This is a genomic window from Camelimonas abortus, assembly GCF_042432745.1.
Taxonomy (GTDB): domain Bacteria; phylum Pseudomonadota; class Alphaproteobacteria; order Rhizobiales; family Beijerinckiaceae; genus Camelimonas; species Camelimonas abortus.
In genome coordinates, this window is sequence record NZ_JBHLWR010000004.1 from 200,344 (window position 1) to 258,014 (window position 57,671).

The 57,671-nt window shown below is 66.4% G+C and carries 44 protein-coding genes and 4 pseudogenes (2 of these 48 only partly in view); 23 read left to right on the forward strand and 25 right to left on the reverse strand.

The features are described from left to right. Positions 1-63 carry the beginning of an SDR family NAD(P)-dependent oxidoreductase gene (locus ACFFJB_RS01115; protein WP_376828845.1) on the reverse strand. 723 nt of this gene lie to the left of the window's left edge, so only the first 63 of its 786 coding nucleotides appear in the window; the start codon lies at positions 61-63; the stop codon falls past the left edge of the window. A gap of 293 nt (positions 64-356) precedes the next feature. Between ACFFJB_RS01115 and ACFFJB_RS01120 the strand changes: the two genes are divergently transcribed. Continuing rightward, positions 357-1,964, forward strand: coding sequence for a long-chain fatty acid--CoA ligase (locus tag ACFFJB_RS01120; RefSeq protein WP_376828847.1), 1,608 nt, complete (start codon positions 357-359; stop codon positions 1,962-1,964). 84 nt (positions 1,965-2,048) lie between these two features. On the opposite strand, the gene ACFFJB_RS01125 is transcribed toward ACFFJB_RS01120, so the two are convergent. Beyond that, positions 2,049-3,266 (reverse strand): aminotransferase-like domain-containing protein, encoded by a 1,218-nt coding sequence (locus ACFFJB_RS01125; protein WP_376828849.1) that lies wholly within the window; start codon positions 3,264-3,266, stop codon positions 2,049-2,051. A 302-nt stretch (positions 3,267-3,568) separates the two neighbouring features. Here ACFFJB_RS01125 and ACFFJB_RS01130 point away from each other — a divergent pair, with 302 nt between their 5' ends. Together ACFFJB_RS01130 and ACFFJB_RS01135 are read left to right on the forward strand one after the other, a co-directional pair. Beyond that, entirely contained in the window at positions 3,569-5,875 is a 2,307-nt protein-coding gene (locus ACFFJB_RS01130) for a TonB-dependent receptor (protein WP_376828851.1), read from the forward strand. A 180-nt stretch (positions 5,876-6,055) separates the two neighbouring features. Then, positions 6,056-6,499, forward strand: coding sequence for an acyl-CoA thioesterase (locus ACFFJB_RS01135; RefSeq protein ID WP_376828853.1), 444 nt, complete (start codon positions 6,056-6,058; stop codon positions 6,497-6,499). A gap of 42 nt (positions 6,500-6,541) precedes the next feature. Here ACFFJB_RS01135 and galE read toward each other — a convergent pair whose 3' ends face one another. Both galE and ACFFJB_RS01145 read right to left on the reverse strand, forming a co-directional pair. Further along, complete coding sequence (gene galE, locus ACFFJB_RS01140; protein WP_376828855.1) at positions 6,542-7,567, reverse strand: UDP-glucose 4-epimerase GalE; 1,026 nt, start codon at positions 7,565-7,567, stop codon at positions 6,542-6,544. 182 nt (positions 7,568-7,749) lie between these two features. Beyond that, the gene (locus ACFFJB_RS01145; protein WP_376828857.1) at positions 7,750-8,850 is read right to left on the reverse strand and encodes an alkene reductase; all 1,101 of its coding nucleotides are present in this window, start codon (positions 8,848-8,850) and stop codon (positions 7,750-7,752) included. A gap of 222 nt (positions 8,851-9,072) precedes the next feature. Here ACFFJB_RS01145 and ACFFJB_RS01150 point away from each other — a divergent pair, with 222 nt between their 5' ends. Continuing rightward, positions 9,073-10,281 carry an ABC transporter substrate-binding protein gene (locus ACFFJB_RS01150; RefSeq protein WP_376828859.1) on the forward strand — a complete coding sequence of 403 codons (1,209 nt, stop codon included), beginning with the start codon at positions 9,073-9,075 and terminating at the stop codon, positions 10,279-10,281. Between the two features lie 351 nt (positions 10,282-10,632). After that, a complete protein-coding gene (locus ACFFJB_RS01155) occupies positions 10,633-11,865 on the forward strand; it encodes a multidrug effflux MFS transporter (RefSeq protein ID WP_376828861.1) in 1,233 nt (410 codons plus the stop codon). 107 nt (positions 11,866-11,972) lie between these two features. Here ACFFJB_RS01155 and ACFFJB_RS01160 read toward each other — a convergent pair whose 3' ends face one another. Both ACFFJB_RS01160 and ACFFJB_RS01165 read right to left on the reverse strand, forming a co-directional pair. Further along, positions 11,973-12,731 carry a hypothetical protein gene (locus ACFFJB_RS01160; RefSeq protein ID WP_376828863.1) on the reverse strand — a complete coding sequence of 253 codons (759 nt, stop codon included), beginning with the start codon at positions 12,729-12,731 and terminating at the stop codon, positions 11,973-11,975. Positions 12,732-12,855: 124 nt separating this feature from the next. Next, entirely contained in the window at positions 12,856-13,299 is a 444-nt protein-coding gene (locus ACFFJB_RS01165; protein WP_376828865.1) for a hypothetical protein, read from the reverse strand. A 111-nt stretch (positions 13,300-13,410) separates the two neighbouring features. Between ACFFJB_RS01165 and ACFFJB_RS01170 the strand changes: the two are divergent. The 6 genes and pseudogenes from ACFFJB_RS01170 to ACFFJB_RS01195 all read left to right on the forward strand — a co-directional run. Then, positions 13,411-13,841: pseudogene (locus tag ACFFJB_RS01170) on the forward strand (transposase); the annotation flags it as partial. 276 nt (positions 13,842-14,117) lie between these two features. Next, a pseudogene (locus ACFFJB_RS01175) lies at positions 14,118-15,109 on the forward strand (IS3 family transposase); the annotation flags it as partial. Positions 15,110-15,204: 95 nt separating this feature from the next. Next, positions 15,205-16,401 (forward strand): IS256 family transposase, encoded by a 1,197-nt coding sequence (locus tag ACFFJB_RS01180; RefSeq protein ID WP_376828581.1) that lies wholly within the window; start codon positions 15,205-15,207, stop codon positions 16,399-16,401. 67 nt (positions 16,402-16,468) lie between these two features. Beyond that, a pseudogene (locus tag ACFFJB_RS01185) lies at positions 16,469-17,217 on the forward strand (IS3 family transposase); the annotation flags it as partial. Positions 17,218-17,269: 52 nt separating this feature from the next. Continuing rightward, positions 17,270-18,646: an ATP-binding cassette domain-containing protein gene (locus ACFFJB_RS01190; RefSeq protein WP_376829108.1), complete on the forward strand. Its 1,377-nt coding sequence runs from the start codon at positions 17,270-17,272 to the stop codon at positions 18,644-18,646. Further along, a complete protein-coding gene (locus ACFFJB_RS01195; protein WP_376828866.1) occupies positions 18,643-19,854 on the forward strand; it encodes an HlyD family type I secretion periplasmic adaptor subunit in 1,212 nt (403 codons plus the stop codon). The genes ACFFJB_RS01190 and ACFFJB_RS01195 overlap by 4 nt, the downstream gene beginning before the upstream one ends. A gap of 62 nt (positions 19,855-19,916) precedes the next feature. Here ACFFJB_RS01195 and ACFFJB_RS01200 read toward each other — a convergent pair whose 3' ends face one another. From ACFFJB_RS01200 to ACFFJB_RS01230, 7 genes are all read right to left on the reverse strand, one after another. Continuing rightward, positions 19,917-20,399 carry a YbaK/EbsC family protein gene (locus ACFFJB_RS01200; protein WP_376828868.1) on the reverse strand — a complete coding sequence of 161 codons (483 nt, stop codon included), beginning with the start codon at positions 20,397-20,399 and terminating at the stop codon, positions 19,917-19,919. Positions 20,400-20,581: 182 nt separating this feature from the next. Further along, a complete protein-coding gene (locus tag ACFFJB_RS01205) occupies positions 20,582-21,133 on the reverse strand; it encodes a carboxymuconolactone decarboxylase family protein (RefSeq protein ID WP_376828870.1) in 552 nt (183 codons plus the stop codon). Positions 21,134-21,200: 67 nt separating this feature from the next. Further along, positions 21,201-22,106 carry a branched-chain amino acid ABC transporter permease gene (locus ACFFJB_RS01210; protein ID WP_376828872.1) on the reverse strand — a complete coding sequence of 302 codons (906 nt, stop codon included), beginning with the start codon at positions 22,104-22,106 and terminating at the stop codon, positions 21,201-21,203. Next, a complete protein-coding gene (locus tag ACFFJB_RS01215) occupies positions 22,103-22,963 on the reverse strand; it encodes a branched-chain amino acid ABC transporter permease (protein WP_376828874.1) in 861 nt (286 codons plus the stop codon). Before ACFFJB_RS01215 ends, ACFFJB_RS01210 begins: the two co-directional genes overlap by 4 nt. After that, positions 22,963-23,703, reverse strand: coding sequence for an ABC transporter ATP-binding protein (locus ACFFJB_RS01220; RefSeq protein ID WP_376828876.1), 741 nt, complete (start codon positions 23,701-23,703; stop codon positions 22,963-22,965). Before ACFFJB_RS01220 ends, ACFFJB_RS01215 begins: the two co-directional genes overlap by 1 nt. Continuing rightward, positions 23,700-24,455 carry an ABC transporter ATP-binding protein gene (locus ACFFJB_RS01225; protein WP_376828878.1) on the reverse strand — a complete coding sequence of 252 codons (756 nt, stop codon included), beginning with the start codon at positions 24,453-24,455 and terminating at the stop codon, positions 23,700-23,702. The genes ACFFJB_RS01220 and ACFFJB_RS01225 overlap by 4 nt, the downstream gene beginning before the upstream one ends. Before the next feature lies 1 nt (position 24,456). Beyond that, positions 24,457-25,683 carry an ABC transporter substrate-binding protein gene (locus ACFFJB_RS01230; protein ID WP_376828880.1) on the reverse strand — a complete coding sequence of 409 codons (1,227 nt, stop codon included), beginning with the start codon at positions 25,681-25,683 and terminating at the stop codon, positions 24,457-24,459. 221 nt (positions 25,684-25,904) lie between these two features. Here ACFFJB_RS01230 and ACFFJB_RS01235 point away from each other — a divergent pair, with 221 nt between their 5' ends. Then, a complete protein-coding gene (locus tag ACFFJB_RS01235; RefSeq protein ID WP_376828882.1) occupies positions 25,905-27,275 on the forward strand; it encodes an LLM class flavin-dependent oxidoreductase in 1,371 nt (456 codons plus the stop codon). Positions 27,276-27,553: 278 nt separating this feature from the next. Here ACFFJB_RS01235 and ACFFJB_RS01240 read toward each other — a convergent pair whose 3' ends face one another. Together ACFFJB_RS01240 and ACFFJB_RS01245 are read right to left on the reverse strand one after the other, a co-directional pair. Beyond that, a complete protein-coding gene (locus tag ACFFJB_RS01240) occupies positions 27,554-27,979 on the reverse strand; it encodes a MaoC/PaaZ C-terminal domain-containing protein (RefSeq protein ID WP_376828884.1) in 426 nt (141 codons plus the stop codon). Further along, entirely contained in the window at positions 27,979-28,461 is a 483-nt protein-coding gene (locus ACFFJB_RS01245) for a MaoC family dehydratase N-terminal domain-containing protein (protein ID WP_376828886.1), read from the reverse strand. The genes ACFFJB_RS01240 and ACFFJB_RS01245 overlap by 1 nt, the downstream gene beginning before the upstream one ends. A gap of 641 nt (positions 28,462-29,102) precedes the next feature. Between ACFFJB_RS01245 and ACFFJB_RS01250 the strand changes: the two genes are divergently transcribed. The 6 genes from ACFFJB_RS01250 (at position 29,103) to ACFFJB_RS01275 (ending at position 38,681) form a co-directional block, all read left to right on the forward strand. Then, the gene (locus ACFFJB_RS01250; RefSeq protein ID WP_376828888.1) at positions 29,103-29,948 is read left to right on the forward strand and encodes a fumarylacetoacetate hydrolase family protein; all 846 of its coding nucleotides are present in this window, start codon (positions 29,103-29,105) and stop codon (positions 29,946-29,948) included. A gap of 1,249 nt (positions 29,949-31,197) precedes the next feature. After that, on the forward strand, positions 31,198-31,389 hold the full coding sequence (locus ACFFJB_RS01255; protein ID WP_376828890.1) for a hypothetical protein: 192 nt from the start codon (positions 31,198-31,200) through the stop codon (positions 31,387-31,389). Between the two features lie 30 nt (positions 31,390-31,419). Next, positions 31,420-33,750 (forward strand): hypothetical protein, encoded by a 2,331-nt coding sequence (locus ACFFJB_RS01260; protein WP_376828892.1) that lies wholly within the window; start codon positions 31,420-31,422, stop codon positions 33,748-33,750. Between the two features lie 101 nt (positions 33,751-33,851). Beyond that, positions 33,852-35,678, forward strand: coding sequence for a type I secretion system permease/ATPase (locus ACFFJB_RS01265; protein ID WP_376828894.1), 1,827 nt, complete (start codon positions 33,852-33,854; stop codon positions 35,676-35,678). Then, positions 35,675-36,982, forward strand: a complete 1,308-nt coding sequence (locus ACFFJB_RS01270) for an HlyD family type I secretion periplasmic adaptor subunit (protein WP_376828895.1) — start codon at positions 35,675-35,677, stop codon at positions 36,980-36,982. The genes ACFFJB_RS01265 and ACFFJB_RS01270 overlap by 4 nt, the downstream gene beginning before the upstream one ends. Before the next feature lie 1,369 nt (positions 36,983-38,351). Then, on the forward strand, positions 38,352-38,681 hold the full coding sequence (locus ACFFJB_RS01275) for a hypothetical protein (RefSeq protein ID WP_376828897.1): 330 nt from the start codon (positions 38,352-38,354) through the stop codon (positions 38,679-38,681). Positions 38,682-38,721: 40 nt separating this feature from the next. Here the strand turns inward: ACFFJB_RS01275 and ACFFJB_RS01280 are convergent, their stop codons facing one another. Beyond that, positions 38,722-39,918, reverse strand: coding sequence for an IS256 family transposase (locus ACFFJB_RS01280; RefSeq protein WP_376828581.1), 1,197 nt, complete (start codon positions 39,916-39,918; stop codon positions 38,722-38,724). A gap of 54 nt (positions 39,919-39,972) precedes the next feature. Between ACFFJB_RS01280 and ACFFJB_RS01285 the strand changes: the two genes are divergently transcribed. Next, positions 39,973-42,216, forward strand: coding sequence for a glycosyltransferase (locus ACFFJB_RS01285; RefSeq protein WP_376828899.1), 2,244 nt, complete (start codon positions 39,973-39,975; stop codon positions 42,214-42,216). Positions 42,217-42,874: 658 nt separating this feature from the next. On the opposite strand, the gene ACFFJB_RS01290 is transcribed toward ACFFJB_RS01285, so the two are convergent. Together ACFFJB_RS01290 and ACFFJB_RS01295 are read right to left on the reverse strand one after the other, a co-directional pair. After that, a protein-coding gene (locus tag ACFFJB_RS01290) for an IS3 family transposase (RefSeq protein WP_376828900.1) occupies positions 42,875-44,064 on the reverse strand; the annotation gives its coding sequence in 2 pieces (ribosomal slippage) (positions 42,875-43,815 and positions 43,815-44,064; 1,191 coding nt in all). Between the two features lie 495 nt (positions 44,065-44,559). Continuing rightward, a pseudogene (locus tag ACFFJB_RS01295) lies at positions 44,560-45,733 on the reverse strand (IS3 family transposase). 214 nt (positions 45,734-45,947) lie between these two features. Between ACFFJB_RS01295 and mqo the strand changes: the two are divergent. Further along, positions 45,948-47,444, forward strand: coding sequence for a malate dehydrogenase (quinone) (mqo, locus tag ACFFJB_RS01300; protein WP_376828902.1), 1,497 nt, complete (start codon positions 45,948-45,950; stop codon positions 47,442-47,444). Positions 47,445-47,911: 467 nt separating this feature from the next. Here the strand turns inward: mqo and ACFFJB_RS01305 are convergent, their stop codons facing one another. Together ACFFJB_RS01305 and ACFFJB_RS01310 are read right to left on the reverse strand one after the other, a co-directional pair. Beyond that, on the reverse strand, positions 47,912-48,127 hold the full coding sequence (locus ACFFJB_RS01305; protein ID WP_376828904.1) for a phage tail protein: 216 nt from the start codon (positions 48,125-48,127) through the stop codon (positions 47,912-47,914). A 13-nt stretch (positions 48,128-48,140) separates the two neighbouring features. Continuing rightward, positions 48,141-48,551, reverse strand: coding sequence for a hypothetical protein (locus tag ACFFJB_RS01310; protein ID WP_376828906.1), 411 nt, complete (start codon positions 48,549-48,551; stop codon positions 48,141-48,143). Between the two features lie 273 nt (positions 48,552-48,824). Here ACFFJB_RS01310 and ACFFJB_RS01315 point away from each other — a divergent pair, with 273 nt between their 5' ends. From ACFFJB_RS01315 to ACFFJB_RS01325, 3 genes are all read left to right on the forward strand, one after another. Further along, a complete protein-coding gene (locus tag ACFFJB_RS01315; RefSeq protein WP_376828908.1) occupies positions 48,825-50,999 on the forward strand; it encodes a TonB-dependent receptor in 2,175 nt (724 codons plus the stop codon). Positions 51,000-51,305: 306 nt separating this feature from the next. Then, positions 51,306-51,617 (forward strand): urease subunit gamma, encoded by a 312-nt coding sequence (locus ACFFJB_RS01320; protein ID WP_376828910.1) that lies wholly within the window; start codon positions 51,306-51,308, stop codon positions 51,615-51,617. A 397-nt stretch (positions 51,618-52,014) separates the two neighbouring features. Beyond that, positions 52,015-52,770 carry a helix-turn-helix transcriptional regulator gene (locus ACFFJB_RS01325; RefSeq protein WP_376828912.1) on the forward strand — a complete coding sequence of 252 codons (756 nt, stop codon included), beginning with the start codon at positions 52,015-52,017 and terminating at the stop codon, positions 52,768-52,770. Positions 52,771-52,913: 143 nt separating this feature from the next. Here the strand turns inward: ACFFJB_RS01325 and ACFFJB_RS01330 are convergent, their stop codons facing one another. The 5 genes from ACFFJB_RS01330 to ACFFJB_RS01350 all read right to left on the reverse strand — a co-directional run. Then, positions 52,914-53,621 carry an ABC transporter ATP-binding protein gene (locus ACFFJB_RS01330; RefSeq protein WP_376829110.1) on the reverse strand — a complete coding sequence of 236 codons (708 nt, stop codon included), beginning with the start codon at positions 53,619-53,621 and terminating at the stop codon, positions 52,914-52,916. Further along, positions 53,621-54,337, reverse strand: coding sequence for an ABC transporter ATP-binding protein (locus ACFFJB_RS01335; protein ID WP_376828914.1), 717 nt, complete (start codon positions 54,335-54,337; stop codon positions 53,621-53,623). Before ACFFJB_RS01335 ends, ACFFJB_RS01330 begins: the two co-directional genes overlap by 1 nt. After that, on the reverse strand, positions 54,334-55,437 hold the full coding sequence (locus tag ACFFJB_RS01340; RefSeq protein ID WP_376828916.1) for a branched-chain amino acid ABC transporter permease: 1,104 nt from the start codon (positions 55,435-55,437) through the stop codon (positions 54,334-54,336). The genes ACFFJB_RS01335 and ACFFJB_RS01340 overlap by 4 nt, the downstream gene beginning before the upstream one ends. A 5-nt stretch (positions 55,438-55,442) precedes the next feature. Next, positions 55,443-56,333, reverse strand: coding sequence for an ABC transporter permease subunit (locus ACFFJB_RS01345; RefSeq protein WP_376828917.1), 891 nt, complete (start codon positions 56,331-56,333; stop codon positions 55,443-55,445). 220 nt (positions 56,334-56,553) lie between these two features. Next, positions 56,554-57,671: the 3' portion of an ABC transporter substrate-binding protein gene (locus ACFFJB_RS01350; protein ID WP_376828919.1), read on the reverse strand. The gene runs 169 nt beyond the window's last position; the window shows 1,118 of its 1,287 coding nt (coding positions 170-1,287); its start codon lies off the right edge, out of view; the stop codon is at positions 56,554-56,556.

A 57,671-nucleotide genomic window follows, 5' to 3' on the forward strand; every position in this document is an offset into this window, starting at 1 on the left:
CGCGACCTGGCCGGCAAGGTCGTGGGACACATAGGGGAGCGGAAAGGCGGCGGGTTCGGACATTGGCGTTTCCCTGATGCTTCGGGTCGGCGGAGCCGACGGTTACGGTTGCGCCTTGCTAGCAAAACTCCTGCTCCGGAACCAGCCGCATGCCGCATGTTTCACCTGCGTCCGCGAGGCGGGGCAGGGCGGGGCGGAGGGCGTCGCGCGGCATGGGCGCCGCCGGCGTCAATCCACGCGCCCACGGCGTCTTTTTTCCAATTGCGCGGGCGAGGCGCCTTCCGCTAATGCCTCGGACAGCGAAAAATCCGGTCGCCCTGTCGGGCGAGGACAATAATCTGGGGAGGCAACGGACGATGAAATCCACGATGATGTCGACGCAGCTGTCGCTCAACACCATCTTTGAGCGACTCGACCGGCTGTTCGGCAAGCAGACCATCACCTCGCGCCTGCCGGACAAGTCGCTTCGCGTCCAGACTTACGCTGAAATCGCCGATCGCACCCGCGCCCTCGCACACGCGCTGCAGGGCCTCGGCGTGAAGCCCGGCGACCGCGTCGCCACGCTGTGCTGGAACCACAACGCCCATCTGGAGGCCTATTTCGGCATTCCCCTGGTCGGGGCGGTGATGCACACCCTCAACCTGCGCCTGTCCGGCGAGGAGATCGGCTGGATCGCCGGCCACGCCGGCTCGCGGGTGCTGATCGTCGACGACGTGCTGCTGCCGCTGTACCAGCAGGTGGCGAAGCACCACGCCTTCGACCACGTCATCGTCTTCCCCTTCGGCGGCGGCGAGGTTCCGGAGGGGCTGCACGATTACGAGAAGCTGATCGCGCCGCACCGGGGCAAGTCCTTCACCCCGGCGCCCCATGACGAGAACGACGCCATCGGCCTGTGCTACACCTCCGGCACCACCGGCCGGCCCAAGGGCGTGGCCTATTCCCACCGCTCCACGGTGCTGCATTCGCTGTCCATGAGCCTGCCGGACCACTGCGCCCTGAGCAGCCGCGACCGCGTGCTGGCGGTGACGCCGATGTTCCACGCCAACTGCTGGGGCATGCCCTACGCCGCGGTGCTCACCGGCGCCAGCCTGATCATGCCCGGTCCGCACCTGCACGGCGACGACCTGCTCGACCTGATCGTCGCCACCCAGCCGACGCTGTCGCTGGGCGTGCCCACCATCTGGCTGTCGCTGATCCAGTTCATGGAGGCCAATCCGGGCCGCTGGGAGCTGCCCAGGGGCATGCGCAGCCTTGTCGGCGGCTCGGCCGCGCCGGAGAGCCTCATCCGCGCCTTCGCCGAGCGCGGCGTCACCCTGCTGCAGGGCTGGGGCATGACCGAGACCTCGCCGCTCGGCACCGTCAGCTTCATCAAGCCGGAGCTGGCCGACGCCAGCGATGACGAGAAGTTCCGCCGCGCCGCCTGCGCCGGCATTCCGGCGCCGCTGGTGGAGATCCGCATCGTCAACGAGGAGGGCGAGGAGTGCCCGTGGGACGGCAAGACCCCGGGCGAGCTGCAGATCCGCGGCCCCTACATCACCGGCTCCTACTTCCGTCTCGACCATGACCCGGACAAGCACACCGCGGACGGCTGGCTGCGCACCGGCGACGTCGCCGTGTTCGACGAGCTGGGCTACATGCGCATCACCGACCGCACCAAGGACCTGATCAAGAGCGGCGGCGAGTGGATCAGCTCGGTGGACATGGAGAACGCGCTGATGTCGCACCCGGCGGTGGCCGAGGCGGCGGTGATCGCCATTCCGCACGAGAAGTGGAACGAGCGCCCGCTGGCCTGCGTGGTGTTCAAGCCCGGCCAGTCGGCGACGCCGGAAGAACTCAACAAGGTGCTGGAGGGCCACTTCGCCAGGTGGCAGCTGCCGGACCGCTATGAGGTGCTGGACGCCATTCCGCGCACCTCCACCGGCAAGTTCTTCAAGCTCAGGCTGCGCGAGATGTTCCCGGCCTGAGCCGGCGGCCGGCGCGCTCCTCCAGACGCAAACGGCGGCCCCCCCGGGCCGCCGTTTTTCATCGCCTGGCCGGATCCGCCGGCGTCAGGCGCCGGCGGCCCGCAGCAGGCGGCCGAGGCGCAGCATGCCCTCGGCGATCGTCGCCGGATCGGCGCAGGAGAAGCTGAGCCGCAGCGTGTTGGCGCCGGTTCCGTCGGCGTGGAACGCCTGCCCCGGCACGAAGGCCACCTTCTCGGTCTCCACGGCCCGGGCCAGCAGCTGCGCCCCGTCCATGCCCTCCGGCAGGTTGAGCCAGATGAACATGCCGCCTTCCGGGCGGCTCCAGGTCACGCTGTCCGGCATGTGGCGGGCGAGCGCCTCCAGCATGGCGTCGCGCCGGCCGCGGTAGACGCCCCGGATCTTCTCCACCTGCGCGTCAAAGATGCGCGACGCCACATGGGCGATGGCCATCTGGTTGATGGTGGAGGAATGCAGGTCCGCCGCCTGCTTGGTCAGCACCAGCTTGCGGATCACCGGCTCGGCGGCGACGATGTAGCCGACGCGCAGGCCCGGCGCCAGGGTCTTGGAGAAGCTGCCGCAATAGAGGGTGCGCGTGGCGTTGACGCCGCCCGAGCGCGCCACGTCGAGGGCGAGGACCGGTGGAATCGCCTCGCCGTCATAGCGCAGCGACTGGTAGGCGGCGTCCTCGATGATGGCGATGTCCAGCGCCTCCGCCAGGTCAAGCAGCGCGTGGCGGCCGGCGAGGTCGAGCGTCTCGCCGGTGGGGTTGGCGAAATCCGCCGAGAGATAGGCGAACTTCACCGCGCCGCCGGCCGCCGCCGCCGCCGCGCGGTAGGATTCGGGCGTCCGGTTGCCGCTGACGGTCAGCTGGTCATAGTTCGGCTCATAGGCGTTGAACGCCTGCAGCGCGCCCAGATAGGTGGGCCAGCGCACCAGCGCCGTGTCGCCTGGCGAGAGGAACAGCTTGCCGAGATAGTCCAGCCCCTGCTGCGAGCCGGAGACGATGAGAATGTTGTCGACGCCGCAGGGAACGCCGAGCTTGCCCATCTCTCCGACAAGCCATTCGCGCAGCGGCGCGTAGCCTTCGCTGACCGAATACTGCAGCCCCGCCGCGCCGCTCTCGCCGGCGAGGATGGCGGCGTAGGCTCCGGCGAACGCCTCCTGCGGGAACAGCGCCGGATCCGGAATGCCGCCCGCAAACGAGATGATGTCCGGTCGCTCAAGCAGTTTGAGCAGTTCGCGAATTTCAGACGCCTTCATCCGCGCGGCGCGGGTGGCGAACGCCTGTTCCCAGCTGAACATGGGGGTGGACCTCGGCTTGTTGGCGCCCGTCACCAAACACAGCCCCGCAGATGTGTCAATGATGCTGACTTAATTTGCGCGCAGGCCTGCCCGGCGCTCACGGCAGGCCGGCGCCCGCCCCATCGCCGTCCCCCGGCGCCACGGGCGCCGGCGTCACCTTGCGCGGTCCCGGACCGGGGCCGCGGCGCAATCTTTTCCACAGCCCGCCGCGTGACGCGGCAGGAGAATGTAACAATATTGCATAAGCCGGTTGACCCTCCCGGATGCACGAGATGTAATAACATTGCATTTCAGGGGTCGTCATGGTCGCGTTACATCTCCGCCGTCCGGCGCCGGCCGGTTCCGCCGCCGCATCCGCAGTCCGTTTCCGTCGCAGCCTTTCTTTCGTCAGCATCGCCGCGCTCGCCGCCGCCCTGGGCGCGGGCGCCGCCGCCGCCCGGCCGGGGCAGACGCTGGAGCTTGACGCCATCGAGGTCACCGCCGACACGCCGGTCGCCGGCCATGGCAAAAGCGACGGCGCGGCCGCGCCGGGCATGATGGTCGTGCCCGCGCGCTCTTTCGCGCCCGTCTCGGTGGTGACGCGCGCCGATCTGGAGAACCGTCTGCCGCAGAGCGTCGGCGAGGCGGTGGCGGATCTGCCAGGCGTCGCCGCCACCGGTTTCGCGCCCGGCGCCAGCCGGCCGGTGATCCGGGGGCTGGACAGCCACCGGGTGAGCATCCAGCAGGGCGGCGTCGACGCTTCCGGCGTGTCCGCGGTCGGCGAGGACCATGGCGCGCCGGCCAGCCCGCTGGCGGCGGAGCGCATCGACGTGATCCGCGGTCCGGCGACGCTGCGTTACGGCGGCCACGCCATCGGCGGCGTGGTCAGCCTCAGCGACCGGCGCATTCCCGAGAAAATTCCGGAAAAGGGGCGCGAAGGCCGGCTGCTCACCGGCGTCACCAGCGGCAACCGCGGTTTTGTCGCCGCCGGCGAGGTCACCGCCGGGGCCAGGGGCGTGGCGGTGCACGCCGATTTCTTCCGCCAGCGCTCCGGCGACTACGACACGCCCGACGGGCCCATGGCCAATTCGGCGCTGGAGGCCTGGGGGGCGGCCATTGGCGGCTCCTTCATCACCGACAGCGGCTTCGCCGGCCTGTCCTGGTCGCGTCTGCGCAGCCGCTACGGCATCCCTGGCGGCGAGGAGGCGGCGCTGCGCAGCCGCATCGACATGCAGGAGGACCGGCTGACCCTGCGGGGCGAGCACCGCCCGGGCGCGTCCTGGCTGGAGGCGGTCCGCTTCTGGGCCGGCGCCGCCAGTTACCGTCACCGCGAGCTGGGCCTGCCCCACGATCACGCCGGCGGGCCTGACCACGACCACGATCATGATCACGCCGGCCATGACCATGATCACCACGACCGCCTGGGCGACCATGTTCACGGTCACCATGACCATGCCGTCGCGCCGGCCGGCGAGACGGTGCATTCGGTGTTCTACAACCGCCGGCAGGAGGCGCGGGTGGAGGCGCAGTTCGCGCCCTTCGCTTCCGCCGCCGGAACATGGAGCGGCGCGCTGGGCGTGCACGGCTTTCGCCAGAAGCTGGACGCCGCCGGCGAGGGCGGCGGCCTGATCGCCCCGGCGGAAACCCGCGCTGTCGCCGCCTATGTGTTCGGGGAGCTGCAGATCAGCGAGCGCTGGCGGGCGCAGCTGGCCGGACGCGCCGGCGCGGTGGAGGTGCAGGGCTCGGCGCCGCGCTTCCCTGCAGGCTACCTGCCGGTCCCCGGTTTCACCGAACCGGCGCTGACGCCGCGCACCCGCAATTTCGCGCCGAAGAGCGTCAGCGCCGGACTCCAGTACGCCCTGCCGTGGCATGGCGTGGTCGCCACGCTCAACGCCCAGTATGTGGAGCGCGCTCCCGCCGCGCCGGAGCTGTTCTCGAAGGGGCCCCACCACGCCTCGGGAACCTTCGAGATCGGCGATCCCGGCCTCAAGGTCGAGCGCGCCCGCACCATCGAGTTCAGCCTGAAGAAGGCGGACGGGCCGGCGCGCTTTGAGGGCAGCGTTTACCATACCCGCTACGCCGGCTTCATCTACCGGCGCGACACCGGCGCCGGCTGCGGCCACAGCTTCGCCACCTGCGGCGTCGACGACGAATTCCGCCAGGTGGTCTACGACCAGCGCGGCGCGCGCTTCACCGGCGCCGAGTTCATGGGGCAGTTCGACCTCGCCAGCCTCGGCGCCGGCAAGTTCGGCGTCGAGGCGCGCTATGACGTCGTCCACGCCCGCTTCGACGACGGCTCCCCCGTGCCGCGCATGCCGCCGCAGCGGGTGAGCGGCGGCGTCTACTGGCGCAGCGACGACGTTTTCGCCCGCGTGCTGCTCACCCACGCCTTCGCCCGCAACAGCACCGCCCCCCATGAAACCCGCACCCCCGGCTACAACAACCTGCGGGCCGAGCTGAACTGGCGCGTGAAGCTGCCGGCCAGCGGCGCCGGCGTTGAGGAAGTGACGCTGGGGGTATTGGGCGATAACCTGCTTGACGCGCGCATCCGCAACAGCGTCTCCTTCCGCAAGGATGAAGTGCTGATGCCCGGCCGCAACGTGCGCGCCCATCTGACGGTGACGTTCTGACAGCAGGTTTGACGGCGTCCGCGGCGGCGTTTTCCGGGGGGACAGCGTCGCCGCCGCCCGGCCCCCCGCCGCTCCGGCGGCGGGGGGAAGGGGCTTTCGCCGCGCGCATGTGACAAGCGGCGCGGAGGCCGCTAAGAGGACGCCTCAACCCGCATTGTCAGAGCTTTTCGTGGACCATAGATGAAGCCACCTGTCTGGCGCCTCGAGCGTTCCGTTTACCCGCATTTCGTCCGCATCCAGACCCGCTACCGGGATGAGGACCGGCTCCATCACATCAACAACATCGCCATCGCCGAATATTACGACGAGGCGCGGTCGGTCTTCACGCGCGAGATGTTCGCGCAGGCCGGCGTCAGCGAGCGCACCCGCATCGTCACCGCCGACAGCCGCGTGACCTATCTTGCGGAAGTCTTCCACATGCAGCCGGTGGAGATCGCCACCGGCATCCTGCGCATCGGCGGCTCGTCCTATGAGATCGGCCAGGCGCTGTTCGTCGGCGATTCGTGCAAGGGCGTGTGCGCCACGGTGTTCGTCCACGCCGAGAAGACCGGCGCCACGCCCATGCCGGCGCAGCTGCGCGCGGCGCTGGAGACCATGCGCATCCGCGTTCCGCAGCCCGCCTGAGGCGCAGGCCCCGGGGCGGGCGCGGCCCGCTCCGGCCCGGCGTCACGCGCCGTAGCCGTCCGGGTTCCGTGACTGCCAGTTCCAGGAGCTGCGGCACATGTCGTCCAGGCTGTGGCGGGCGCGCCAGCCGAGCGTCCGCTCCGCCTTGCCGGGGTTGGCGTAATAGGCGGCGATGTCGCCAGGGCGCCGGCCGGCCACCCGGCACGGCAGGCGCCGGCCGCAGGCCCGTTCATAGGCGGCCAGCACCTCGCGCACGGTGGCGCCGGCGCCGCTGCCGATGTTGAACGTCTCCGCGCCGCGCGGCGCCGCGAGGGCGAAATCCAGCGCCGCCACATGCGCCGCCGCCAGATCCACCACATGAATGTAGTCGCGCAGGCCGGTGCCGTCGCGGGTGTCCCAGTCGTCGCCGTAGATGCACAGCTCCGCCCGCCGTCCCACGGCCACCTCGGCGATGATCGGCATGAGATTGTTGGGCGCGTCGCGCGGCGCCTCGCCGATGCGGCCGCTGGCGTGGGCCCCCACCGGATTGAAATAGCGCAGGATGACGCAGCTGCACTCCGGCGTGACCCGCGCCCAGTCGCGGAGCACCGTTTCCGCCGCGAGCTTGGTGCGGCCGTAGACGCCGGCAGGCAGGCAGGGATGGGCCTCGTCCAGCGGCAGGTACCGGGGCTCGCCGTACACGGTGGCGGAGGAGGAGAAGATGATCCGCCGGCAGCCTGCCGCGGCCATCGCCTTCAGCACGTTGATGGTGCCGCTGACGTTGACGTCGTAATAGTCCAGCGGCGCCCGCTCGGCCTCGTCCACCGCCTTGAGGCCGGCGAAATGGATCACGACGTCGGGACGGTAGCGGGCGCACAGGCGCGTCACCGCCGCCAGGTCGCGCATGTCCGCCCGTTCGACGCGGACGGCGCGGCCGGCGAGCGCCGCCACCCGGCGCATGGCTTCCGGGGAGCTGTTGGCGAAGCTGTCGACGACGCACACGTCATGGCCGCGCGCGAGCAGCTCCAGCACCGTGTGGCTGCCGATATAACCTGCGCCGCCGGTCACCAGTACGCGTGCTGCGGTCATCGCTCCTGTCTCCCTGCGCCGGCCGCGGCGCACGCCTGTTTCTACAGCGCCCGGCGCGCCGCGCAACGCGCCCGTCCGGGAGCGGCGGGCGCGGCCGCGAAAGCGATGGCTGTGGCGCAACCGGCGGCGAATGTAAACGCGCCCCGGCGCCAGATTGCGGCGCGCCCGCCCGGAGCGCCGGCTCAGCCGGCGGCCGCCTGCTCCGCAAGCGTCGGGAAGTCGACGTATCCCTTCGCGCCGCCCTGGTAATACACCGCCGGCGGGGCCTCGTTGAGCGGCGCGCCGGCCTCAAGGCGCCGCACCAGGTCCGGGTTGCCGATGAAGGCGCGGCCAAACGCCACCATGTCGGCGCGGCCGCTCTCCACCGCGTCGATGGCCATCTGCCGGTCATAGAGATTGTTGACGATGGTGACGCCCCGGAACAGCCGGCGCAGCTTCTGCAGGTCGAACGACGGCTCGGCCTCGCGCGAGACGCCGGTGTCGCCCTCCACCAGGTCCAGCCAGCCGATGCGCAGTCCGTTCAGCCGCTCCACCAGATGGGTGAACAGCGGCTCGGGATCGCTGTCCCATGCGTTGTAGGCGTGACCGACCGGGGCGATGCGGATCGCCACCCGCTCCGGCTCCCACACCTCCAGCAGCGTCTCCAGCACCTCGATGACGAAGCGCACGCGGTTCTCCACCGGCCCGCCATAGATGTCGTCGCGCCTGTTGGTCATGTCGCGCAGGAAGCTGTCGATCAGGTAGCTGTGCGCGGCGTGCAGCTCCACGCCGTCGAAGCCGGCCTCCCTGGCGCGGCGGGCGGCGTCGCGGTACCAGCCCTTCACCACCGGCGCCTCCTCAAGGGTCATGGCGCGGGGCGTCTCGTAGGGAACCATGCCCTGCGGGGTGAAGATCCTGCCCTCGCCCGGCACGGGCGAGGCGGCCAGCGGCGGCTCCCCGTTCTGCGAAAACGACGAATGGCTGATGCGGCCGGCGTGCCAGAGCTGGCAGAAGATGCGGCCGCCGCGCGCGCGCACTGCTCCGGTCACCTGCCGCCAGCCGGCCACATGGCTGTCGGCCCACAGCCCCGGCAGGAAGGGGCCGCCGCGGCCGCCGGGCGTCACCGCCACCGCCTCGGTGAAGATCAGGCCGGCGTCGCCGCGCTGGCCGTAATAGATCTGCTGCAGCTCGCCGACATGGCCGTCTTCCGTGGCGCGCGCCCGGGTGACCGGCGACATGGCGATGCGGTTGTTGAGCGTCAGCCCGTTGAGCTCACAGGGCGCGAACAGCTTTGCGGTGGTCAAGGCGAATCCTTCCTGGGCGTCGTTGCGGCGCCGCGCGGGCGCCATGCCCGCTGGATTTCATACCGGCGGGCGCGAGGCAAGGCGGCAGACCCGCCGGCGCGGCGGCGAAACCGCTTGCCGGCGCGCCGCGCCGGCGCCACTCTCGGTGGAAAAAGAGGGGACCGACAATGATGAAAGAAACACATGCGCCGGCGCGCACGCCGGCGCCGGGAAGGAAACGCCATGAAAAAAGCGTATCTGACGCTTGTCGCCGCCGTAGCCATGCTTGGCGCGCACGGCTTCGCCGCCGCCGGTGAAAAGAAATACGGTCCAGGCGCCAGCGACACGATGATTAAACTGGGGCAGACCATGCCCTATAGCGGACCGGCCTCCGCCTACGGCGTCCAGGGCCGGGCCGAAGTGGCCTATTTCAACATGATCAACGCCCGCGGCGGCGTCAACGGCCGGAAGGTGCAGCTGATCTCCCTCGACGACGCCTACAGCCCGCCCAAGACCGTGGAGCAGACCCGCAAGCTGGTGGAGCAGGAGGAGGTGCTGGCGCTGGTCAACTCCATCGGCACCGCCACCCAGGCGGCCGTACAGAAATACCTGAACGGCAAGAAGGCACCCCAGCTGCTGGTCTCCTCCGGCGCGGACCGCTGGAACGACCCCAAAAACTATCCCTGGACCACGCCGGGCTTCGTCTCCTACACCTTTGAGGGCAAGGTCTACGGCCGCCACGTCAGCCGCACCGCGCCCGACGCCAAAATCGGCATTCTCTGGCAGAACGACGACGCGGGCCGCGATTACGTGCGCGGCTTCAGGGCCGGCCTCGGCGACAGCCTGAAGAACGTGGTTCGCGAGGCCACCTACGAGATCACCGACGCCACCGTCGACTCGCAGATCCTGCAGCTGCGCAACTCCGGGGCCGAGGTGCTGTTCATCATGGCCACGCCGAAGTTTGGCGCCCAGGCCATCCGCAAGATCGCCGAAATGGGCTGGAAGCCCACCATCTACCTGTCGTCGGTGGCCTCCTCCCGCACCCAGACGCTGGAGCCGGCCGGCCTGCAGAACGCCGTGGGCGTCATCACCGCCACCTCCCTCAAGGATCCGGACGATCCCGCCTGGGCCAGTGACGAAGGCGTGAAGGCCTACAAGGCGTTCATGGCCGAGTGGTATCCGGAGGGCGATCCGCGCAACAGCGGCAACGTGTTCGGCTATGTCGTCGCCCAGACGGTGGAGCACATCCTGCGCCAGGCCGGCGACAATCTCACGCGCGAGAACATCCTGCGCCAGGCGACGAACATCAGGGACCTGAAGCTGGACCTCTACCTGCCCGGCATCACCATGAACGTCAGCCCGGACAATTACACCACGGTTAACGCGCTCAACCTGCAGCGCTTCAACGGCGACCGCTGGGTGGTGTTCGGCGAGCCGATTCCGGCCGACTGAGCCGGGCGCGCGCCGGCTCCGGCTGGCGCTTCCCCCTCCCGGCGAAGCCGCGCCGGCGCGCGCCGCTGGCCCGCCGGCGCGAATGGCTGCGCATGCAACCAATGCATACCGAATATTTTCCTTGCTGACTGGCGGCCCCGTCGCGGGCGCGGCATAACCCGCCGCCACGCGGGCGCAAAGCCTGCGCGCGCGCGGACGGCCGCCGCGCCGGCCGCGCGCCGCAAGCCATGCATCTTGTGCATTGCTCGGGCTGGTTAGGGATGGCGGGACTTGCCCGGCGCAGGGGGAGGCGCCATGAGACCCCCCTTCACCGCGCGGGCGGGGGGCGCCGCCAGTCATTTCAGGCAGGACATGCAGAACGTCAGGCAAGACCATCATCCCGTTGGCCGGATGAGCTACCGGGAGTTCGTCGTTTTCATCGCCGCGCTGATGGCGACCAACGCCCTGGCGATCGACTCGATGTTGCCCGCGCTGGGCGAGATCAGCCGTGACCTCGGTCTGGCCACCGAGAACGAGCGGCAGTGGATCATCACCGCCTATCTGCTTGGTTTCGGCGCGTCGCAGCTGTTTTACGGCCCCATCGCCGACCGTTTCGGCCGCCGGCCGGTGCTGGCCTTCGGCCTCGTCGTGTATGTGGGGTGCAGCGTCATTTCGGGGCTGGCCAACACCTTCGAAACCATGCTGGTCGCCCGCGTGCTGCAGGGCGTCGGCGCGGCCGCCACGCGCGTGCTGGCCGTGTCGATCGTGCGCGACTGCTACGCCGGCCGCCAGATGGCGCGGGTGATGTCGATGGCGATGATCATTTTCATGCTCATCCCCATCCTCGCGCCCTCGTTCGGCCAGGCCATCATGCTGGTGGCCCCGTGGCACTGGGTGTTCGGCCTGCTCGGCGTGTTCGGCGCCGTGGTGCTGGCGTGGATGCTCGCCCGCCTGCCGGAGACGCTGCGTCCGGAAGACCGCCGGCCCATTGAGACCGGCGCCATCCTGGCGGCGGTGCGCGCGTGCCTGACCACGCGCGAGGCGCTGGGCTACATGCTGGCCAACACCCTCGCCCTCGGCGCGCTGTTCGGCTACATCAACTCGACGCAGCAGATTTTCAGCGACGTGTTCCACGCCGAACACCTGTTCACCACCATTTTCGCGCTGACGGCGGCGTTCATGGCGGCGGCCTCGCTGCTCAACGCGCGGCTGGTGGAGCGCCTTGGCATGCGCCTGCTCTCCCATTCGGCGCTGCTGGGCTACATCGCCTTCGCCGCGGTCCACTATCTGGTGGCGGCGGGCGGCGTGGAGACACTGCCCAGCTTCTTCCTGCTGCAGTCCGGCGTGATGTTCTGTTTCGGCGTGATGAGCGGCAACTTCGGCGCCATGTCCATGCAGCCGCTGGGCCACATCGCCGGCACGGCCTCGTCGGTGCAGGGCTTCTGCACCACGGTCGGCGGGGCGCTGATCGGCTTCGCCATCGGCCAGCATTTTGACGGCACCACCGTGCCGATGGCCGCCGGCTTCGTGCTGTGCGGCCTCGCCACCCTGGCCGTGGTGCTGACGGTGGAGCGCGGCCGCCTGTTCCGCGCCCGCAACGCCTGAGTCCGCGGGGAAGCCGGCGGGCGCACGGGGCGCCGCCCCACGCCACGCGGCGTGCGGGGCGGTCGCCTGCATGACGCGCCGGCGGCGCCGGCGCGGCAAGGACGCCTCTAGGGCACGTTCACCGGCACCTGCCTGGGGCCGATCAGGCAGTAAAGGTCCGGCCGGACGCCGCAGTCGCTCCTGAGGATGGAATCGTACATGTAAAATTCAATCCGTCCGTCCACATCCGTCGTTATTATGGTCGTCAGATTGTCCAGTCGCGTAAAAAGACGCGGCATGTCGATCAGTATGCGATATGGCGTGGTCGGGGTGCGTACGAATTTGAACCTGACCGGAATGTCTGGCTTGAACTGGTGATCTCCGACGTAAAACCGTCCCGAGAAGTGGCTGACCCAACGGCAGTTACATGCGTCCACATACCGGCAGGTAAACGCCGCCGAGAATATCTGCGGGTCGCCGTCGTCCGGCGGAGGAGGCGGCGGCGGAGGAGGCGGCGGAGGAGGCGGCGGCGGGGGAGGGGGTGGCGGCGATGGCTGCGCCTGCTGCACGACGGTCAGCGTCGCGATGTCGGACACGGACGTGTCGTCGCTGTTTCCGGTCGCGTCGATGATGCGGTAACGAACCTGATTGGCGCCGAGCCTGTACAGCGACGCGTCGGTGTCAAACCGGATGTCGCCGGACGCGTACCCCCGGACAACCGTGTAGGCCGGCGCCATCTGCATGTTGGGGTCATTGATATACAGCGCAATGCTGTCATCCGGCTCAGGGTCCTTGTTGGGAACGACTAGGACGGTTATGACGGACGCGGACCCTTGCGTGAATGTATTGTTTACAATTCCGGCGAATAAAGGCGCTGGCAGTCCCATTCAAGTATTCCCTGCGTTATGGTCGGCAGGGCTTAACATAACACGTCGTGATGTGAGGCGTTCTTTCTGCGTAATGCAGGCGCTTGTCCTGTCGGGATGCTGGCCGCCGCGTCATGGCGCGCGCTCACCGCGCGCCGGACGGACGGTTCTGCTCCAGCGCCGCGCACAGCTCACGGTCATGGCGGGACGCGCGCTGCAGCTGCTCGGGCCACGCGTCCGCAGGCAGGCCGAGGCGGCGGCTGACCTGGACTGACAGCCGCGCCAGCCGCTCCAGATCGGCGCGGACCTGCCCCCCGGCCACGCCCGCCAGCCGCGGGATCACCGGAGCGCCGCCGGCGTAGCGCGCCGCCGCGAGCGGGCGCACGGACGGCGCCGCCGCCGCCAGCGGCCAGCGCGCCGCCCACCATGACGCCGCCGCATAGGCGCGCCCGGTCACGTCCTCGCAGCGGCCCGGCGCCGGCGGCGGCGGCGTGCGGGAAGTGAAAAAACGCTCGCTCCAGCGCGCCATGCCTTCCAGCAGCCAGCCTGTCTTGAACATGCCGTAGCCGTACTGGAAAAGATGGAACATCTCGTGGGCGGCGGTGGGGTTGCGGCTGAAGTCGCGCGTCCGGTTGATGGTCTGCCCCCTGAAAAGTGGTCCTCCCTGAAGTAGGCTATTGAGCCGTAGGAGGACGTTTGAATGCCCCAGAAGAAGCATAGACCTGAAGAGATCGTGGCGAAGCTGCGCCAGGTTGATGTTCTGTTGTCACAAGGCCGGTCAGTTGGCGAAGCGGTTCGTTCGATCGGCGTGACACAGTTCACGTATTACCGATGGCGCAAGGAGTTCGGCGGCCTGAAGGGCGATCAGGTGAAGCGCCTGAAAGAGCTTGAGAAAGAGAACGACCGGTTGCGCAAGGCGGTGTCGGACCTGACGCTCGAGAAGCTGATCCTGAAGGAGGCTGCCTCGGGAAACTATTGAGCCCCGCGCGCCGCCGTCGCTGCGTCGATCATGTCATGGCGAAGTTCTCCGTCTCGGAGCGCTTTGCCTGCAAGGTTCTCGGCCAGCACCGTTCGACCCACCGCAAAAAGCCCAAAGGCCGGCCGGATGAAGAGGCATTGATCGCCGACATCGATCGTGTCCCGTGCCGTGGTGTAGTTGGATTTCATAGCCATCGGTGATTTCCGATAGGGTCGGGTTGCTTAGAACCAACCTGAAGGACACCACCGATGACCGACGATATGATGAACCTGCGCTCGCTCGTTGAGAAGAGTGCTGACGCCGATTTGCTGCGCGAGATGATCGGCTTTGCCGCCGAGAAGCTGATGGAATTGGAGGTCGGCGCTGACGTTGCCCCCTGCGCCTATTCCGGTTTGAAGTTTGATCTGGCCCCGCTGAGAGGACCAGACATGAAGCGCACGCGGTTTTCAGAAGAACAGATCATCGCCATCCTGAAGGAACACGAGGCGGGCATTCCGGTGGCGGAGCTCTGCCGGAAGCACGGCGTCAGTGACGCCAGCATCTACAAGTGGAAGGCGCGGTTTGGCGGCATGGAAGTGTCCGAGGCCAAACGGCTGCGGGCCCTTGAGGACGAGAACAGTCGCCTGAAGCGCATGCTGGCCGACGCAATGCTCGACAATGCGGCGCTGAAGGATCTTTTGGGAAAGAAGTGGTGACGCCCGCCACGAGGCGACAGGCCGTTCGCCATCTCATGCAGCAGCACGGGATGAGCGAACGTCGGGCGTGTAAAGCCACCGGCTTCAGCCGCATGAGCATGCGTTACCAGGCGCAGCGCCGGGACGATGGCGTCCTGCGCACACGGATGAAGGAACTGGCCCATGAACGCCGGCGCTTTGGCTACCGGCGTTTGCATGTGCTGCTGCGTCGTGAAGGCTTTGAGGTCAACCACAAGCGGCTCTTCCGGATATACAGGGAAGAGCGGCTCGGGGTGCGCCGTCGGGGCGGTCGCAAGCGGGCCATCGGAACACGGGCGCCAATTGAGCCGCCGCTGTCGCCAAACGAACGGTGGTCGCTGGACTTCGTGTCCGACCAACTGACGGATGGCAGGCGGTTCCGCGTGCTGACAGTCGTGGACGACTGTACCCGCGAGTGCCTCGCGCTTGTAGCGGATACGTCCCTCTCGGGGGCGAGGGTCGCGCGTGAACTGGATGCCCTGATTGTCGCCCGGGGCAAGCCAGCCATGATTGTCAGCGACAATGGCAGCGAATTCACGTCGAACGCCATTTTGACGTGGGCAGACAGGTCCAGGGTGCGCTGGCACTATATCGCGCCTGGCAAGCCCATGCAGAATGCGTTCATCGAGAGCTTCAATGGACGTCTGAGAGACGAGTTCCTGAATGAGACGCTCTTCTCCACGCTGACCCAGACGCGCTCCCAACTGATCGTGTCCCGTGCCGTGGTGTAGTTGGATTTCATAGCCATCGGTGATTTCCGATAGGGTCGGGTTGCTTAGAACCAACCTGAAGGACACCACCGATGACCGACGATATGATGAACCTGCGCTCGCTCGTTGAGAAGAGTGCTGACGCCGATTTGCTGCGCGAGATGATCGGCTTTGCCGCCGAGAAGCTGATGGAATTGGAGGTCGGCGCGAAAACAGGCGCGGCCTATGGCGAGAAGAATGCCTTTCGGCTGGCCCAGCGCAACGGCTACCGCGACAGAGACTGGGAGACGCGGGCCGGAACAGTAGAACTTCGCATTCCGAAACTCCGCACCGGCAGCTACTTTCCGAGCTTCCTGGAGCCGCGTCGCATGGCCGAGAAAGCCCTGACCGCGGTGATCCAGGAAGCCTACATCCAGGGCGTTTCGACCCGCTCGGTTGACGACCTCGTTAAGGCCATGGGCATGTCGGGCATTTCCAAGAGCCAGGTCTCCCGGCTGTGCGAGGAGATCGACGAGAAGGTGAAGGCTTTTCTCGACCGGCCCATCGAAGGCGAATGGCCCTACCTCTGGATTGACGCGACCTATTTGAAGGTCCGGCGTGGCGGGCGCATCGTCTCTGTTGCAGTCATCATTGCCGTCGGCGTCAACACCGACGGCCGACGCGAAGTGCTCGGCATGGAGATCGGCACGTCCGAGGCCGAGGCGATCTGGACCGAGTTTCTTCGAAAGCTGACCAGGCGGGGTCTGCGTGGCGTCAAGCTCGCCGTCTCAGATGCGCATGAGGGCATCAAAGCCGCAGTATCGAAGGTGCTCTGCGCTACCTGGCAGAGGTGCCGGGTGCACTTCATGCGCAATGCTTTGGCCCATGCTGGAAAGAGCGGACGGCGTGTCGTCTCCGCCTTCATTGCCACGGCCTTCGCTCAGGACACGTCGGAGGCGGCAAGCACCCAGTGGCGCAACGTCGCCGACCAGATCAGGCCAAAGGTGCCGAAGCTCGCCAGTCTCATGGACAGCGCCGAGCAAGACGTGCTCGCCTACATGACCTTTCCCAAGCAGCATTGGGCCAAACTTCACTCGACCAACCCGATTGAGCGATTGAACGGCGAGATCAAGCGGCGGACAGAGGTCGTCGGCATCTTCCCCAACGACGACGCTATCGTGCGCCTGGTCGGTGCACTGCTGCTCGAACAGAACGATGAATGGGCCGTCCAGCGATCCCGCTATATGACCCTTGAGACAATCGCTACGATGAGCGATGATCCACTCATCAGCCTGCCAGCAACAAGCTGACACTCATCCGACCCTCTGGGATGAGCCGTGGCCGTCTAAGCTACACCACGTCCTGGGACATCATCCCGACATCATCCGCCTGGCCTCACGCTACGGCCGCTATGGCTATCGCCGGATCACGGCAATGCTGCGATCCGAAGGCTGGACGGTGAATGCCAAGCGTGTCGAGCGCATCTGGCGGCGGGAGGGGCTGAAGGTTCCCCAGAAGCAACCGAAGAGAGGACGTCTCTGGCTGAATGACGGATCATGCGTTCGGCTTCGGCCGGAGCACCCCAATCATGTCTGGTCCTATGACTTCGTCGAGGGCCGGACCCACGATGGCAGGAAGTTCCGCATGCTCAACATCATCGACGAGTTCACCCGGGAGTGCCTGGCGATCCGCATTGATCGCAAGCTCAACTCGACCGACGTCATCGACACCCTGTCGGACCTGTTCATCCTGCGCGGCGTGCCGGGCCATGTCCGTTCCGACAACGGCCCGGAGTTCATCGCCAAGGCTGTACGGGAGTGGATCGTAGCCGTCGGCGCAAAGACAGCGCAGCGTTCATCGAACCAGGAAGCCCTTGGGAGAACGGCTACTGCGAGAGCTTCAACTCGAAGCTCCGCGACGAACTGCTCGACGGTGAGATCTTCTACAGCCTCGCCGAGGCCAAGATCATCATCGAAGCCTGGCGGCGATACTACAACACCAAGAGGCCACACTCGTCGCTTGGATACAAGCCACCGGCACCCGAGGCCATCATCTGGCCTGCGCCAGCAAGCGGAGCAGCACCGTCATCTGCCCAGGCAATAGCCCCAAGGCCGATCATGAACTAAGATTGAAACCGGACCACCCTATGGGGTCAGGCCAATCGCCCAGCTGCGCGATCTGGAGCACGTGCGCGAGGCGCTTACCTCGACCACGGTGGCGACCCTCGCCGACCTGCCGTTCTTTTTCGTGTTTCTGGGGGTGATGTGGATCCTGGCCGGGCCGCTGGCGCTGGTTCCGCTGGGCGGGCTCGTGCTGATGGCGCTGCCGGGCGTGCTCGTGCAGCCGCGGCTGCGCGAATACGCCAACGCCTCCATGCGCGAGGCGTCGCTGCGCAACGCCATGCTGGTCGAGGCGGTGCAGGGCATGGACGACATCAAGAGCCTGCAGGCGGAGCAGCGCTTCCTGCGCCTGTGGAACCACTACAACGCCGTCACCGCCATGGCGCAGCTGAAGCTGCGCCGCATCACCAACGGTCTCACCACCTGGGGCGGCGTGGTGCAGATGCTGGTGTTCGCCGCCGTGGTGACGATGGGCGCGCCCATGGTCATCGCCGGCGAGATCACCACCGGCGGCCTGGTGGCGGCGTCCATGCTGGGCTCGCGTATGATCGCGCCCATGGCCCAGCTCACCCAGGTGCTCGGCCGCCTGCAGCAGGCGCGGGTGGCGGCGCGCAGCGTCGACGCCGTCATGGCGCTGCCCGTGGACGACGCGCCTGACGAGAGCCGGGTGCACTTGCCGGTGATTTCCGGCCACTACCAGCTGCGCGACGTGACGCTGCGCCATGGCGACGAGAACTCGCCGGTGGCGCTGTCGGTGAAGGCGCTCGACATCCGGGCCGGCGAGCGCATCGCCGTGCTTGGCCGCAACGGCGCCGGCAAGAGCACGCTGCTGCGCGCCCTCGCCGGGCTGCTGCAGCCCTCGGCGGGCGAAATCACCCTGGACAATGTGGCGCTCGCCCATATTGATCCGGCTGACCTGCGGCGCGACATCGGCTTCGTCGGCCAGGACGCGCGGCTGTTCCACGGGTCGCTGCGCGACAACCTGCTGATGGGCGCCCCCGACGCCTCTCACCAGGAGCTGACGGAGGCGCTGGCGCTCACCGGCGCGCTCGGCTTCGTGCGCCGCCTGCCGGCCGGGCTTGACCATGTGGTGGGCGAGGGCGGCGCCGGTTTCTCCCAGGGCCAGCGCCAGCTGCTGCTGCTCACCCGCCAGCTGCTGCGCAATCCGCAGGTGGCGCTGCTGGACGAGCCGACCGCCAGCCTGGACGAGGCCGCCGAGCGCGAGCTGGCGGCGCGCCTCGGCGAATGGGCGCGCGGGCGCACGCTGGTGATGACCACGCACCGGCTGCGGCTGCTGGAAATCGCCGACCGCGTCATCGTGCTGGACGAGGGCCGCGTCGTGCTCGACGCGCCGCGCGCGGAGGCCCTGCAGAAACTTGGCCGGGGGCCGCGCGCCGCGGCGCCGGCGCGCCAGACGAAGGGAGCGCCGGCATGAGGTCCGTCTTTTTCTGGCGGAAGCCTGCCCCGGCGCCGGCCGCCGTCGATCTGGACGCCGAGGGGGGCGACGTGCGCCTTTCCGGCGCCACGCGCATCATCGTGCTGCTGGCGGCGCTTCTGGTCGTGTTTCTCGTCTGGGCCAGCTTCGCCACCCTGGACGAGGTGGCCAGCGGCCAGGGCAAGGTGGCGCCGTCATCGCGCGAGCAGGTGATCCAGTCGCTGGAAGGCGGCATTCTCGCCTCGCTCAACGTGCGCCAGGACGACGTGGTGCAACCCGGCCAGATCCTGGCGCAGCTTGACCCCACGCGTTCCGAATCCAGCGCCGGCGAGATCGAGGTGCGGCTGCACGCCGCCCAGGCAAGCGCCGCCCGCCTCACCGCCGAGGTCAACATGACCGCGCTGAAATTCCCGCCGGAGCTGGACGGCGCGAAGGAGCTGGTGGAGGCCGAGACGCGGCTCTACAATGCCCGCCGCAAGGCACTGGACGAATCCACCGCCTGGCTGCGCCGGTCGCTCGAGCTGGCGAAGAGCGAGCTCGCCATCAGCGAGCGGCTGCAGAAAGCCGGCGCCGCCAGCCAGATCGAGGTGATCCGCCTCAACCGCCAGATCGCCGACCTGGAGCTGAAGCTGGCGGAGGTGCAGTCGCAATATGTGGTGCGCGCCCGGGAGGAGCTGGCGAAGGCCGAGGCGGACGTCAAGGCGCTGCAGCAGCAGCTGCGCGCCCGCAGGGACACGCTGTCGCGCGTGGTGTTCCGCTCGCCGGTGCGCGGCGTGGTCAAGAACATCGAGGTGACCACGGTGGGCGGCGTCATTCCGCCCAACGGCAAGCTGATGGACATCGTGCCGCTGGACGACACGCTGCTGATCGAGGCGCGGATCTCGCCCCGCGACATCGCCTTCATTCACCAGGGGCAGCGGGCGACGGTGAAGATCTCCGCCTACGACTACTCCATCTACGGCGGCCTGGAGGGCAAGGTGGCGAGCATCTCGCCCGACACCATCCGCGACGAGGCCAAGCCGGACGTCTATTACTACCGCGTGTACATCAAGACCAGCAGCGACCGGCTGGTGAACCGGGCGGGCAAGGAGTTCCCGATCTTCCCCGGCATGATCGCCACGGCCGACATTCACACCGGAGAAAAGACCGTGCTGCAGTACCTGCTGCGGCCGCTGAACCGCGCCCGCGAGGCGCTGCGCGAACGCTGAGGCGCGCCGGCCGCCCGGCCTTGCGGCCCTGGCGGCGTGACCGGGACCCGCCGGCCCGTCCGTCAGGCCGGCTGCGGCTCCGGCGCCTGCTGGCACACGTCCACCCAACGGGCGCCGGTGAGTTCGGCGAGGCGCGCCGGGCTGATGCGCACGGCGCTGTCGATGGAGCCGGCCGCCGGCGCGACGTCGTCAAAAGCCTGCAGCGACACGTCGCAGTACACCTGCAGCGGCCGGGCGAGGCCAAACGGGCACACGCCGCCCACGGGATGGCCGGTCAGCGCCTCCACCTCGTCCGCGGCCAGCATGCGCACCTTGCCGCCGAACGCCTCCCGCGCCTTGCGGTTGTCCAGCCGGGCGTCGCCGCGCGTCACCACCAGAAACACCTCGTCGCCGCGGCGCAGCGACAGCGTCTTGGCGATGCGCGCCGGCGGCAGGCCCAGCGCCGCGGCCGCCTCCGCCACAGTCGCGGTGCGCTGTCCGGTTTCAATCACCGTGATATCGGGGGCCTTTTCGGCGAAAAACGCCTTTACGCTCGCCAGACTCATCCTCTGCTCCTGCGTGAGTGCAGGGCTGCATCGCCGCTCGCGGCGCGCGGGTCAATATGACGGAGGGCCGCTCCGGCGGTCGTGCGCCTGGCCGGCCAGGCAGGCGCCTGCCTGACGCTCCGCGGCGCCCGTTCAGGCCGGCCGGTCGCGCCGGCTGTGACCGGCCGGCTGGCGCAGGCGCCTCAGCTGGCGGCCTGCGCCTGGTCGTGCTCCAGCCCTTCCTCCACCCGCAGCACGTCGTTGAAGCGGTTGAAGGCGCCGCACAGGGCGATGCGCCAGGTCAGCTCCACCAGCTGCGCGTCGGAGAAATGCTGTTTCAGCTCCACGAACATCTGGTCGCGGATGCGGTGCCAGTCCGTTGTCACGGCGACGGCATAGTCCACCACCAGGCGGTCGCGGGCGGTGAGGGCGGGATGGGCGCGCAGGTCGTCCAGCGTCTCCACCCCGTCGAGCGCGAGGCCCGCCACCGCCAGCTTCGGCGCGTGCTGGCCGACGCAGTAGGGGCAGCTGTTGACCAGCGACACGGCGATGATCGCCAGCTCCAGCGACCGCCTGTCCAGCACCGCCTCGTCGGCCAGCTGGGTCAGCAGGCCCCAGATGTGGGCGAATACGGGAAGGCGGTTGGCCATCACCCCGGCCTGGGACTCGAACGGGCCGTAGGCGCGCATCCTGTCCCACAGCGGACGCAGGTTTTCGGGAAGGGCGTCGCGGCCAAGAACCGGAACGCGCGGCATGGTCGGTCTCCTGCAGTTAACGGGCCGCGGGGCGGCGACCGGCCCCGCGGCGCACGGGCGCGAAAGGTCAGGGCGCGCCGGCGGCGCGCACGGTGGGCTGCTCGCGGCCGAAGCCGGCCGGGCGGATGATCAGCAGCGCGGTCAGCGCCACGCCCATGCCGATGAGCCGCAGCGCCGCGAGGGTGGCGCTGTCCAGCCCCGGGAAGAGATCAACCGCAAAGCGGCTGCCCTCCAGCAGGAACACCAGCACGACGGCGGCGGCGACCACCCCCCGGTTGCTGCCGCGCCCGCCAATCACCACGGCCATGAAGGCGCAGGCGGTGATGATGGTGGTGAACTGGGTGGGGTCGATATAGGTGTAATAAAAGGCGTGCAGCGCGCCGGCCAGCCCGGTGATGGCCCCGCCCAGGGCGAAGCCGCGCAGGCGGATGCTGGTGACCGAGCGGCCGAGCGAGGCCACCACCTCCGGATCGTCCCGCACCGCGCGCATCAGCCGGCCGAAGGGCGAGGCGCTGACCAGCGCCACGACGCCACAGACCAGAACCAGCAGCGCCACGGCGAAGGCCAGGAAAAGCGCGTCGGACCACTGCGCCGGAACCATGCCGGCGAAGGGGCGGGCGATGCCGGCCACGCCCAGCGTGCCGCGCGTCAGCCAGTCCTCATAGATCACGGCGAGCCGCAGGCATTCGGCGAAGCCGAGGGTGACGATGGCGAGATAGTCTTCGCTCAGCCGCACCGAAATCAGGCTGACCAGCGCCGACAGCGCCGCCGTGGCCGCCACGGCGGCCGCCATGGCCGCCAGCGGCGCGACGCCGTTCACCGTGAGCAGCGCGCACACATAGGCGCCCAGCATGTAAAAGCCGAACAGGCCGAAGTTCACCAGCCCGCCCATGCCCCACTGCACGTTCAGCGCAAGGCCGGCGAGGGTGAGAATGACGACGACGCTGAGCGTGGCGACGAGATAGGCGGTCATCGCTGCATCCATTTTGCGCCGAACAGCCCCCATGGCCGCAGCATCAGCAGCAGCGCCATGACGGCGAAGGCCACGATCATCCGGTAATGCGGCGCGAGGAACAGCGTGGCCGCTTCCTCCGCCATGCCCAGCGCCAGCGCCCCGGCCACCGCCGCCATGGGACTGGCGATGCCGCCGAGAATGGCGGCGGTGAAGACAGGCAGCAGGTAGTTCCAGCCCATCTGCGGCTCGATGCTGGAGTCAAGGCCGACCAGCACGCCGGCCAGCGCCGCCAGCGCGCCCGACAGCGCCCACACCGCCAGAATCACCCGCTCCGTCTCCACGCCGCGCGCCGCCGCCAGCGAGGGGTTGTCGGCGATGGCCCGCATCGCCCGGCCCAGCCGCGTGAAGCGGAAGGTGAGCCACACCAGCGCCAGCGCCCCCAGCGCGACGCCGGCGATGACGAGCTGCTCGTGATTGACGCGCACGCCCCAGAAACGGTGCGGCCGCGCCACCGCCACGTCGAAACTGCGCGGCGAGTTGCCGGCCAGCAGGCGGATGACGTTCTCCAGGGCGATGGCCACGCCCATGGAGGCCACCAGCAGCGTCAGGCCGGAGCGGCCGCGCAGGCGCCGGTAGGCCAGCCAGTCCACCGCCATGGCGATGAGCGCCCCGCCCGCCGCGCCGGCGCCCGCCGCGGCCCACAGCGGCGCTCCCAGCCGCACGTTGACCCACCATGTGATGAAGGCGCCGGCGGTGACATAGGCGCCGATGGCGTAATTGGCGAAGCGCAGCACGCTGAACGACAGCGCCAGCGCCAGCGCCGGCAACGCCAGGACAAGCCCCGTGGTGAGGCCGTTGACGATGAGCTGGCCCATCACGCGCCTCCCAGATACAGCCGCCGGATGTCGGGATTGTCGAGAATGGCGCGGGCCGGGCCGGAGAGGCGGACTTCGCCGTTCACCAGCACCAGGCCGTGATCGGAGGCGCCGAGGCCAAGGCGGGTGTTCTGCTCGATCAGAAACAGCGTCACCCCGGAGCGGGCGATGCGGCCGATGATCTCAAACAGCAGCGCGGCGTTGCGCGGCGAGAGGCCGGCGGAGGGCTCGTCCAGCGCCAGCACGTCCGGCTCCGGCATCAGCGCCGCCGCCATCGCCACCATCTGGCGCTGGCCGCCGCTGAGCACGCCGGCGCGGTCGCCCAGCCGCGGCGCGATCTCCGGAAACAGCTCGAGGATCTCCTCCAGCCGGCGGGCGAACGGCCGGGGCCGGCGCGCCGGAATGAAGTCATGGCCGAGCTGCAGGTTTTCCCGCACGCTCATGTTGGGAAAGACATTCGCCTCCTGCGGCACGTAGCCGAGGCCGGCGCGGCCGCGCTCCGCGGCCGAGCGTCTGGTGATGTCCTCGCCGCCAAGCAGGATGCGCCCGGCGGAGGGCTTCACCAGGCCGCACACCGTCTTCATCAGCGTGGACTTGCCCGAGCCGTTGGGGCCGACCACGGTGAGCACCCGGCCGGCTTCGGCGGTGAAGCTGACGTCGCGCAGCACCGGCTGGCCGCCATAGCCGGCGGTGAGGTTCTCCACCGCCAGGGCGCGGGCCGTCGTCGGAGCGCCGGTCATGGCTGCGCTCCCAGATAGGCGCGGGCCACCTCGTCACTGGCCGCCACCGTCTCGAAATCGCCCTCGGCCACCACCCTGCCCTCGGCGAGGGCGTACACATGGTCGCAGAGCGCGCGGATCATGCCCATGTTGTGCTCCACCATGCCGAACGACACGCCCTCGTCGCGCAGGGCGCGGATGAACCCGGTGATCTCGCCGATGCGGGTTGGATTGACGCCGGCGCTGGGCTCGTCGAGCAGGATGAAGTCCGGCTCCAGCATCAGCGCCCGGCACAGGTCGAGCAGTTTCTTCTGGCCGCCGGAGAGCGCCGCCGCCGGCGCGTCGGCCAGCCGCCACAGGTCCACGCGCTGCAGCAGGGCGCGGGCGCGGGCGACGTTCTCCTCCTGCTCCCGGCGCAGGGCGCGCCGGGCGAACAGCGCCGCCCACACGCTCTCGTGACGCCGGACGGGCGCGGCCACCAGCATGCTCTCCAGCACGGTGAGCCCGGCGAAGGCCCGCGCCAGCTGGAACGAACGCCCCAGCCCCAGCCGCGCCCGCGCCGCCGGGGGGAGGGCGGTGATGTCCTCGCCGCGGAACAGCACCGCGCCGCCCGCCGGACGCACCGCGCCGGCGAGCACCGAGAACAGCGTGGACTTGCCCGCGCCATTGGGGCCGATCAGCCCCGTGACGCGGCCCTGCTCCAGGCGGACGGACACGCCGTCCAGCGCCACGAAGCCGCCATAGGAAACCCGCAGGTTGCGCCCTTCCAGCATGTCAGCGGATCACGTCCACAAGCACGCTTTCGCCATTGCGGATGACGAAGTGGCCGTAGGCCAGGTTGGTCTGGTCGCCGTTGGGGGCGAAACGGAAGTCAGAGGCCGCGCCGGCGTAGCGGAACGGCTGCTTCGCCCGCGCCGCCGCCAGCGCCTTCGCCGGATCGCCGATGGACGGGGCGTCGGCGTTGACCACCCGCGGCATGGCCGCGCCGACGGCCGCGCCGTCCGTGGAGCCGGCCAGCTCCATCGCCAGGGCGAGGGTGACGATCTGGTCAAACACCTGGGCGCCGAAGCTCATCACCGTGCCGGCCGGCCTGCCGATCCGGGCGAGATAGATGTCGTACGCCTCCGAGCGGTCGACAGGCACGTGCTGGGTGTGATGCACGCCCTCGGCCACCTCCCTGCCGACATTGGCCACGAACTGGCCGTTGGAGCCGGCGGCGTTGCCATAGGCGTAAATCACGCCCTCATAGCCGTTGCGATAGGCTTCCTTCGCCACCGCGGACAGCTCGTTGACATAGGCGGCGACGAAAATCGCGTCCGGCTCGCCCCTGATCGCCCGGTCCACCTCGACCCGGCAGGACGGCTGGCCCGGATTGAACGGAATCTCGGCCAGCACCTTGCCGCCGCCGGCTGTGAAGGCGTCGACGAACGGCCTGATGGTGGACAGGGTGAACGGGGTCTGCAGCACCAGCACGGAGGCGGTCTTCCTGCCGTCCTTCAGCATGGCCCTGGCGAAGGCCTCGCCCCAGTCCCGGCCATTGGTCTGGAAGCGCCACACCAGGTTCCGGTTGTCGCCCTGGGTGATCTCGTCGGCGGAGCCGTTGGTGGTGAGCACCACGCCCTTCTCGATGGCGATGGGCTTCACCGCCAGGGCCACGGCGCTGGACCACACGCCGGTGATGGCGGCCACATGGTCCACGTCGATGAGCTTGCGCGCGGCGGCGACGCCGGCGGTGGGCTGGGTTTCGTCGTCGGCCACCACCAGCTCCAGCCTGCGGCCAAGCACGCCGCCGGCCTCATTGACCAGGGCGACGGCCGCGCGGGCGGCCTCCTCCTCCTCCTTGCCGTAGGGACCGCCGGAGCCGCTGAACGGCGCCAGCAGGCCGATCCTGATGGGCGCCGGCGCGGCGCCCGTAGCGTAGGCGGCGGGCGCGACGCCCGCGGCGACAGCAGCGATGGCCGCGCCGACGATGGCGCGACGGGTGAACATTGCGCGAAGCATCAGAATTCTCCGGTGGCGCCGTAGCGGCATTGGCGTTCTTGCACGCGGCGCCGGCGGCCGATAGATGTCCGGAAGGCGTTACGGGGCGCGGAATGTAGTGTCAACACGCCCGTAAACGCCGGCGTGATGAAAACAAAATCACGGGCGTCGCGTCGGGAAATGGAGATAAATTTTCTCCTTCCTGCGCATCTTTTGGAATATTTTACCCGCGCTGTGACTCCATGACCCAGAAACAGATCCGACTGAACAGCTTCCAGATGTGCGCGCCCGTGCACAACTGGGCTGGCCTGTGGCGACTGCCCGGCGACGAGGCGGTGAACTACAACCAGCTCTCCTACTGGACGCGGATGGCCGAAACGGCCGAGCGCGGGCTGCTCGACGCCATTTTCATCGCCGACGTGTTCGGCGTGTACGACGTTTACGGCGGCTCGCCGGAGGCGGCGCTGCGCGCCGGCGCCCAGACGCCGGACCTGGATCCGGTGATTCCCGTTTCCGCCATGGCGCAGGTGACGAAGCACCTCGGCTTCGGAATCACGGCCAATCTCAGCTACGAGCATCCCTACCAGTTCGCCCGCCGCTTCTCGACGCTGGACCATCTCACCGGCGGGCGCATCGGCTGGAACATCGTCACCGGCTACCTGCAGAGCGGCGCCCGCGGCATGGGGCGCGAGGCGCAGACCGAGCACGACGCCCGCTATGACGTCGCCGAGGACTTCATGGCCGCCTGCTACAAGCTGTGGGAGCATTCCTGGGAGGACGGCGCGGCGGTGCGCGACCGCGCGCGCGGCGTGTTCACCGATCTGGCGCGGGTGCGCCGGGTGACGCATGAGGGGCCCCACTTCCGCGTCGACGGCGTCCACCTGTGCGAGCCCTCGCCGCAGCGCACGCCGGTGCTGTTCCAGGCGGGCTCGTCAGAGCGCGGCCTCGCCTTCGCCGCGCGCCACGCCGAATGCGTGTTCATTAACGGCCCGACCATGGAGGCGGCGGCGCGGACGGTGAAGAAGCTGCGCGCGCTGGCGGTCGGGGCGGGACGCGCGCCGGAGGATCTCGTCATCTTCCTCGCCGCCAACCTGATCATCGCCCCGACCCGGGCCGAGGCGGACGAGCTGCACGCCGAATACGCCCGCCACCTCGACGCCGCCGGCCAGCTGGCGCTGGTCTCCGGCTGGACCGGCATCGACCTGTCGCAGCTCTCGCCGGACGACGTGGTGCCCTTCGCCCGCTCCAACGCCATCCGCTCGACGCTGGAGAACATGACGGTGAAGGCGCCGAAGCCGGCCCGGGTGCGGGATCTGGTGGCGCTGACCGCCGTCGGGGCCCGCGCGCCCTTCATCACCGGCACGCCCGCGGAGGCGGCCGACGCCCTGCTGGAGTGGGCGGACGTCACCGGCGTGGACGGCTTCAACTGCGCCCGCCTCTCCGTGCCGGCGACGCTCAACAGCATCGTCGACCTGCTGGTGCCCGAGCTGCAGTCGCGCGGCCGTTACAAGATCGCCTATGCGGAGGGCACCCTGCGCGAGAAGCTCAACGGCGGCGCCGGCCCGCGTCTTGCCCCGACCCATCCGGGCCGCCGCGCCAGCTTCGACGGCTGAGGCGGCGGGAAGGGCGCCGGACGGTCGTCGTCGTCGCCGCCCGTCGCAGGACCGGACCCGTCGTTCCGGCGCCTTTTCCGGCCCGAACCGGCCCTGCCGGCGCGCGAGGCGGGGCGGCCGCGGCCGTCCCGACGCCGGCCGCGCGCCTTTCGTGTCCGGACGGGGCGTCCGCCCGCCCGGCACGGACGCCCGGCTCAGGCCCGGGCTGGGGCGGCTCGGGCGAAAACGCCGGCGGCCGAAAGCCCGCGAAGCGGACAGGCGGCGCGCGCCGGGGCGGCTCAGCCTGCTGGCGCCGGATCCAGCGCCACCACCGCCTCGCCGCGCAGCTTGACGTCGCCGTGCTGGTCCTTCGCCGTCAGCTCAAGACGGGCGCGGCGCTCGCCGTCCGTCTCGTCAACCGCGGTCACCACGCCCTCGCAGGTGATCTCGGCCCCCACCTGGGTGATGGAGACGAAACGCACCCCGAACGCGCGGATGCGGTCGGCCGGAAAGGCGTCGTTCAGCGCCATGCCAAGACGCGCCATGATGAACATGCCGTGCGCGAACACGTCGTCAAAGCCGGAGCGCCGCGCGAAATCGATGTCCACGTGAATGGGGTTGTGATCGCCGGAGGCGCCGCAATACAGCGCCAGCTCGTGACGCGTCACCGGACCGAACGCCCGCCGCACCGGCGCGTCGCCTGGTTTCAGCTGCTGCGCGCCCATCACCCGTTCCCCCCGTGCTGCGGATTGCGAATGACAATGGTGGAGGTGAGGTCCGCCACATGCGCGCCCTCGCCGTTCTCCACCCTCGTTTCCTGCGTCACCATGGTGAGCGCGCCGCCCTTCTTGTCGGTGATGGCGGCGATGCGCGTCACATAGGTCAGCCAGTCGCCGACGCAGGCCGGCCGGTGATAGACGAATTTCTGCTCGCCATGGAGGATGCGGCCGATATCCACCCCCAGCATGTCCAGCACCTTGATGGATCCGGGATTGTCAAGGCCCTGCAGGCAGAACAGATAGGTGGGCGGAACCGGAATGTCGCGATAGCCGGCGGCGCGCGCCGCCTCGGCGCTGTGATAGACCGGACTGGTCTCGCCGATGGTCTCAATGAAGAAACGCAGCCGCCGCGGCTCGACGAAAGCGTGCTGCGGCGGGAAGACGTGACCGGTGAGGGTCTGCGGATCAACCGCGAATGTCGCCGCCATGATCAGCGCCCCCCGGCTCCGGTCGCGCCCCGTGCGGCGGGCGCCGCGGCGCGAGGCCTTGTATTCAGGAACGCGCCTTCGCTGGCGCGGCGGACCTCCCCGGTCATCGTTGTCCTCCGTGTCTGTCATTGTTCCCGGGACGCGGCGGCGGGCCGCCGGCCGCGCCCTGCGCGAACCTGCGGCCCGCGCCGGCGCCGCGTCAAGGGCGCGCCCCGGGGGCGCCCGGTCTGGAACGCGCGGGGGGGGGGGGGGGGGGGACGCGCGGCGCCGTCCGCGTGACGCAGCGCCAGGCGGCGCCGTTGCGGATGCAGCTGCGCCGGCCTTGTCCGGCGTCGCTGGCCCCGGGGTTGGGGCCGTGATGACGGCGCCGGTCCCGTCGCGCCTTCCGGCGCGCCCCCCGGAAACACTGCGGGAAAGACGCGTTTCGTGCTGGACGACATGGCGCGGCGCATGGCCTTCTCTGGCGGAAAGCGGGACGACGTGACGGTGACGCCAGGGAGCTCCAGCAATGCGCGGCGGTCACCCTTTTCGCGGCCGGAGGGCTGGCGCTCCGGCGGGCCGCCGGCTGTCGGGCCTGATCGGGACATTGACCGCCGCAGCGCGTTCCGCGAACGCTGGCGCAAGATCTGGGGGAGATGCACATGAAGCTGCTGCGATATGGTCCGCCTTGCGCGGAGAAGCCCGGCCTGCTCGACGCCGGCGGCGTGATCCGCGACCTTTCCGGCGTCGTGCCCGACATCAGCGGCGCGACCCTGGGGGCGGAAAGCCTGGCGCGCCTGCGCGCCATTGATCCGGCGACCCTGCCGGAGGTTCCGGCCGGCGTGCGTCTGGGTCCCTGCGTGGCCGGCACGCGCAATTTCGTCGCCGTCGGCCTCAACTACACGGATCACGCCGCCGAAACCGGCATGGCGCCGCCGGCGGAGCCGATCCTGTTCAGCAAGGCGCCCTCCTGCATCGTCGGTCCCGATGACGACGTGCTCATCCCGCCCGGCTCGCAGAAAACCGACTGGGAGGTGGAGCTGGCCATCGTCATCGGCGAGCGCTGCTCCTATGTCAGCGAGGCGGACGCGCTGGACCATGTGGCCGGTTACTGCCTGTGCAACGACCTCTCCGAGCGCGCATACCAGATGGAGCGCGGCGGCACCTGGATGAAGGGCAAGGGCTCGCCCACCTTCGGCCCCATTGGCCCCTGGCTGGTGACGGTGGACGAGCTGGGCGACGCCAGCGACCTGCGCCTGTGGCTCTCGGTGAACGGCCAGCGCGTCCAGGACGGCACGACCGCCAACATGATCTTCAAGGTTCCGGCCATTGTCTCCTACGTGTCGCAGTTCATGGCGCTTGAGCCGGGCGACCTGATCACCACGGGCACGCCGGCGGGCGTCGGCATGGGCATGAAGCCGCCGCGCTACCTGAAGCCCGGCGACGTGATCGAACTGGGCGCCGATGGCCTCGGCCAGCAGCGCCAGCAGGTGCGGGCGACGGCGTGAGACGGCCTCCGCCGGAACCTCTCCGGCTGAACCGGGCGCGCCGCGCGCAACTCCGGCGTGCGGCGCGGGATTAAATACGAACGTATTTGTTAGGCGCCTGAAACGGTTGCGGCATGGCCGCGCCGGCGTGGCCGCTCCGCGCTCGGACGGCGCCCGCCGCCCGTGTTCCCGGCGGCGTGTTCAAAAGCAGTCACGCCCGGCGCATCTCCGTGATGACGGGCTCCCCCGGATAGCGGCCCGGCCGGCGCCGGTTTGATCGTGGACGGGCAACGACGCGCCGCCTCGCTGCAGGCGCGGTCTCCCTAGCCGTACGGGCGGCATTATCGTTCATGAAATTGTAGCCCGTATTGAATATGAAAATATCTTATTTCGTCAAGTATTTATATCTCGATATGCCGGGCTAATGTCAACATATATGGCCATGCATCATGACAATTGCCGCGCGCTGCCGCTGTCGCCGGTTATTGCCAAGGTAAATGCAGAAATCGCGCGCAGCCGTAACAGTAATGCAGGCGCAACGGCTGCGGCGGCGTCTTTCTGGCCGATGCAGCGGCCCGTATTTCTCAGGCATGCAGGAGCGTCCCGCCTGCGTGTCCTGGCGCCTGCCAGGCTCATGGCGTCCGCGCGGCGCGCACATGATTCCGAGTCAGGCGGCCTGGAGGCGGATTCGTGCGCGGCGGCGGGGAATTTTCCTGCCCCGGGGCCCTCGACATTCAGGACGGGCGGGGCTGCCCCCGTCCCAGGGCGTCATCCGGCGGAATGTCCACATGGCGCCGCCCTGATTGCAGCCGTCGGGCTATCGCGCCGCCTCGTTCATTGGAGCCGTCACTGTCGCAAATATACAACCCCGCGCATTGGGACGGACTGCAGCGGTATCTGGCGTCAAAACAAACGTTCCGCCGCGATGACGTTGATGAATTTCGCGCAAATGAGGCGTATCCTTGTGAAATTTATCACATCTCCGTGATATTCCTTTAGAAAATAAATATATTTTTGAACATAGTGTCTGTCTGTTGTACGCGCCTTCCCATACGGCATATTCGCAAATATTGTTGGCTGGAAATGCGACGGCAATTTTCGGATTATACCAATTGATCATACGAAGGGGTCGCGTGTGGCTGGGCGCGATCCAGACTGCTCTTGCATGACGTCTCTCGTGCGCATAAGTTGCTTTCCGGCCCTACGTTTGGAGGCGTATGCCGCCTTCTGATGCATCACGTGGCGGATCGTAGTCATTTGGGAGGGGGAAATGAGCTATTTTGACCCAGAATGGTATTTGAAAAAGAATCCCGACGTTCTGGCGGCGATTCAGGCTGGCCTCATTTCGTCTGCCGAGGAGCATTTCCAGCTCTACGGCAAATACGAGGGACGCAATCCGTCGCCGTTTATCGATCTTGATTTCTATCTGGCTGCAAATCCGGATGTGCGCGAGGCGGTCTAGGCCGGGCTTATTACCGCTTACGACCATTTCGTGAACTACGGAGCCGCCGAAGGGCGCGTTCCGAACGTGCTGTTTGACGTTGGCTACTATCTCCGCTCAAATCCTGACGTTGCGGAGGCCGTAGCCCGTGGCGAGCTGAACGCCATCGATCACTATCTTCTTTATGGCGTCGCCGAGCAGCGCGCGGTGACATATCTGTTTAACGAGCAGGACTATCTCGCCCAGAACCCGGACGTCGCTGCGGCGGTTGAGGCTGGCCTCATCTCCAGCGGTCTGGAGCATTTCCTGCTGTATGGCGCTGACGAGAACCGCGCTCCGAGCAGCCTGTTTGACTCGGCCGCGTATCTGCGCCTGAATCCGGACGTCGCCGCCGCGGGCATGAGCGCGCTTGAGCACTTTATGCGGTATGGCGCCGCCGAGCAGCGCGTCGTTTCCGCCGTCTTTGACGCCGCGGCCTATCTGGAAGCCAATCCGGACGTCAAGGCGGCCGTGGAGGCGGGCGAGATCAGCGCCTATGAACACTTCATCAGGTACGGCGTTGCTGAACAGCGCAATCTGGGCAACGGCATTGATCTGACGTTCTTCTCCTACGACGAGACCTTCAAGGCTGCGCTTGAGCGCGGCGACATCGGCGCTGTGCTGGAGCGGGTCGAGGAGGTCGCTCCCTTCATTCCGGGCTACGAGCCGCCGCCATATTTCGAGATTCCGGAGGATCTTGCGCCGCCGGCCGACTTCACGCCGCCGCCTGGCCAGAGCCTCGTCGTTCCGGAGGAGCCGGTGACTCCCGAGGTTCCCGAGCAGCCGGGTGACGGCGAGCAGCCGGGCGACGGCGAGCAGCCGGGTGAGGGCGACGACCAGCCGGGCGGTGGCGACCCGCAGCCTGAGGACCCGCAGCCTGAGGACCCGCAGCCTGAGGACCCGCAGCCTGAGGACCCGCAGCCTGAGGACCCGCAGCCTGTTGAGATTACAACTGACAAGATCACCGTCGTGGCCGGGCTGGCTGTGCTTGCCGCCGGCGAGGGCGACTCACTGCTTGTTCTTGTCGGGGATGAGGAAAAGGGTACGATCAGCCGCGAGGCTCTCAGGTTCATCGAACTTGGCGAGGGCGCTCGCCTGGAAATCGACGGCAGCGTGGCCAACGGTCTCGAGGTCGAGGTGAGTGGCGACGGCGTCATTGATGTCACCAATGTTGATTTCGGCGACATCGCGGAAGGGCCGCTTGCCGGTCCTGACCTGTCCGGCCTCGTCTTTGAGGAGCTGGAAGGTTCGCCGTACCTGCTGTCGAGCCGCCTGCTGGTTAACGGTTCCGTCGCCGACGCCTTCAAGGCGCTGTGGGTCGGGCTGGACAACGAGTATTACGACGGCCACAATCACTACGCCGACATTAACCTGAACACGCTCAAGGTGATGCTCGCCAACGCATACGTGGGCTACCTTGCGAATGGCGGCGAGGCGGTGCTGGATATCGTTCAGACTAGGGTTGGCGGGACGGCGGATTACGACAAGCGTCAGCAGAGCCTGCACGACAATATCCTTGGCGAGATCACGGACATCGCGATCAATGACCGGTTCCGTGAAGAAGATGATGATCCGCGGACCGACGCTGCGAAGGAGTTCGGCGACCGTCCGTACATTGGTGGTTACCTTGACCGCAACGAGCAGACCGCTGAGGCGCGTTCCTGGGACTTCGCCCACAATATCGAGCGTGACGATTACATCCAGCGCATTGAAGAGGGCTGGGTCGCTAACGATGGCGGTAATATGTACACGGGCGCTGGCATCCCCGCCTCGGACTTCTACACCGTCGAGCATGAAGGCTACGGCCTTATGCTGGCGCTGAAGGGGGTTGAGCGTGGCACCGCCGACAATCACTTCGCTGGGGTTGATCCTGACTCCGGATTCGCCGTCTACAATGTCCCGGGCGGCTCCCAGACGGCGGGCTGGGGCGTGCCGAGCAACTGGTCGTTCAACATGTCAATCGAGACGCACGACCACTACGCTCTGCCGTATGAGCTCGTCGAGTACCGCTACGTCCTTAAGATCGACATTGATCCGTCGGAGGTGATCCATTACATCGACCTGGTGATGGAAGTTGGCGAGAACGGCCGGGTGTTCAAGTACGAAGACACGGTGGTTCTTAGTGACGACATGACGGGTAATCCCGCCGTTCAGTCGAACGTCTATCAGCAGTCGGTCAACTGGGGCTTTACGGGGATCGAGTCGTTCCTGCCTGAAGATTACGACTTCAATGACGGAGGAACGTTCCACGTTCTCCTCGAGGCCTATCTCCCGGGCGACAATGGAGCGCTGTTCCTGTCCAATGGCATTATTATCAACGCCGAGCCAGTTCCTTCCCTCTAAGGCGGCTATTCATTCAGCCTCCGCATGAAGGAGGAACGGGTCTGGCGGGGTTGTCGCCCCGCCAGGCCCTGTTTTGACGGCACGTCGCTCCGGAGGGGTAGATGCAGACACCGCGGAAAACCGCATCTACGGACATGGTCAAGCGTGCGCTCCGGAAATTGCGGGCGCCGTTTGCAGCGGTCCTTGTGCTGTCGCTGTTTATCAACCTGCTCCTGTTCGTAAGTCCGCTTTACATGCTGCAGATTTACGACCGGGTGATCGCCAGCCGGAGCGAGGCGACGCTGTGGGCGATCAGCCTGATCGCCGTGTTTCTCCTGCTGGTTTACGGAGCCCTTGAAGCCATTCGCGCCCGGGTGCTGCTGTCGGCCGGCGCCATCTTCGCAGGTCTCGTCGGTCCGGAGGTGTTCAAGGCGGTGCAGCGCGCCAATGTGCAGCGCCCCAACTCCGCCAGCGCCGCGCTTTTGCGTGACGTTGAAGTGGTTCGTGATTTCATTGGCGGCGCCGGATTTGTCACCCTCGCGGATCTGCCCTGGTACCCGGTGTTCGTTTTCGCCGCGTTCATCCTCCACCCGTGGTTTGGGTTCACCGCCATTTTCGGGGGCGCCGCCATTCTCGGGCTTAGCCTCGCGAACGCGCGTTTTACGGGCAAGCTAAACGAGGAGGCGAATGAGAGGGGGCGCGCGGCCATGACCTCCGCCCACGCCGCCCTGGAAAACACCTCCGCCCTGCAGGCGATGGGCATGACGTTGCCGTTGTTGTCCCGCTGGGGCAGGGAGCAGCGGCAGGCGATCGGCGCCTTTGTCACGTCGGCGGCGAGGGGCAATTTCTTTCACGCCGCGACCAAGGCGTTTCGCCTGATCCTGCAGGCGTTCATTCTGGGGGAGGGCGCCTATCTCGTCATCCATCAGCAGCTGTCTGGCGGCGCCATCATCGCCGCTTCGGTGCTGATTGGCCGGGCCCTGCAACCTGTCGAGCAGGCGGTGGGCCAGTGGAAGGCGCTGGTTAACGCACGTATGGCGTGGCGGCGAATTGCATTCCTGCTTGACGCGACGCACGTCGCGCCGGTCACGCTGAATCTGCCGCGCCCCACGGGCGCGCTCGATGTCGAAGGCGTCGCCGTCGGAGACCCGGCGACGCGCCGGCTTGTTGTCCGCAACGCCACCTTCCGCGTTGCGCCCGGGAAGGTGGCGGCGATCGTCGGCCCGAGCGGCAGCGGAAAGTCGACGCTGCTGCGGGCGATTGTCGGGGCCGCGCCGCTGGCAGGCGGCGCCATCCGGCTCGGCGGGCATGACATCCGCCACTGGCAGGAGCATGCGCTCGGCCAGCACCTTGGCTATTTGCCGCAGGAAGTCGAGCTGCTGCGCGGTACGATCGCGGAGAATATTTCGCGTTTCGCTGATGGCGATCACAGCGCTGAAGTGCTCGAGGCGGCGGGCCTTGCCGCCTGTGAACAGATGATCCAGTCGCTCCCCGATGGCTATGACACGCAGGTTGGCCCGGGAGGACATGCGCTTTCCGGTGGGCAGCGCCAGCGTGTCGGGCTCGCCCGCGCCCTGTTTGGTTCGCCCGTTCTTGTCGCGCTGGACGAGCCGGACGCCAGCCTGGACGCCGACGGCTGCGAGGCGTTGCGGCGGGCGCTTGTCGCCCTGAAGGAGCGCGGCGTAACGGTGATAATGGTCACCCACCGGAGCGCGCTGCTTGACCTGGCCGATTGCGTCATCGCGATGGAGGCGGGCGTCGCCGCCCTGCGGCCCGCGAGCGCTCCGCCGAAGCGTCCCGCGGGTCTGCGCCCTGCGTTCGCGCAGCCTCCTGTCAGCAGGCCGTTCGGCGGCGTCGCGCTGGCGTCACGACTGGAACAGGGCGGCGACAGGTCCCAGCGTATTTCGCGGACTCTGGAGCAGCCAGCCGCTTCTCAAGGCGTAAAATGAACGAAGATCACACCGCAACCGGCGGAAACTGGCGGACTTACGCATATATCGGGTATGCTGTCATTTTCCTGACCTTTGGCGTGCTCGGCGGCTGGGCGTTTATGGTGAAAGTAGACCAGGCTGCGGCTGGTCAGGGCGTCGTCATTGTCGAAAGCAAGCGCAAGGCGGTGCAGCACCTCGAAGGCGGCATCGTCAAGGACGTGCTTGTCAAGGAAGGACAGATCGTCCGCGCCGGCGACACGCTGGTTCGTCTTGATCCCACCCAGCCGATGGCGAATCTGGAGATGCTGCGCAACCAGCATGCGGCCCTGCTGGCGCTGGACGCCCGGCTACGGTCGGAGCAGGGCGATCTCGACCATATCGCATGGCCGAAAACGCTGCTGGACGAAAAGAACAACAGCCAGGTTGCGCGCATAATGGCCGACCAGCAGGCGCAGTTTGAGGAAAGACGGGCCTCGCTGACCGGCCAGCTCAACATTCTGGAAGCGCGCGTCGAACAGTTGCGCTCCCAGATTGACGGCCTGCGGACTGAAAAGGCCTCGTCCGAGGAGCAGATCCGGTTTATCAACCAGGAGCTGGCGGGGCTGCGCTATCTTCGCGAGCGCGAGCTCATTCCCGTGACGCGTGTCCTTGCGATGGAGCGGGAGCGTACGCGGCTGGAGGGGCAGATTGGGCGCCTCGCCGCGGACATCGCCCGCACCGAGGCCTCCATTGGCGAAACGCAGCTGCAGATCTCCCAGATAAGGCAGAAATTTCGGGAGGACGTCGCCTCCCAGCTGATGGAAAACGGCCAGCGCCTCGCAGAAGTCGCCGAGAAAATAACGGTCGCACGGGACGTGCTCTCCCGTCTGAATGTCATCGCGCCGGAAAGCGGCATGGTTCAGGGGGTCAAGGTGTATGGCAGCGGGCAGGTCGTCCGGCCTGGCGAACAGCTGATGGAGCTTGTGCCCGCCGAGGACCGTCTGCTGGTGGAAGCGCGGTTCGCGCCCCAGGACATTGACGGCATTCATGAAGGTCAGAAAGCGGAGCTGCGCTTTGAGGCGCTGCAGGCGCTGAAGCCGCCGATCATTACGGGACAGCTGGAAAGCGTTTCGCGCGACCGCCTTGTGGACGCCAGCACCGGGCAGCCCTATTACCTGGCGGTGATCAGGCTCGACGCCAACGACATTCCGCCCGAACTGCGGGATAAAATTCGGGCGGGCATGGGCGTTGAAGTCCTCGCGCTGAGGGGAGCAAGGACGTTTGCAGATTATCTGCTGTCGCCGCTGGCCAATGCGTTGCGCAAGTCGTTTATTCACCATTGAGATTCATGTAGCTATCGGCCGTATGTTCGGTGGTTGCTTGTGTCCGCATGTCTGATGCTGGGAAGCGACCACTCTATTGGGGTGGTCATAGGCGCCGCGGCGTGAACAGGAGGCGCAGGCGCCGCGAGGCGGCCAGTACGGCCGTTCCGAGGTGCGGCCCAGTCGGCGGGCTAAAGCCGGTCGCCACACGCCCGGCGGAAATGCGCGTTTTCAGCGCCCGGGCCGGATCATTGCGGGCGCGCCGGGCTGGGGGGGGGCTGAAAAGCCGCGAAACCGCGCGTCGTCCATGCCCGGGTGTTACCGGATGCGAATTTTAATTCCATAATGTTTCTTCTGCGAAAATGCATGCGTACCCCATTGGCGCTTGAGGCGCGGCATCTGGCGAGGCGCCACGCCCTGCCCGGGGCGCGCGCGCCGCCCGCGCGACCATGCCTGTCGCCGCGCTCCGAGACAGAGCGCCGCTCCTCCAGCCTTCCCTGACCATCGGCCGCGCGAACAGTGTCGGTCGAAGCCCTGCGCGCCCGCGCCTGTTGCGGCGCCGATCGGCAGGAGAAGCCGGGCGTGGACACCGCCGGTGAGCGCAATCGGTTATCTAACCCGGCGCTGGCCATCGTTCTCTGTTGGTTGGATCAGGAGCCCGCCGTACTCTGGCTATTGCAAGAGCGTGTGATATTCGTTCACATGCGCTGTAAGGGCCAGTTGGCTATCTGAGGTCCCGGGAGCAAGGCCGGTATCAGAAAGCGCCCCCATAAATTTGGATTGATGAAGGCGGCGTGACTCAATCCCTTCAGATACGGAGGGGTGTCATGCGTCTACACGAACTGCCGAACGACAAATGGGCGGTTATCGCGCCGCCATCGCCGAGCAAGCAGCGCGGCGTCGCATGGGGATGACCGGCGAGTGATCAACGGCATGCAGTGGCGTTTGGGGACGTACGATCTCGCAATCCGGCGGCTGTACGAGCTACGCTTATGGCCTTTAAGGAGGCTGCCATGGAACAGACGGAGGCTGTGATCGCCACCTGACAAAAACCTGCTCCGGCGCACCCCCGGACGACCCTTGACATTCTCGCGGTGGCGCTGAAGCGTCGGAGGCGCCCCTCTTCGGCATGGACTGCTACGCGCTGCCCATCGTCAACACCCAGACGCACCCGTCGGTTGTAGAGCCAAATAGCGGAACATCGTTTGCATGCAATCACTCGACGACGACATTGACCCGCCATCTGGCCTCCGGGCCCGACTCCATATGCGCCGCCAAATGTCGAAACAACTGTCGTTCAGGAAGACATGATGGAGATAATGCGCCAGCCGTATCTTGCTGGCAAGTTGTGATGTGCTTATGTAGCACAGGCTGTGCGCTTGGGAACTGGGTGGCGCTCAGGTATCAAGTATATGCTCCCGGAAATGGGGACATCGCCCGCCTTGCCGTCAAGGATTGCGTAATGAGACTTAAATTTCCAGCTGGCAACGCATGGTCATATTCGGCTGCAGTTTTCTGGCGCCTTATTGGGCATCGTTATAATGAATTCTCATTTAATAAGGCGCTTGCTGAAACCTATAAATCAGCTTATGCGCTTAATCGCTTAAAGAAACTGATCGGATCTGAAAGCGATCTCGCCGATATTTTTGAGGCGCTGACGGTGCATTTTGACAGGAAATATTATATATTAAATAAGATGATGTCCCAGGACGTGGTGTAGCTTAGACGGCCACGGCTCATCCCAGAGGGTCGGATGAGTGTCAGCTTGTTGCTGGCAGGCTGATGAGTGGATCATCGCTCATCGTAGCGATTGTCTCAAGGGTCATATAGCGGGATCGCTGGACGGCCCATTCATCGTTCTGTTCGAGCAGCAGTGCACCGACCAGGCGCACGATAGCGTCGTCGTTGGGGAAGATGCCGACGACCTCTGTCCGCCGCTTGATCTCGCCGTTCAATCGCTCAATCGGGTTGGTCGAGTGAAGTTTGGCCCAATGCTGCTTGGGAAAGGTCATGTAGGCGAGCACGTCTTGCTCGGCGCTGTCCATGAGACTGGCGAGCTTCGGCACCTTTGGCCTGATCTGGTCGGCGACGTTGCGCCACTGGGTGCTTGCCGCCTCCGACGTGTCCTGAGCGAAGGCCGTGGCAATGAAGGCGGAGACGACACGCCGTCCGCTCTTTCCAGCATGGGCCAAAGCATTGCGCATGAAGTGCACCCGGCACCTCTGCCAGGTAGCGCAGAGCACCTTCGATACTGCGGCTTTGATGCCCTCATGCGCATCTGAGACGGCGAGCTTGACGCCACGCAGACCCCGCCTGGTCAGCTTTCGAAGAAACTCGGTCCAGATCGCCTCGGCCTCGGACGTGCCGATCTCCATGCCGAGCACTTCGCGTCGGCCGTCGGTGTTGACGCCGACGGCAATGATGACTGCAACAGAGACGATGCGCCCGCCACGCCGGACCTTCAAATAGGTCGCGTCAATCCAGAGGTAGGGCCATTCGCCTTCGATGGGCCGGTCGAGAAAAGCCTTCACCTTCTCGTCGATCTCCTCGCACAGCCGGGAGACCTGGCTCTTGGAAATGCCCGACATGCCCATGGCCTTAACGAGGTCGTCAACCGAGCGGGTCGAAACGCCCTGGATGTAGGCTTCCTGGATCACCGCGGTCAGGGCTTTCTCGGCCATGCGACGCGGCTCCAGGAAGCTCGGAAAGTAGCTGCCGGTGCGGAGTTTCGGAATGCGAAGTTCTACTGTTCCGGCCCGCGTCTCCCAGTCTCTGTCGCGGTAGCCGTTGCGCTGGGCCAGCCGAAAGGCATTCTTCTCGCCATAGGCCGCGCCTGTTTTCGCGCCGACCTCCAATTCCATCAGCTTCTCGGCGGCAAAGCCGATCATCTCGCGCAGCAAATCGGCGTCAGCACTCTTCTCAACGAGCGAGCGCAGGTTCATCATATCGTCGGTCATCGGTGGTGTCCTTCAGGTTGGTTCTAAGCAACCCGACCCTATCGGAAATCACCGATGGCTATGAAATCCAACTACACCACGGCACGGGACACGATCTTAAATAATCCAGACATAAGAAATATTAATGTTGATCCTGCGCTGCATTACCTGTTGTATGGATGGAAGGAGGGGCGACGTCCGTCGCCCGTTTTTGACCCTGTTTATTTTCAGAAAAGGCATATGCGAGGGACGGGACGCGAATTTCCTTTGGCGGTTTATCATAAAAAGCGGAAAGCGGCGGGTCTCGCGCAAGCCGACAGGACGTGGTATGTTCCTGATCTCCCCTCAGACGCCGCCTGGCAGGCCGCGCCCCCGGCCCGGTCCGTTGACAGCTCACGGTGCATGGTCGTGATTCCCGTGTATAAGGGGATGGAAGAGACCCTGTGCTCGATTTACCACGCCCTGCAAGGGCGCGATGGGGATCCTTACAGTCTTCTGGTCATTAACGACGGAAGCCCCGACCCCGAGTTGACCGCGCGGTTGCGTGATCTCGCGGCCAAGGACAAATATATATATATTGAAAATGACAAAAACATTGGATTTGTCGCGACGGTAAATAAAGCGATCAAATTTGTTCCTGATCATATGGACATTATTTTGCTGAACTCAGACGCTTATGTATTTTCTGGCTGGTTCAGAAGAATGATCGCCCATGCGGATCGGGACCCTTCTGTCGCGACCATTACGCCGTTTTCCAATAACGCGACCATCTGCAGCTATCCGGCCGTGGACCGGGAAAATTTAACATATTTTGGCGTCGCCCCTTGGGAAATCGATCAGCTTGCAGGCACGCTTAATCGCGGCAGATCATGCGAGTTACCGACAGGCGTCGGCTTCTGTTTTTATATGCGCCGCTCTGTCATCGACGCGCTTGGCGCATTTGATCACGACGCATTCCCCATAGGCTATGGGGAGGAGAACGACTTCTGCATGCGCGCCCTGGCCGCTGGCTACAAAAATATCCTCGCCGCGGACGTATTCGTATATCACGTCGGCTCCATTTCATTTTCTGCAATAAAAGAAAAAAATATGAAGCGCGGTGAACGAACGCTTCTGGAACGCCACCCAATGTACCAGGACCTTGTACGACTGCACATCAAGGCCGATCCGGCCCGTCATTATCGCGCATCAATTGATATTGCGCTGCTGACAAAATTCATTGAGGACGGCTTTATCCTGGTAACGCATGATCTCGGCGGAGGGACGGAAACCTACGTGCAGAATCTATGCAACGAATATAGGAAAAATAAACAGAAATATTGCGTTATTCGCGTCCATGATGAGCGCTTCCTGTCCATAGATGCGCCGCTTGAAATGCTCTTTGATTTCCCAAATCTCCAGAAGCTGGATATTACTACCGATATCGAGCTCGTCCGCACAATTTTTGCGAAGGCTGGCGCACGCGAGATAATTGTAAACAGCTTCGCTGGATCAAGCTGGCAAGCGCACCAAAAAATGCTCGATATTATTTCGGCTTCCGGAAAGCCGTTCACATACGTTTGCCATGATTATTCCTGCATTTCACCGATTTATGACCTTCGCAGACCGGATGGTCTTTACTGTGGTTTGCCGACAATCGCAGACCGGAATGCCTGGACCGCCATGAGAACCGGCGTTGCGGACATCTGTCCCGTCGAGGATCGCCTGGAAGCTTATCGCTTGTTCCTGAAAAAAGCGCGTCGTGTAATCGCGCCGTCACATGCTGCGGCGAACATTATCAAACGCGATTTGACCGATATTACGATTGAGGTCACGCCACATCGGGCAAGCCTTCCGCCAGCGCCGCTTAAGCCAATAAGCAGCGCCGACAAACGGCTGCGGCTTGCGTTTGTTGGCGCCATAGGCGTCGTCAAGGGGTCGCTGGTCCTCAAGAGCATTGCTGACATTGTGGCGCGGCGGAAGCTGCCGGTCGACATTTTCGTTGTCGGATATACCGATATTGATGATGATCTGAGAAAATACAATATATATGTCTCAGGCCGTTATGCTAACGAGCACGACGCTGTTGTGTTATTGAAGCAGCTAGATCCACATTATGTCTTTATTTCTAGCGTTTTCCCGGAGACGTACTGTTATGTAATCGATCTTGCGCGCGCGGCCGGCGTCCGTCTTGCATCTTTTGATATTGGCGCGCAGGCTGAACGCATTTCCCAGACACAGGATGGTATAATTATCCCGGAAACGTATATCAATGCCCCGGAGAGCGCGTTGCATTTTCTTCTTGAGAAATTCAATCAGATTCAGGGCCGGGCATCGTAACCCACCGCCCGATCTGAGCTAACGCCCATGAGATAATATTGCGCCTGTAACATGCCCTGACAGCCGTACCAGCTGAATGAAAGTGAGGTCCGTCAACCTGGAGAATGACAGACACGGGAAGAGTCGATTCACGGCGTGGCGCATCAACGGGTTCTTGAAGCAGGGCCGGCCACGCTTGCCGATCAAGGATGCCGTCCGACAAGGCGGATTCAGCGAGCCCACGTTCCAAATTTGGTCGCTTCAAAAATGCGAGCTTCTGCTAGGGCTAAGGCGGTGGATGTCGCCAGTACGCTGCAACTGGCGCCGGCCCAGGTATTATCATCACTTGGGCCGTCAGTGCCGGCCTGCAGGCATCATACGGTCGCACTTCTCCCCTTCGAGCCAGGCCAGCCGGGTGAAGCTGCAGGCCCGACCGGCCATGCCGGTCGCCAGCCGGCCTGCCATGCCAGTGGTCCGGGTCACCAGCCCCATACGGCGCCTCGGGGCGGCAGCGACATGTTCCACCGGAGCGCCTGTCACCGGGACGTCGCGCATTCGCCCGTGCGACGTGGGCGGGCATCGGATGACCCTTCAGCTTCTTGCGGCGGATCTGGCTGCGGAACATGCCTTCCGCCAGAGGCACTTCATTCCTCGTCAAGCCTGACGTTGCCCCCAAGTTCTATCCAGCCCTGAGTTCGACCTGACGGTTTTGGGTTGCCTTGGAACGGGTGGTTGAAGCGGGATCTGTCGTGGAGCCCGCGACCTGGCGCAACGGCAGATCCCGCCGCTGCGCAAACGTTGCCGAAAAGGCGGCTGGCGTCTGCCACGCCAGTGCAGAATGTGGGCGAGAGCCGTTATAATCGGCTCGCCATCTGGCCAGTTGGGAGCGCGTCTGGGTCAGCGTGGAGAAGAGCGTCTCATTCAGGAACTCGTCTCTCAGACGTCCATTGAAGCTCTCGATGAACGCATTCTGCATGGGCTTGCCAGGCGCGATATAGTGCCAGCGCACCCTGGACCTGTCTGCCCACGTCAAAATGGCGTTCGACGTGAATTCGCTGCCATTGTCGCTGACAATCATGGCTGGCTTGCCCCGGGCGACAATCAGGGCATCCAGTTCACGCGCGACCCTCGCCCCCGAGAGGGACGTATCCGCTACAAGCGCGAGGCACTCGCGGGTACAGTCGTCCACGACTGTCAGCACGCGGAACCGCCTGCCATCCGTCAGTTGGTCGGACACGAAGTCCAGCGACCACCGTTCGTTTGGCGACAGCGGCGGCTCAATTGGCGCCCGTGTTCCGATGGCCCGCTTGCGACCGCCCCGACGGCGCACCCCGAGCCGCTCTTCCCTGTATATCCGGAAGAGCCGCTTGTGGTTGACCTCAAAGCCTTCACGACGCAGCAGCACATGCAAACGCCGGTAGCCAAAGCGCCGGCGTTCATGGGCCAGTTCCTTCATCCGTGTGCGCAGGACGCCATCGTCCCGGCGCTGCGCCTGGTAACGCATGCTCATGCGGCTGAAGCCGGTGGCTTTACACGCCCGACGTTCGCTCATCCCGTGCTGCTGCATGAGATGGCGAACGGCCTGTCGCCTCGTGGCGGGCGTCACCACTTCTTTCCCAAAAGATCCTTCAGCGCCGCATTGTCGAGCATTGCGTCGGCCAGCATGCGCTTCAGGCGACTGTTCTCGTCCTCAAGGGCCCGCAGCCGTTTGGCCTCGGACACTTCCATGCCGCCAAACCGCGCCTTCCACTTGTAGATGCTGGCGTCACTGACGCCGTGCTTCCGGCAGAGCTCCGCCACCGGAATGCCCGCCTCGTGTTCCTTCAGGATGGCGATGATCTGTTCTTCTGAAAACCGCGTGCGCTTCATGTCTGGTCCTCTCAGCGGGGCCAGATCAAACTTCAAACCGGAATAGGCGCAGGGGGCAACGTCAAGCCCATACCCCGTATCTGCCCTGACGCCTGACCCCGTATTGGCCTTTGCGACGAGGGCTGAAGGACGCGCGCCACCATACGCGTTGGCCGCGCTGGCGTCCCGGGTCCGGATAAACTGGGGGCCGGTCAACGCCGGCGCGGTTCCTGTGACCGGACATGGGAACGGCCGATCGAATGGCCTGACGTCCGCCGGACCGGCGCCATCCTTCGCCCTGCCGTATCTGAGGCTCCAGCGCGCATTGCGGTCCTTCTGGCGACGCTTTGCAGGCCGGTCGTTCCAGCTCTCGGGTAATGCCCCTCCCGGATGTCGTTCATTTCACCGTCACCGTTGCGCTCACGCGGAGCCGGAACAGCCGTCGCTTTAGTGATCTGGCCGCTGTGGCGGCAAAGTCCCGCTGGCCTGACCCCATAGGGTGGTCCGGTTTCAATCTTAGTTCATGATCGGCCTTGGGGCTATTGCCTGGGCAGATGACGGTGCTGCTCCGCTTGCTGGCGCAGGCCAGATGATGGCCTCGGGTGCCGGTGGCTTGTATCCAAGCGACGAGTGTGGCCTCTTGGTGTTGTAGTATCGCCGCCAGGCTTCGATGATGATCTTGGCCTCGGCGAGGCTGTAGAAGATCTCACCGTCAAGCAGTTCGTCGCGGAGCTTCGAGTTGAAGCTCTCGCAGTAGCCGTTCTCCCAAGGGCTTCCTGGTTCGATGAACGCTGCGCTGTCTTTGCGCCGACGGCTACGATCCACTCCCGTACAGCCTTGGCGATGAACTCCGGGCCGTTGTCGGAACGGACATGGCCCGGCACGCCGCGCAGGATGAACAGGTCCGACAGGGTGTCGATGACGTCGGTCGAGTTGAGCTTGCGATCAATGCGGATCGCCAGGCACTCCCGGGTGAACTCGTCGATGATGTTGAGCATGCGGAACTTCCTGCCATCGTGGGTCCGGCCCTCGACGAAGTCATAGGACCAGACATGATTGGGGTGCTCCGGCCGAAGCCGAACGCATGATCCGTCATTCAGCCAGAGACGTCCTCTCTTCGGTTGCTTCTGGGGAACCTTCAGCCCCTCCCGCCGCCAGATGCGCTCGACACGCTTGGCATTCACCGTCCAGCCTTCGGATCGCAGCATTGCCGTGATCCGGCGATAGCCATAGCGGCCGTAGCGTGAGGCCAGGCGGATGATGTCGGCGGTCAATGCCTCTTCATCCGGCCGGCCTTTGGGCTTTTTGCGGTGGGTCGAACGGTGCTGGCCGAGAACCTTGCAGGCAAAGCGCTCCGAGACGGAGAACTTCGCCATGACATGATCGACGCAGCGACGGCGGCGAGCGGGGCTCAATAGTTTCCCGAGGCAGCCTCCTTCAGGATCAGCTTCTCGAGCGTCAGGTCCGACACCGCCTTGCGCAACCGGTCGTTCTCTTTCTCAAGCTCTTTCAGGCGCTTCACCTGATCGCCCTTCAGGCCGCCGAACTCCTTGCGCCATCGGTAATACGTGAACTGTGTCACGCCGATCGAACGAACCGCTTCGCCAACTGACCGGCCTTGTGACAACAGAACATCAACCTGGCGCAGCTTCGCCACGATCTCTTCAGGTCTATGCTTCTTCTGGGGCATTCAAACGTCCTCCTACGGCTCAATAGCCTACTTCAGGGAGGACCACTTTTCAGGGGGCAGACCACCTCATCGCCCAGGACAGCGCCGGATCCGGACACCGCTGGCGCCTGCTCGATGACGCGCCATGGCGGCGCGTCTATGTGGCCTACGACCCCGCGACCGCTCCCGCCTTCGTCCCCACGCCCGCCCGCAGCTGAATGTCGGAGGTCCGGCCATGACCCAGTCCCCGCCAGAAACCCTGGACGTCGCGCTCATCGGCGCCGGCGTCATGAGCGCCACGCTCGGAACGCTGCTGAAAGAACTGGAGCCCTCGCTTTCCGTCGCGATGTTCGAGCGGCTGGATGACTGCGGCCTGGAAAGCTCCAACTCCTGGAACAACGCAGGCACCGGCCACGCCGCCAACTGCGAGATGAATTACACCCCGCAGCGGCCGGACGGCTCCATCGACATTTCAGAGGCGCTGAAGGTCAACGCCGAGTTCGACATTTCCCGCCAGCTGTGGGCGCATCTTGTGCGCAAGGGCGCCATTGCGGACCCGCGCGCCTTCATTCACCCCTGCCCGCACATGAGCCTTGTCTGGGGCGACGAAAACGTCGCCTTTCTCCGGGCGCGGCACGCGGAAATGTCGGCGCATCACTGCTACCGGGGCATGGCGTACGGCGAGGACCCGAAACAGATCGCCGAATGGGCGCCGCTGGTCATGGAAGGGCGCGCGCCAGGCGAAAAAATCGCCGCCACGCGCATGATCACCGGAACCGACGTGGACTATGGCGCGCTCACCCGCCTGCTGGTGGGCCAGCTGACGGCGCAGTCCGGTTTTTCCGTGCATTACCGGCGCCAGGTGGCCGGTCTTGAGCGCGAGACGGACGGGCGCTGGCGGGTGACGGTGGAGAACCTTGCCGACCGCAGCCGCGAGAACGTGCTGGCCCGGTTCGTGTTCATCGGCGCCGGGGGCGACTCGCTCAACCTGCTGCAGATGTCGAAAATCCCGGAAGGACGCGGTTACGGCGGCTTTCCGGTGAGCGGCGTCTGGCTGCGCTGCGACGTGGACGCGGTGAGCGCCCGCCATCACGCCAAGGTTTACGGCAAGGCCGCCACCGGTTCGCCGCCCATGTCGGTGCCGCATCTCGACACGCGCATTATCGGCGGCCGGCGTTCGCTGCTGTTCGGGCCCTACGCCGGCTTCTCCACGCGTTTCCTCAGGCACGGCTCGCTGCTCGACCTGTTTGAGTCCATCACGCCGTGGAACATTCTGCCGCTGCTGGACGTGGCGAAGGACAATGCGGCGCTGACCGAATATCTCATCGGCCAGGTGCTGCAGAGCGCCAGCCACCAGTTCCGCATGCTGCAGCAGTTTTATCCTGAGGCCGTCCGCGGCGACTGGAAGGAAGCCGTGGCGGGCCAGCGCGTGCAGATCATCAAGCCCAATCACCACGGCGGCGGCTTCCTGGAGTTCGGCACCGAGCTTGTTCCGGCGGCGGACGGCTCGCTGGCGGCGCTGCTGGGCGCTTCGCCCGGCGCCTCGACGGCGGCGGCCATCGCCCTGGAGGTGCTGCAGACATGTTTCGCCTCCCGGATGACGCCAGACGGCTGGCTGCCGGCGCTGAAGCGCGTCATCCCCACCTGGGGCGTGGACCTGACGACCGACGCCGCCGCCTGCGCCAGCATCCGCGCCGAAACGGCGGCCGTGCTGAAGATCGACAACGTCTGACCGGCGATGGCCGGCGCGGCTGGCCCGGCCCCGGCTCAGCCGGCGGGCTCCGGGGCGCGGGCGCGCATGCGCGCCATCCAGGGCGGCAGGACGAACCGCCTGCCATTGCGGAAATCAGCAAACCCAGCATCAACGGGCATATACCGAAGCTGACGCCGGTCGGGGCCGTATCGGCGTTGTGTGCTGCTTCGCAGAGGAACAGCACCAGCCCTCCAACCGACGTCAGGTCGGCCTGTAAAGGGAGACGCCGTCGCCGGGATTGGGCGTCTGAACAACACTTTCAATCGTAGCCATCAGACCATCATACCGATGGCTATATCATAAGTCGGTGGCGATTTATTTCATGAGGTTAAACGACTGCCTGAAGATCGCCTCGAAGGTGTTCGGCGTACCTTTTCGCGCGACCATTCGGCGCAGATCCAGCGCAGCGACACGGACCCGTCCGACGGAGTCTAGACGAACGGAATCTACCCGTTGTGATTGCGCAGGAAGGTTTCAATTGCGCCCGCCTGCGCCGGGGTCAGGTTGTCCCAGGTCAGCGTCAGCACGCGGCGGATGTTGTTCATCCCGTCGCCCGCGCTCTGCGTGTAGCCGTCGCCAAACTCGGCCGTCAGCACCTTCACCTCGGGCCGGTCAACGGACTTGCTGGGCGGATACGGTGACGTGAACGCCTGCAGCGCCATTGGCTACCCTGTCTCAGTCCTCTCTTGGACCAACGTGCTTTTTTAACAGCTCGCATTCCTCAATAATGCGACGGGTGTCTGAACCTATCTCCCGTACGTTCAGGTCTGCGATTTTTACAACATGCCGCATAAAGACGTTTTCGGGAATGCCATTTGTCTTTGCGATACTGGCAACGATTCTGAAAGCGCGCTCCGGGTCTACATGCGTTTCGCCGCACAACCTGTCAGCTGTCACCAGGAGCGAAGCTGTTTCCAGCCGCTTCAGCTGTTCGTCGTTATACACCCCCTTCAGCGAAGCAAGCTCCGCCTTGCCTGCGGCCCCAAACATGATGTCGGCGTGCGCAGACGCCACAACCAGCAGGCCGGCGATGGCGCCGGCGACAGTCCTGCCAATCCGTATGACGGCTCCCTCCTCATTGCGCAAATGCGATTACACTTGCGCAACGTAGTCGCGCAAGCCGGCGTCGCAACCGGCGCAGCGGTTGCCTGCTCAGCATTCCGCTGGGTTTGAGCTGCTGGCGCAGCTCCTCGGTGACGAGCGTGCATGACGGTGAGAAGCCGCCGGATGACCGCCGGGCGGTCCGCCACGCCCGTGCGGCGCGCCGCCACTACCCGACCGGGGAGGATGTCCGGCCGCGGCCGCCCCGTAAGATCGGTATGACGTTTTGAACAGGAAGTCATACCAGACGAGGCCCGCATGCGTCCGCACGCGCTTACCGTCTCCAGTCTGCTTGTCGCCGGCGTCATCGCCGCCGCTCCGGCTCCGGCGCGCGAGGCAGGCGGCCGGGACACGCCCGCCCCTGACGCCGCCACTCCGGCGGCGGCCGGCGGCGCGGTGACGCTCGACGAGATTTCCGTGCAGGGCGCGCCGGAGTCCCCCCCGGGCCTGCAGACCGTGACGCGCGCGGGTTCGCGCCTGCCCATGACCGTGATGGAAACGCCCGCCAGCGTCGACGTCATCTCCGGCGAGACCATGCGCGACCGCGGACAGGCCAGCCTGCAGCAGGCCATCGCCCGCGACGCCACGGGCGTCACCTTCATCGGCGAGCCGGGCGACGGCGCGTCCGCCATGTCCATGCGCGGCTTCACCGGGGCCCAGGCCATCACCCGCCTCTACGACGGCGTGCGTCTTTACGCCGGCGGCGGCGCCATCACCTTCCCCTTCGACACATGGACCGTGGAGCGGGTAGAGGTTCTGCACGGCCCGGCGTCCGCGCTGCATGGCGAGGGCGCCATCGGCGGCGCCATCAACGTCATCCCCCGCAAGCCGATGTTCGACGGGCGCCGCAACGAAGTCATGGCGACGACCGGCTCGTTCGGCATGTTCGGCCTCGCCGGCGGCAGCGCCGGCCCCGTCGGCGCCAGCGCCGCCTATACGGTCGATGTGGCCGGACGCGGTTCGCGCGGCTGGATGGAGCGCGGCGACGCCCGCTCCCTCGCCCTCTCCGGCGCCCTGGCCTGGAAGCCCGCTGACGACCTGCAGCTCACCCTGTCGCAGGATTACGGTCACGACGAGCCGTCCGGCTATTTCGCCACGCCGCTGGTCAACGGGGCGCTGTTGTCCAGCCTGCGCAAGCGCAATTTCAACATCGCCGACAACATCCTGCGGTTTCAGGACAGCATCACCCAGCTTCACGCCCGCTGGACGCCGTCAGACACGGTGGAGATCAACGCCCGCGCCTGGCATGTGACCGGCGAACGCAACTGGCGCAACGCCGAAAACTACACGTGGCTGCCGGGCTCCGCGAACGTGCTGCGCAATGACTACATCGCCATCCGCCACAGCGTGGCGCAGACCGGGACGCGGCTCGACGGCGCCCTCCGCGCCACGCTGGCCGGCATGCAAAACACCACGTCCGTGGGACTCGAGCTGGAGCACGTCCGTTTCCGCAAGCGCGACAACTCCCCTTACCCGGGCGAGTCGGTGACGCCGCTGTTCGGCGGCGCGCCCGGTTTCTTCGGCGCCTACGCCATGCAGACCACCGTGGACGCAAGGACATGGCGTTACGCGCTGTTCGCGGACAACCGCCTGCAAGTCAGCGACAAGGTCTCGCTCATCGGCGGTCTGCGTTTCGACGCCCCGCGCCTTGACCGCGACAACCCGGCGACCGGGGCCCATGCGGCGGCCACGCTGGATTCGCTCAACTGGCGTCTCGGCGCGGTGTGGAACCCGCGCCCGGACGTCGCCGTCTACGCCCAGTACGCGAAGGCGAGCGAGCCGGTGACGAGCGTGCTCGGCTTCTCCGACGCGGTGAAGGACATGCGCCTGCCCGTGGGCGAGCAGATTGAGACCGGCGTGAAATTCATGCTCCCTGGCGGACGCGGCGAAGCCACCCTGGCCGCCTATCACATCACCCGGAGGAACATGCTGTCGCGCGATCCGGCGGACTACAGCGTGGTGCGCCAGATCGGCCGGCAGTCGTCGCGCGGCGTTGAGGCCCGGCTCGGTCTTGCGGTGACGGACACGCTGCGCGTCGACGCCAGCGGGGCGCTGCTGCGCGCCCGTTATGACCGTTTCGTGCAGCCGGACGGCGATTTCACCGGCGCCACCCCCGCCAACACGCCGCAGCAGACCGCCAGTCTGTGGGTGACCTGGCGGTTCATGGAGCACTGGCGGCTCACCGCCGGCCTGCAATATGTCGGCAGGACTTACGCCAATGACGCCAACACCGTCACCCGGCCGGCCTATACGGTGGTCAACGCCGGCCTCAGCTGGCGGCCGGCGCCATACGCCAGGCTGGACCTCACGGTGGAGAACCTGTTCGACGCCATCTACGCCTCCTCCGGCGCGGCGCATCACTCTGCGGCCGCCAGCATGTGGCGGCTGGGGCCGCCGCGCGCCGTCACGCTCGCCCTGCGCATGTCGTTCTGAGGGACGCCCCGCGCCCGCAAGCTATACCCGATCGGGGAGGATGCGCGGACGGACCTTCCGGATGCTTAATCGGTCTGCGCCGCCAGGCCCGCCACGCCGGCGGAGCGGCGCCGCGCCGGCTCCGGACACGCCGACATGTTCCGCGGCGGCCTCCGGCCGGGCCAGGCGGACGGGGCGATCCGGAACGCGGGCGCGCGCTCCGGGCGGAGCGCGCCCCGGCCCGGTCCCCGCCGGACGGGGACCGCACAAGCGATCCGGAGGACAGGGCCAGAGCCCGCCCTCCCCACTTACCAGGGACCCAGCCTCATGCATCTCACCATTCGCGAGGAAGAACGCCTGCAGATCTGGACGGCCGCAGAAATGGCCCGCCGCCGTCTCGAGCGGGGCGTGAAGCTGAACTACCCCGAAGCGGTCGCCCTTATCAGCGACGAAATTCTGGAGCGCGCGCGCGAGGGCTCCATTCCCATGCTGACGGACATGATGGAGTACGGCGCGACCATCCTGAAACGCGAGCATGTGATGGAAGGCGTGCCGGAGATGCTCACCATCCTTCAGGTCGAGGCGCTGTTTCCGGACGGCACCAAGCTGGTCACGGTGATGAATCCCATCCGCGACTGAACCGCTCCGGCGGCGCGCCGTCGCGGCGCGCCGCCCTTCCCCACGCGCTCCCGCCGTTCTCCCTGTCCCGCGCCTTACGTCCCGTCTGCGCCGGCGCAGTCGCCGGTGCGCGCCGCGCGTCAATTAACGCTACGTAAGCCGACCGCGACATCCTGCCTGACGACCGGCGCCCTGCGCGCCGCATGAACAGCGGATGACAAATTCAGCAGAAATCACGCCGCTTACCTGGGCAACATTCAGGCAGATCACCCTGTAGCGCAGTCCTGACCCCGGTTTTCATGGCGAACACCATGATTTTCGGCGTGGCACGCGACTTGCTTTTGCGTGGATACGGACAGCCCGTGCGAAGTCTGGATATTCCCCGATTGTCCGGGCGTCCGCAGCAGGGAGCATCGTCATGATTTCCCATTCTCCGGAAAGTATCCGTAAACACTTTGCGGCCTGCGCCGGCAAGATCGAGGATTTCAGCTCCGCGCTGGACACGCTGTTCGCCATCACCAGCGACATGGGCTTCACGCAGGTCCTGTACGCCTACCTGCCAACCCCGGCCCGCCTGCCCAATGGCGACTGGCTGCCGCTGAAGCTGAACGTCCGCAACTTTCCACGGGACTGGGAGGGCGAGTGGAAACAGTACATGCGCGTCGATCCCTACTATCGCGCATGCTTCCAGGGCATCATGCCGCTGGAGTGGGCGGAGGTGCAGTCCAGTGAATGGCTCACTGAAAAGCAGCGCAAGGCCTGCGCCTATCTCGGAGATTTCGGCCTGTGGCGCGGCGTCACCGTGCCGGTTCACCTGCCCTTCGGCCGTTTCGCCGTCGTGAGCGCCATCGTCGACAGCAGCTGCCGCAACTGGGAGCACGTGCGCGACAATGCGTGGGAGCCGCTGCGCGCCCTCACCCATGACTTCACCCAGCTGGTGCTGGAGCGCGGCCTCGAAAACCAGATCGAGCGGGAAACCCACGTGCAGCTGACGCCACGAGAGATCGAATGCCTGCGGTGGGCCTCCGCCGGCAAGACGTCGCATGAAACGGCCATCATCATCGGCCGTTCGGTGGAGACGGTGCGGCTGCACCTGAAGAACGCCATGCGCAAGCTGGACGCGTGCAACCGCGTGCAGGCGGTGGCCACCGCGGCGCAGCTTGGCCTGCTGTAAGAGGCCGCGCCGCCAGACGCCGGCGGCGCCGCGCCCGGACGGCGCCGGACAGGCGTCGAGCGCCTGCAGGCGCGGGCAGGGGTCGCGCGAACGGCGCCGCGCCCGGCGCGCCGGAGCGACGCCGTCAGGTCGTGGCGACGCCGTCAGATCGACAGGTAGCGCGCCGCGGTTTCCGGATCGTCCAGCGCTTCCGGCGGGATCTCGTCGACCACCGCGCCCTTGTCCATGACCACGCAACGGTCGGCGACGGCGCGGATCAGCGACAGCTTCTGCTCCACGATCACCACGGTCAGCCGCTCCTCGTCGCGCAGGCGGCGGATGATGCGGCCAATGTCCTGCACGATATTGGGCTGTACGCCCTCAGATGGCTCGTCGAGCAGGATGATGTCGGGACGTCCGGCAAGAATACGACCGATGGCGAGCTGCTGCTGCTCGCCGCCGCTCATCGAGCCGGCCTTCTGGTGCAGGCGCTTCTTCAGCACCGGAAAAAAGCCGAACACGCGCTCCAGATCCAGCTCCCGGGCCTCGCCCACGCCCCGGCCCATGGCGAGGTTCTCGGCCACGGTCATGGTGGCGAAAACGTCGCGTCCCTGCGGCACGTAGCCGACGCCCAGCCTGGCCCGCCGCGTGGCGTCCATGGCGGTGACGTCGATTCCCCGGAAAACGATCCGCCCCGCCATGGGGCGGATTTCGCCCATGATGGTCTTCATCAGCGTGGTCTTGCCGACGCCGTTGCGGCCGATCACCGCCACGATCTCGCCCGTCGCCACCGTCAGCGACACGTCGTTGATGATCCGCACGCGGCCATAGCCCGAGCACGCGCCGGCCAGCTCAAGTTGCGGCGTCGTCATCATTCGGCTCCCAGATAGATCCGGCGCACGTCCTCGTTGGCGGCGATCTCGTCGAACGAGCCCTGCGCGAACAGCGAACCGTAGTGCAGCACCGAAGTGCGGGCGTTGAGGCTGCGGATGAAGCCCATGTCGTGCTCGATCACCACCACGGTCATGCCCGAGCGGTTCAGCTCACGGATCAGCCCGGCCGTACGCGCCGTCTCCTCCGCGGACAGGCCGGCGGCGGGCTCGTCGAGCAGCAGCAGCTCCGGCTCGGCGGCGATGGCGAGGCCAATGGAGAGCCACTGCTGCTGCCCGTGCGACAGGCGCTTCACCGGAACGTCCTCGACCCCCGGCAGGCCGATGCGCCGCAGGATGGCGCTGGCCCGCTCCCGGATCTCCGCCTTCGGATGGTTGCGCCGCAACGGCACGAACAGGTTCTGGGCCGCGGTGAGGTCGCCGAAGGCGCTGATGTTCTGGAACTTCACCGAAAGGCCGAGGCGCGCGCGTTCGAACGCCTTGAGCCGGGTGACGTCGCGCCCCCTGAAGAACACCTGGCCGCGGGTGGGACGCTCCACCCCGATCAGGATCTTGAAGAAGGTGCTCTTGCCGGCGCCGTTCGGGCCGACGACGCAGTGCACCTCGCCCTCGGCGATCGATATTGAGAGGTCGCTGAGCGCGCGCACGCCGCCGAACACCTTGTCCACGTCGCGCACTTCAAGAATGGAGTTGCTCATCGCGCCGCCTCCCCCTGTGCGGAGCCGGAACGGGCGGTGAGCCGCCCGATCCTTTCGCCCAGCGTGGCGAACACGCCCTCGGGCGCGACCAGCATGGCGCCGACAAGGATGAAGCCGAGCACGAGCATGGAGATCTCGCCCCAGGATGACAGCTCGATCGAGATCCATGACAGCAGGACGGTGGAAAGAACCACCGAGGTCAGGTCCTTGCGGCCGCCCACGGCGACCCAGATCACCACGAGAATGTTGGGGCCTACGCCGAAGCCGTCCGGATGGATGTAGGTTCCCCACGCCGTGTAGAGCGCGCCGGCGAAGCCGGCGATCGCCGCCGAGAGGCAGAACGCCGCCAGCTTGATCTTGCGCACGTCATAGCCAAAGGTCTCGGTGCGCCGCTCATCCTCGCGCACCGCCGCCAGCAGGTAGCCGAAGCTGGAGTTCACCAGCCAGCGCAGGCCCAGATAGACGGCGATCAGGCAGCCCAGCGCCACCCAGTAGAAGCTGGCGCTGCGCCCGTCGAACTCGACGACGTTTTCGCCCCAGCCCACGGTGAGGCCCGGAATGCCGGGAAAATCGGCGGAGACCGGGCCCAGTCCGTTCATGCCGCCCAGATGCGCGCCGCCGATGGCGTAACCGGGGTCGGCGGTCTGGCGCATGAACAGGCCGAGCAGCAGCGACACCACCAGCATCAGGATGGCGACATAATCGCTCTTGAGCCGGCTGTAAAACATCAGCCCGCCGACCACCGCCGCGAGGATCGCCGGCGCGAGCGCGCCGGCCAGCACGGCGGCGAGGCTTTCGCCGGTGATCCCGATGAGGTTGATGCCGGCCACGCCATAGGCGTAGCCGCCAATGCCGAAAAACGCCGCTTGGCCAAGGCTGAGAATGCCGGCGTAACCCCAGATCAGGCACAGGCTCAGCGCCAGGATGGCCGAGATCATGAAGTTGCTGGCGGTGAGCACCTGGTAGCGGCTGGCGAACGCGGGCAGCAGCGCGAACGCCGCCGCCACGATGATCCAGCATGTCCAGAACGCCCGCGAGTTGCCGAGGGTCTGCGGCCCGTTGAGCCCGGAGAGGAGACGGAGGGGGAAAGAGTTCTTCATGGCGGTCATCGCGCCATGGCGCGTGCGCGCCGCTTCTGCACGTAGTCGGAGATGCCTTCCGGCATGGCGAGCAGGCAGACAAAGGCCGCGGCCATGATGGAGATGTAGCCGACGTACTGGTTGAACACGTTGGCGAAAGTGGTCTGTACGCCGGCGAGATAGAGCGTGGCGTAGACCAGACCGAGGATGGCGTTGGCGCCGCCGCCAAGCGCGACGGTGATGAAGGCCATCGGCGTGTAGCTCTGGCCGAAGAACGGCGACACCGCCGCCGTCTGGGCGAACATGGCGCCGGCGACGCCGCCCAGCGCCGCGCCCAGCGCGAAGACGCCGGTGTAAAGGCGGCGGGTGTTGACGCCCAGCGCCGCCGTCATGCGCGGATTCTCCATGGCGGCGCGGGCGTTTATGCCGAAGGGGGTGAAGCGGAACAGCGCCCACACGAGGATGACCAGGCCGATCGCCACGCCCGCCATCACCATGCGGTAAACGGAAAACGACAGGGCGCCTACGTCGAAACTGCCGTAGGGCGTGGGCATGTTCATGGTGGCCGGACCGAGCAGCAGCAGCGCGCCCTGGCTCAGGATCATGCTCAGGCCCCATGTCACCACGAGCGAGGACAGGAGCTGGTTATAGAAATGGCGGATGACCAGCTGTTCCATGACCACGCCGGCGAGGGCCGCGGCGACGCCGGCGGCGATGACCGACAGCGGCATGGGCGCGCCGGCGTGATAGGTGGCGGTGGCCACATAGGCGCCGATCATCATCAGCTCGCCGTGCGCCATGTTGATGACGCCCATCATCCCGTAGATCAGGATGAGGCCGACGGCCGCCAGCATCAGAAAGGCCATGTTGTCGAAGTACTGGTAGATCCAGCTGAAGATCTGACCGGCCCAGTCCATGTCGGGGTTCTCCGCTTTTTCCGGCGGCGGACGGCGCAATCCGTGACCGCGCGCCATCGCCGCCGCAGACAGACATCATCTCCGGGAGATGCAGGAAGCGTTCCACGTGACGGCCCGGGGCGCGCCGGCGCGGCCTCGCGCAAGGTCGCGCCACGCTCCAGCCGGCGCGCCGCGCGGAGGCAGGGACCGTCCGGCGGCGCGCGGGCCCGTCAGGCGAAGCTCAGTTGGCGAGCAACTTTTTCCACTCGGGGTTGTCGCCCGGCAGGAAGGCGCGGCCTGGCGATTTTTTCGTCATGTCGACGCCGATTTGTGAGAGAAACGACGGCCCGGTCATGCCGAGATCTTTCACCAGCTCGAGGGTGTGGTCGTCCTTCACCCGGAACAGGTAGGTGTGCATGGCGGCGTGATGCTGCCTGCCGTCCAGCTTCCACGGCCCGCCAGGCGCGTCGGGAAGCTCGACGCCCGACTCCAGCGCCCTGATCACCTGTTCGGTTTCGGTGGTTCCCGCCTTCTTCCAGGCCTCCGCCATGGCCTTCACGGCGACGTAACCGAAGGCGGCGTGCTCGTTGACGTAGGGGATGTCCGGCGCCATGGCGCGGATCTTCGCCGCGAAGGCCTTGCTGGCCTCGCCCGGCACGTCCTCAACATAGGCCGGGGGCACATACATGTTGGCGAGCGAGGGCGGCGCGAAGCGCTTGTGCTCATAGCCGTCGGCGATGGTGACGTTGGACCATACCGGCGTTTTCAGGCCGGCCGCCTGGGCCTGGGGATAGAACTGCACGTGATCGGCGCCCACCAGGCAGTGCACCTGGAAGTCAGGCTTCGCGTTCTTGATCTTGTCGATGGTGGCCTGCCACTGCGACACGCCGAAGGGGAAATACTCCTCCATCACCAGTTCGCCGCCGTTCAGGGCGGCGGCCACGCGCACCCACTGGCCGATGGCGCGGCAGAAATTGTAGTCCGCGCCAATGAAGGTCATGCGCCTGCCCATGTTTTCGATCATGTATTTGATCGCGGGCAGCACCTGCTGTTCGGGCGTCGGTCCGGAGAAAAACGAGTATTTGTCGGCGATGCCGCCTTCGCCCTGGTTGTTGTGCCAGTAGATGGTCCGGTTGCGCGTCACCTCCTTGCGGGCGGCCTCGCGCTCTGCGCCGGTGTAGCCGGCCATCACCACGTCAGCCTCATTGTCGAAGACGCAGCGCTGCGCCAGCTCCTGGTAGCGTTTCACGTCTGACTGTCCGTCGTACTGGACAAGTTCGACCAGCTTTCTGGCGCCGTCGACGTCAATGCCGCCGGCGTCATTGATCTCCTTTACGGCCAGCTTGTAGCCGTAGGTCT

Bases quoted from the DNA above. Each gene is read 5' to 3' on its own strand.
- ACFFJB_RS01225 (WP_376828878.1), bottom strand. From the start codon at position 24,455: ATGCTGGAAGGGCGCAACCTGCGGGTTTCCTATGGCGGCTTCGTGGCG.
- ACFFJB_RS01250 (WP_376828888.1), top strand. From the start codon at position 29,103: ATGAAGCTGCTGCGATATGGTCCGCCTTGCGCGGAGAAGCCCGGCCTG.
- ACFFJB_RS01320 (WP_376828910.1), top strand. From the start codon at position 51,306: ATGCATCTCACCATTCGCGAGGAAGAACGCCTGCAGATCTGGACGGCC.
- ACFFJB_RS01150 (WP_376828859.1), top strand. From the start codon at position 9,073: ATGAAAAAAGCGTATCTGACGCTTGTCGCCGCCGTAGCCATGCTTGGC.
- ACFFJB_RS01340 (WP_376828916.1), bottom strand. From the start codon at position 55,437: ATGAAGAACTCTTTCCCCCTCCGTCTCCTCTCCGGGCTCAACGGGCCG.
- ACFFJB_RS01205 (WP_376828870.1), bottom strand. From the start codon at position 21,133: ATGCCGCGCGTTCCGGTTCTTGGCCGCGACGCCCTTCCCGAAAACCTG.
- ACFFJB_RS01305 (WP_376828904.1), bottom strand. From the start codon at position 48,127: ATGGCGCTGCAGGCGTTCACGTCACCGTATCCGCCCAGCAAGTCCGTT.
- ACFFJB_RS01280 (WP_376828581.1), bottom strand. From the start codon at position 39,918: ATGACCGACGATATGATGAACCTGCGCTCGCTCGTTGAGAAGAGTGCT.
- ACFFJB_RS01155 (WP_376828861.1), top strand. From the start codon at position 10,633: ATGCAGAACGTCAGGCAAGACCATCATCCCGTTGGCCGGATGAGCTAC.
- ACFFJB_RS01165 (WP_376828865.1), bottom strand. From the start codon at position 13,299: ATGTTCCATCTTTTCCAGTACGGCTACGGCATGTTCAAGACAGGCTGG.
- ACFFJB_RS01265 (WP_376828894.1), top strand. From the start codon at position 33,852: ATGCAGACACCGCGGAAAACCGCATCTACGGACATGGTCAAGCGTGCG.
- ACFFJB_RS01335 (WP_376828914.1), bottom strand. From the start codon at position 54,337: ATGAGCAACTCCATTCTTGAAGTGCGCGACGTGGACAAGGTGTTCGGC.
- galE (WP_376828855.1), bottom strand. From the start codon at position 7,567: ATGACCGCAGCACGCGTACTGGTGACCGGCGGCGCAGGTTATATCGGC.
- ACFFJB_RS01315 (WP_376828908.1), top strand. From the start codon at position 48,825: ATGCGTCCGCACGCGCTTACCGTCTCCAGTCTGCTTGTCGCCGGCGTC.
- ACFFJB_RS01215 (WP_376828874.1), bottom strand. From the start codon at position 22,963: ATGGGCCAGCTCATCGTCAACGGCCTCACCACGGGGCTTGTCCTGGCG.
- ACFFJB_RS01345 (WP_376828917.1), bottom strand. From the start codon at position 56,333: ATGGACTGGGCCGGTCAGATCTTCAGCTGGATCTACCAGTACTTCGAC.
- ACFFJB_RS01195 (WP_376828866.1), top strand. From the start codon at position 18,643: ATGAGGTCCGTCTTTTTCTGGCGGAAGCCTGCCCCGGCGCCGGCCGCC.
- ACFFJB_RS01230 (WP_376828880.1), bottom strand. From the start codon at position 25,683: ATGCTTCGCGCAATGTTCACCCGTCGCGCCATCGTCGGCGCGGCCATC.
- ACFFJB_RS01270 (WP_376828895.1), top strand. From the start codon at position 35,675: ATGAACGAAGATCACACCGCAACCGGCGGAAACTGGCGGACTTACGCA.
- ACFFJB_RS01325 (WP_376828912.1), top strand. From the start codon at position 52,015: ATGATTTCCCATTCTCCGGAAAGTATCCGTAAACACTTTGCGGCCTGC.
- ACFFJB_RS01245 (WP_376828886.1), bottom strand. From the start codon at position 28,461: ATGGCGGCGACATTCGCGGTTGATCCGCAGACCCTCACCGGTCACGTC.
- ACFFJB_RS01130 (WP_376828851.1), top strand. From the start codon at position 3,569: ATGGTCGCGTTACATCTCCGCCGTCCGGCGCCGGCCGGTTCCGCCGCC.
- ACFFJB_RS01180 (WP_376828581.1), top strand. From the start codon at position 15,205: ATGACCGACGATATGATGAACCTGCGCTCGCTCGTTGAGAAGAGTGCT.
- ACFFJB_RS01125 (WP_376828849.1), bottom strand. From the start codon at position 3,266: ATGTTCAGCTGGGAACAGGCGTTCGCCACCCGCGCCGCGCGGATGAAG.
- ACFFJB_RS01210 (WP_376828872.1), bottom strand. From the start codon at position 22,106: ATGACCGCCTATCTCGTCGCCACGCTCAGCGTCGTCGTCATTCTCACC.
- ACFFJB_RS01120 (WP_376828847.1), top strand. From the start codon at position 357: ATGAAATCCACGATGATGTCGACGCAGCTGTCGCTCAACACCATCTTT.
- ACFFJB_RS01240 (WP_376828884.1), bottom strand. From the start codon at position 27,979: ATGGGCGCGCAGCAGCTGAAACCAGGCGACGCGCCGGTGCGGCGGGCG.
- ACFFJB_RS01160 (WP_376828863.1), bottom strand. From the start codon at position 12,731: ATGGGACTGCCAGCGCCTTTATTCGCCGGAATTGTAAACAATACATTC.
- mqo (WP_376828902.1), top strand. From the start codon at position 45,948: ATGACCCAGTCCCCGCCAGAAACCCTGGACGTCGCGCTCATCGGCGCC.
- ACFFJB_RS01330 (WP_376829110.1), bottom strand. From the start codon at position 53,621: ATGACGACGCCGCAACTTGAGCTGGCCGGCGCGTGCTCGGGCTATGGC.
- ACFFJB_RS01220 (WP_376828876.1), bottom strand. From the start codon at position 23,703: ATGACCGGCGCTCCGACGACGGCCCGCGCCCTGGCGGTGGAGAACCTC.
- ACFFJB_RS01235 (WP_376828882.1), top strand. From the start codon at position 25,905: ATGACCCAGAAACAGATCCGACTGAACAGCTTCCAGATGTGCGCGCCC.
- ACFFJB_RS01255 (WP_376828890.1), top strand. From the start codon at position 31,198: ATGAGCTATTTTGACCCAGAATGGTATTTGAAAAAGAATCCCGACGTT.
- ACFFJB_RS01200 (WP_376828868.1), bottom strand. From the start codon at position 20,399: ATGAGTCTGGCGAGCGTAAAGGCGTTTTTCGCCGAAAAGGCCCCCGAT.
- ACFFJB_RS01285 (WP_376828899.1), top strand. From the start codon at position 39,973: ATGGCTATGAAATCCAACTACACCACGGCACGGGACACGATCTTAAAT.
- ACFFJB_RS01135 (WP_376828853.1), top strand. From the start codon at position 6,056: ATGAAGCCACCTGTCTGGCGCCTCGAGCGTTCCGTTTACCCGCATTTC.